This window comes from Variovorax sp. CCNWLW225 (assembly GCF_037204045.1).
Taxonomy (GTDB): domain Bacteria; phylum Pseudomonadota; class Gammaproteobacteria; order Burkholderiales; family Burkholderiaceae_C; genus Variovorax.
In genome coordinates this window covers 56,195-111,393 of sequence record NZ_JBBCBV010000011.1, presented here as the reverse complement: position 1 = coordinate 111,393, position 55,199 = coordinate 56,195, and the positions used below count along the sequence as shown (strand labels likewise).

Annotated in this window: 53 protein-coding genes, 1 tRNA gene and 1 riboswitch (2 of these 55 running past the window's edge); of the genes, 38 read left to right on the top strand and 16 right to left on the bottom strand. The window is 66.6% G+C overall.

The genetic code is table 11. The features are described 5' to 3' along the window. From V9L20_RS18390 to V9L20_RS18370, 5 genes are all read left to right on the top strand, one after another. Window positions 1-146: the 3' portion of a GntR family transcriptional regulator gene (locus V9L20_RS18390; protein WP_258506825.1), read on the top strand. 523 nt of this gene lie to the left of the window's left edge; 146 of the gene's 669 nt are visible here — the last part of the coding sequence; its start codon lies off the left edge, out of view; its stop codon occupies window positions 144-146. A gap of 49 nt (window positions 147-195) precedes the next feature. Continuing rightward, window positions 196-1,668: a malonyl-CoA decarboxylase gene (locus V9L20_RS18385; RefSeq protein WP_337297673.1), complete on the top strand. Its 1,473-nt coding sequence runs from the start codon at window positions 196-198 to the stop codon at window positions 1,666-1,668. 78 nt (window positions 1,669-1,746) lie between these two features. Further along, entirely contained in the window at window positions 1,747-2,736 is a 990-nt protein-coding gene (locus tag V9L20_RS18380; protein WP_337297672.1) for a Bug family tripartite tricarboxylate transporter substrate binding protein, read from the top strand. Further along, complete coding sequence (locus tag V9L20_RS18375; RefSeq protein ID WP_337297671.1) at window positions 2,736-3,515, top strand: enoyl-CoA hydratase/isomerase family protein; 780 nt, start codon at window positions 2,736-2,738, stop codon at window positions 3,513-3,515. Before V9L20_RS18380 ends, V9L20_RS18375 begins: the two co-directional genes overlap by 1 nt. A 12-nt stretch (window positions 3,516-3,527) precedes the next feature. After that, window positions 3,528-5,063 (top strand): malonate--CoA ligase, encoded by a 1,536-nt coding sequence (locus tag V9L20_RS18370; protein ID WP_337297670.1) that lies wholly within the window; start codon window positions 3,528-3,530, stop codon window positions 5,061-5,063. On the opposite strand, the gene V9L20_RS18365 is transcribed toward V9L20_RS18370, so the two are convergent. The 3 genes from V9L20_RS18365 to V9L20_RS18355 all read right to left on the bottom strand — a co-directional run bounded on the left by V9L20_RS18365 (window position 5,060) and on the right by V9L20_RS18355 (window position 8,969). Beyond that, window positions 5,060-6,772 carry a serine hydrolase gene (locus V9L20_RS18365; RefSeq protein ID WP_337297669.1) on the bottom strand — a complete coding sequence of 571 codons (1,713 nt, stop codon included), beginning with the start codon at window positions 6,770-6,772 and terminating at the stop codon, window positions 5,060-5,062. The genes V9L20_RS18370 and V9L20_RS18365 overlap by 4 nt on opposite strands. A 73-nt stretch (window positions 6,773-6,845) precedes the next feature. Further along, a complete protein-coding gene (locus V9L20_RS18360; protein ID WP_337297668.1) occupies window positions 6,846-7,904 on the bottom strand; it encodes a phenylacetaldoxime dehydratase family protein in 1,059 nt (352 codons plus the stop codon). 18 nt (window positions 7,905-7,922) lie between these two features. Continuing rightward, window positions 7,923-8,969, bottom strand: a complete 1,047-nt coding sequence (locus V9L20_RS18355) for a carbon-nitrogen hydrolase family protein (protein WP_337297667.1) — start codon at window positions 8,967-8,969, stop codon at window positions 7,923-7,925. A 179-nt stretch (window positions 8,970-9,148) separates the two neighbouring features. Here V9L20_RS18355 and V9L20_RS18350 point away from each other — a divergent pair, with 179 nt between their 5' ends. Further along, the gene (locus tag V9L20_RS18350; RefSeq protein WP_258506810.1) at window positions 9,149-10,111 is read left to right on the top strand and encodes a helix-turn-helix domain-containing protein; all 963 of its coding nucleotides are present in this window, start codon (window positions 9,149-9,151) and stop codon (window positions 10,109-10,111) included. Between the two features lie 30 nt (window positions 10,112-10,141). Here the strand turns inward: V9L20_RS18350 and V9L20_RS18345 are convergent, their stop codons facing one another. The 4 genes from V9L20_RS18345 to V9L20_RS18330 all read right to left on the bottom strand — a co-directional run bounded on the left by V9L20_RS18345 (window position 10,142) and on the right by V9L20_RS18330 (window position 12,355). Beyond that, entirely contained in the window at window positions 10,142-10,567 is a 426-nt protein-coding gene (locus V9L20_RS18345; RefSeq protein WP_126749671.1) for a universal stress protein, read from the bottom strand. 109 nt (window positions 10,568-10,676) lie between these two features. Then, on the bottom strand, window positions 10,677-11,498 hold the full coding sequence (locus tag V9L20_RS18340) for a sulfite exporter TauE/SafE family protein (protein WP_258506808.1): 822 nt from the start codon (window positions 11,496-11,498) through the stop codon (window positions 10,677-10,679). A gap of 282 nt (window positions 11,499-11,780) precedes the next feature. Next, window positions 11,781-12,134: a cell division protein ZapA gene (locus V9L20_RS18335; protein ID WP_337297666.1), complete on the bottom strand. Its 354-nt coding sequence runs from the start codon at window positions 12,132-12,134 to the stop codon at window positions 11,781-11,783. Then, window positions 12,131-12,355, bottom strand: a complete 225-nt coding sequence (locus tag V9L20_RS18330) for a DUF904 domain-containing protein (protein WP_093023459.1) — start codon at window positions 12,353-12,355, stop codon at window positions 12,131-12,133. The genes V9L20_RS18335 and V9L20_RS18330 overlap by 4 nt, the downstream gene beginning before the upstream one ends. A gap of 162 nt (window positions 12,356-12,517) precedes the next feature. Beyond that, window positions 12,518-12,763: riboswitch (cobalamin riboswitch) on the top strand. Window positions 12,764-12,856: 93 nt separating this feature from the next. Here V9L20_RS18330 and V9L20_RS18325 point away from each other — a divergent pair. From V9L20_RS18325 to V9L20_RS18275, 11 genes are all read left to right on the top strand, one after another. Next, on the top strand, window positions 12,857-14,800 hold the full coding sequence (locus V9L20_RS18325; protein WP_337297665.1) for a TonB-dependent receptor domain-containing protein: 1,944 nt from the start codon (window positions 12,857-12,859) through the stop codon (window positions 14,798-14,800). A 36-nt stretch (window positions 14,801-14,836) separates the two neighbouring features. Beyond that, complete coding sequence (locus V9L20_RS18320; RefSeq protein WP_337297664.1) at window positions 14,837-15,421, top strand: bifunctional adenosylcobinamide kinase/adenosylcobinamide-phosphate guanylyltransferase; 585 nt, start codon at window positions 14,837-14,839, stop codon at window positions 15,419-15,421. Then, a complete protein-coding gene (locus V9L20_RS18315; protein WP_443098599.1) occupies window positions 15,418-16,290 on the top strand; it encodes an ABC transporter substrate-binding protein in 873 nt (290 codons plus the stop codon). Before V9L20_RS18320 ends, V9L20_RS18315 begins: the two co-directional genes overlap by 4 nt. Before the next feature lie 23 nt (window positions 16,291-16,313). Next, window positions 16,314-17,324: a FecCD family ABC transporter permease gene (locus V9L20_RS18310; protein WP_258506799.1), complete on the top strand. Its 1,011-nt coding sequence runs from the start codon at window positions 16,314-16,316 to the stop codon at window positions 17,322-17,324. Then, the gene (locus V9L20_RS18305) at window positions 17,321-18,103 is read left to right on the top strand and encodes an ABC transporter ATP-binding protein (RefSeq protein ID WP_337297663.1); all 783 of its coding nucleotides are present in this window, start codon (window positions 17,321-17,323) and stop codon (window positions 18,101-18,103) included. The genes V9L20_RS18310 and V9L20_RS18305 overlap by 4 nt, the downstream gene beginning before the upstream one ends. A gap of 22 nt (window positions 18,104-18,125) precedes the next feature. Next, the gene (gene cobO / locus V9L20_RS18300) at window positions 18,126-18,695 is read left to right on the top strand and encodes a cob(I)yrinic acid a,c-diamide adenosyltransferase (RefSeq protein ID WP_337297662.1); all 570 of its coding nucleotides are present in this window, start codon (window positions 18,126-18,128) and stop codon (window positions 18,693-18,695) included. A 4-nt stretch (window positions 18,696-18,699) separates the two neighbouring features. Then, entirely contained in the window at window positions 18,700-19,647 is a 948-nt protein-coding gene (gene cbiB, locus V9L20_RS18295) for an adenosylcobinamide-phosphate synthase CbiB (protein ID WP_337297661.1), read from the top strand. Between the two features lie 904 nt (window positions 19,648-20,551). Beyond that, window positions 20,552-21,592, top strand: coding sequence for an aminotransferase class I/II-fold pyridoxal phosphate-dependent enzyme (locus tag V9L20_RS18290; RefSeq protein WP_337297660.1), 1,041 nt, complete (start codon window positions 20,552-20,554; stop codon window positions 21,590-21,592). A 29-nt stretch (window positions 21,593-21,621) separates the two neighbouring features. Next, complete coding sequence (locus V9L20_RS18285; protein WP_258508459.1) at window positions 21,622-21,975, top strand: CidA/LrgA family protein; 354 nt, start codon at window positions 21,622-21,624, stop codon at window positions 21,973-21,975. After that, window positions 21,972-22,703, top strand: coding sequence for an LrgB family protein (locus V9L20_RS18280; protein WP_258506782.1), 732 nt, complete (start codon window positions 21,972-21,974; stop codon window positions 22,701-22,703). The genes V9L20_RS18285 and V9L20_RS18280 overlap by 4 nt, the downstream gene beginning before the upstream one ends. A gap of 53 nt (window positions 22,704-22,756) precedes the next feature. Next, entirely contained in the window at window positions 22,757-23,224 is a 468-nt protein-coding gene (locus tag V9L20_RS18275) for an OsmC family protein (RefSeq protein WP_258506777.1), read from the top strand. A gap of 21 nt (window positions 23,225-23,245) precedes the next feature. Here V9L20_RS18275 and V9L20_RS18270 read toward each other — a convergent pair whose 3' ends face one another. Next, window positions 23,246-24,160: a LysR family transcriptional regulator gene (locus tag V9L20_RS18270; RefSeq protein WP_126749659.1), complete on the bottom strand. Its 915-nt coding sequence runs from the start codon at window positions 24,158-24,160 to the stop codon at window positions 23,246-23,248. Between the two features lie 182 nt (window positions 24,161-24,342). Here V9L20_RS18270 and V9L20_RS18265 point away from each other — a divergent pair, with 182 nt between their 5' ends. From V9L20_RS18265 to V9L20_RS18220, 10 genes are all read left to right on the top strand, one after another. After that, on the top strand, window positions 24,343-25,224 hold the full coding sequence (locus tag V9L20_RS18265) for an alpha/beta hydrolase (RefSeq protein ID WP_258506774.1): 882 nt from the start codon (window positions 24,343-24,345) through the stop codon (window positions 25,222-25,224). A gap of 150 nt (window positions 25,225-25,374) precedes the next feature. Next, on the top strand, window positions 25,375-26,625 hold the full coding sequence (locus tag V9L20_RS18260) for an efflux RND transporter periplasmic adaptor subunit (RefSeq protein ID WP_258506772.1): 1,251 nt from the start codon (window positions 25,375-25,377) through the stop codon (window positions 26,623-26,625). A 40-nt stretch (window positions 26,626-26,665) separates the two neighbouring features. Next, a complete protein-coding gene (locus V9L20_RS18255; RefSeq protein WP_258506770.1) occupies window positions 26,666-29,950 on the top strand; it encodes an efflux RND transporter permease subunit in 3,285 nt (1,094 codons plus the stop codon). An 18-nt stretch (window positions 29,951-29,968) separates the two neighbouring features. Next, window positions 29,969-31,468, top strand: a complete 1,500-nt coding sequence (locus tag V9L20_RS18250; protein ID WP_337297659.1) for an efflux transporter outer membrane subunit — start codon at window positions 29,969-29,971, stop codon at window positions 31,466-31,468. 85 nt (window positions 31,469-31,553) lie between these two features. Then, window positions 31,554-32,993: a cobyric acid synthase gene (locus V9L20_RS18245; protein WP_337297658.1), complete on the top strand. Its 1,440-nt coding sequence runs from the start codon at window positions 31,554-31,556 to the stop codon at window positions 32,991-32,993. Then, window positions 32,990-34,036 (top strand): nicotinate-nucleotide--dimethylbenzimidazole phosphoribosyltransferase, encoded by a 1,047-nt coding sequence (gene cobT / locus V9L20_RS18240; RefSeq protein ID WP_337297657.1) that lies wholly within the window; start codon window positions 32,990-32,992, stop codon window positions 34,034-34,036. The genes V9L20_RS18245 and cobT overlap by 4 nt, the downstream gene beginning before the upstream one ends. A 5-nt stretch (window positions 34,037-34,041) precedes the next feature. Continuing rightward, window positions 34,042-34,836, top strand: a complete 795-nt coding sequence (locus tag V9L20_RS18235; RefSeq protein ID WP_337297656.1) for an adenosylcobinamide-GDP ribazoletransferase — start codon at window positions 34,042-34,044, stop codon at window positions 34,834-34,836. Further along, the gene (locus tag V9L20_RS18230) at window positions 34,833-35,384 is read left to right on the top strand and encodes a histidine phosphatase family protein (protein WP_337297655.1); all 552 of its coding nucleotides are present in this window, start codon (window positions 34,833-34,835) and stop codon (window positions 35,382-35,384) included. Before V9L20_RS18235 ends, V9L20_RS18230 begins: the two co-directional genes overlap by 4 nt. Window positions 35,385-35,426: 42 nt before the next feature. Continuing rightward, entirely contained in the window at window positions 35,427-36,329 is a 903-nt protein-coding gene (locus tag V9L20_RS18225) for an AraC family transcriptional regulator (RefSeq protein WP_337297654.1), read from the top strand. A gap of 48 nt (window positions 36,330-36,377) precedes the next feature. Then, a complete protein-coding gene (locus tag V9L20_RS18220) occupies window positions 36,378-37,274 on the top strand; it encodes an SDR family NAD(P)-dependent oxidoreductase (protein ID WP_337297653.1) in 897 nt (298 codons plus the stop codon). A gap of 18 nt (window positions 37,275-37,292) precedes the next feature. Here the strand turns inward: V9L20_RS18220 and nth are convergent, their stop codons facing one another. Continuing rightward, window positions 37,293-37,940 carry an endonuclease III gene (gene nth, locus V9L20_RS18215; protein WP_157614227.1) on the bottom strand — a complete coding sequence of 216 codons (648 nt, stop codon included), beginning with the start codon at window positions 37,938-37,940 and terminating at the stop codon, window positions 37,293-37,295. Between the two features lie 152 nt (window positions 37,941-38,092). Here nth and V9L20_RS18210 point away from each other — a divergent pair, with 152 nt between their 5' ends. Beyond that, complete coding sequence (locus V9L20_RS18210) at window positions 38,093-39,280, top strand: aminotransferase-like domain-containing protein (RefSeq protein WP_258506755.1); 1,188 nt, start codon at window positions 38,093-38,095, stop codon at window positions 39,278-39,280. Between the two features lie 6 nt (window positions 39,281-39,286). Here the strand turns inward: V9L20_RS18210 and V9L20_RS18205 are convergent, their stop codons facing one another. Then, a complete protein-coding gene (locus V9L20_RS18205; protein ID WP_309954529.1) occupies window positions 39,287-39,514 on the bottom strand; it encodes a hypothetical protein in 228 nt (75 codons plus the stop codon). A gap of 61 nt (window positions 39,515-39,575) precedes the next feature. On the opposite strand from V9L20_RS18205, the gene V9L20_RS18200 reads away from it, so the two are divergent. Then, window positions 39,576-39,899, top strand: a complete 324-nt coding sequence (locus V9L20_RS18200) for a DUF6172 family protein (protein ID WP_337297652.1) — start codon at window positions 39,576-39,578, stop codon at window positions 39,897-39,899. A gap of 331 nt (window positions 39,900-40,230) precedes the next feature. Here the strand turns inward: V9L20_RS18200 and V9L20_RS18195 are convergent, their stop codons facing one another. From V9L20_RS18195 to mfd, 3 genes are read right to left on the bottom strand one after another with little or no spacing between them, the layout of a single operon-like run. Then, on the bottom strand, window positions 40,231-41,298 hold the full coding sequence (locus tag V9L20_RS18195) for an Ldh family oxidoreductase (RefSeq protein ID WP_258506750.1): 1,068 nt from the start codon (window positions 41,296-41,298) through the stop codon (window positions 40,231-40,233). Beyond that, a complete protein-coding gene (gene serB / locus V9L20_RS18190) occupies window positions 41,295-42,005 on the bottom strand; it encodes a phosphoserine phosphatase SerB (protein ID WP_258506749.1) in 711 nt (236 codons plus the stop codon). The genes V9L20_RS18195 and serB overlap by 4 nt, the downstream gene beginning before the upstream one ends. Then, window positions 42,002-45,484, bottom strand: a complete 3,483-nt coding sequence (mfd, locus tag V9L20_RS18185) for a transcription-repair coupling factor (protein WP_337297651.1) — start codon at window positions 45,482-45,484, stop codon at window positions 42,002-42,004. Before mfd ends, serB begins: the two co-directional genes overlap by 4 nt. A 115-nt stretch (window positions 45,485-45,599) precedes the next feature. Between mfd and ispD the strand changes: the two genes are divergently transcribed. Both ispD and ispF read left to right on the top strand, forming a co-directional pair. Beyond that, window positions 45,600-46,313 carry a 2-C-methyl-D-erythritol 4-phosphate cytidylyltransferase gene (ispD, locus tag V9L20_RS18180; protein ID WP_337297650.1) on the top strand — a complete coding sequence of 238 codons (714 nt, stop codon included), beginning with the start codon at window positions 45,600-45,602 and terminating at the stop codon, window positions 46,311-46,313. After that, complete coding sequence (ispF, locus tag V9L20_RS18175) at window positions 46,310-46,798, top strand: 2-C-methyl-D-erythritol 2,4-cyclodiphosphate synthase (RefSeq protein WP_337297649.1); 489 nt, start codon at window positions 46,310-46,312, stop codon at window positions 46,796-46,798. Before ispD ends, ispF begins: the two co-directional genes overlap by 4 nt. A 12-nt stretch (window positions 46,799-46,810) precedes the next feature. Here ispF and V9L20_RS18170 read toward each other — a convergent pair whose 3' ends face one another. Together V9L20_RS18170 and ompR are read right to left on the bottom strand one after the other, a co-directional pair. Continuing rightward, a complete protein-coding gene (locus V9L20_RS18170) occupies window positions 46,811-48,220 on the bottom strand; it encodes a sensor histidine kinase (RefSeq protein WP_258506717.1) in 1,410 nt (469 codons plus the stop codon). 76 nt (window positions 48,221-48,296) lie between these two features. Beyond that, the gene (gene ompR, locus V9L20_RS18165) at window positions 48,297-49,028 is read right to left on the bottom strand and encodes an osmolarity response regulator transcription factor OmpR (protein ID WP_126749638.1); all 732 of its coding nucleotides are present in this window, start codon (window positions 49,026-49,028) and stop codon (window positions 48,297-48,299) included. Window positions 49,029-49,200: 172 nt separating this feature from the next. On the opposite strand from ompR, the gene V9L20_RS18160 reads away from it, so the two are divergent. Beyond that, complete coding sequence (locus tag V9L20_RS18160; RefSeq protein WP_258506709.1) at window positions 49,201-49,557, top strand: hypothetical protein; 357 nt, start codon at window positions 49,201-49,203, stop codon at window positions 49,555-49,557. 53 nt (window positions 49,558-49,610) lie between these two features. After that, the gene (locus V9L20_RS18155) at window positions 49,611-50,321 is read left to right on the top strand and encodes an SIMPL domain-containing protein (protein ID WP_258506707.1); all 711 of its coding nucleotides are present in this window, start codon (window positions 49,611-49,613) and stop codon (window positions 50,319-50,321) included. A 39-nt stretch (window positions 50,322-50,360) separates the two neighbouring features. On the opposite strand, the gene V9L20_RS18150 is transcribed toward V9L20_RS18155, so the two are convergent. Further along, window positions 50,361-51,131: a 3-hydroxybutyrate dehydrogenase gene (locus V9L20_RS18150; RefSeq protein ID WP_337297648.1), complete on the bottom strand. Its 771-nt coding sequence runs from the start codon at window positions 51,129-51,131 to the stop codon at window positions 50,361-50,363. A gap of 26 nt (window positions 51,132-51,157) precedes the next feature. Between V9L20_RS18150 and V9L20_RS18145 the strand changes: the two genes are divergently transcribed. The 5 genes from V9L20_RS18145 to phaR all read left to right on the top strand — a co-directional run. After that, window positions 51,158-52,153, top strand: coding sequence for an alpha/beta fold hydrolase (locus tag V9L20_RS18145; protein WP_337297647.1), 996 nt, complete (start codon window positions 51,158-51,160; stop codon window positions 52,151-52,153). Between the two features lie 58 nt (window positions 52,154-52,211). Then, window positions 52,212-54,401, top strand: a complete 2,190-nt coding sequence (locus V9L20_RS18140) for a RelA/SpoT family protein (RefSeq protein WP_258508456.1) — start codon at window positions 52,212-52,214, stop codon at window positions 54,399-54,401. A gap of 48 nt (window positions 54,402-54,449) precedes the next feature. Then, window positions 54,450-54,526 (top strand) — tRNA-Val (locus tag V9L20_RS18135). Between the two features lie 168 nt (window positions 54,527-54,694). Next, window positions 54,695-55,063, top strand: a complete 369-nt coding sequence (locus V9L20_RS18130) for a hypothetical protein (RefSeq protein WP_337297646.1) — start codon at window positions 54,695-54,697, stop codon at window positions 55,061-55,063. 73 nt (window positions 55,064-55,136) lie between these two features. After that, window positions 55,137-55,199 carry the 5' portion of a polyhydroxyalkanoate synthesis repressor PhaR gene (gene phaR, locus V9L20_RS18125; protein WP_041946121.1) on the top strand. Its footprint extends 498 nt past the window's final position, so 63 of the gene's 561 nt are visible here — the first part of the coding sequence; it begins with the start codon at window positions 55,137-55,139; its stop codon lies beyond the right edge, outside the window.

Genomic DNA, 55,199 nt, shown 5'->3' with positions numbered 1-55,199 from the left:
GCCTGTCTGAGCACCTGGCGGTTTTTGCGGCCCTCAAGGCGCGCGACAGCGAAGGCGCGGACGCCGCCATGCGCACGCACCTGACCCGCCAGCGCGAGGCCCTGCGCGAAGTGGCGCGGCAGCAGAAATCAAGGGTGATGTCATGACCTGCACCAAGAAGGGCATCTCCCCGTCCCACAGAATTGGAGTGTGTCGATGAGTGCGACCGAATGGTTCCAGGCGCGGCTGCGTTCTGGCGACAAGACCGGCAGCAAGGTGCCCGTGGCACCCGAGGGCGTCGCCCGCAGCGCGCCCAAGGCTGCCGCAAAGCCCAGCGCGCGCTCGACGGCCGAGCGCATGCAGGCCACCTTGCGCAAGGCCGACGAGGCCCTGTCGCCGCGTGCCTTGCGGCGCGTGCTCACGGCCTTGCAGTCGGTCATCGATCCGCGCGTGAGCGAGGTCGAGGGCGGCCGGAGGGCGCACGCCATCGCACTCGAATACGCGGCCGCCACGCCGGAAGAGCGCCGCGACTACTGGGCGCTGATGAGCGAGCATTTCGCGGCCGATCCGCAAAAGCTCAAGTCGGCGCGCGACCAGCACCAGGCGGCGGTCGGAACGCCCGACGAAGGCCAGGCCGAACTGCGGCTGCGGCGGGCGCTGGTGTCGCCCCGCATGCGGCTGCTGCAGCGCTTTGCAGTCGAGCCCGAGGGCATGCGCTTCCTGGTCGACCTGCGCGCCGAGCTGCTGCCTTTTCTCAAGTCCGACAAGCGGTTGATTGCGCTCGACGCCGAACTGGAGCACCTGTTCTCCACCTGGTTCGACGTCGCGTTTCTTGAGCTGCGCCGCATCGACTGGGATTCGCCGGCTTCGCTGATCGAGAAGCTGATCCGCTACGAGGCCGTGCACGACATCAAGAGCTGGACCGACGTGAAGAACCGGCTCGACGACAGCGACCGCCGCTGCTACGGCTTCTTCCACCCGCGGCTGCCCAACGAACCGCTGATCTTCGTCGAGGTGGCGCTGGTCGACCGCATCAGCGCCGGCATCATGCCGCTGCTCGACGAAACCGCCGTGCCCATCCAGCCGGCCAAGGCCACCACCGCAATCTTCTATTCGATCAGCAACACCCAGAACGGGCTGCGCGGCGTGAGCTTCGGCGATTCGCTCATCAAGCGCGTGGTCGAGACGCTGCAGGACGAGCTGCCGCGCCTGAAGACCTTTGCCACGCTCTCGCCGATTCCCGGCTTTCGCGCCTGGCTGGCCAAGAACGCCGCGGAGCTGCTGCCGCGCCTGGACGAAAAGCGCGAGGCCGAGCTTGGCCGCCTCGTCGGTTCGCTGCCCCCCACCGCCGAGCGCCTGCTCGCGGCGGTGGACGGCGCGGCCACGCTCGACGCCAAGTCGCCGCTGCGCCAATGGCTTTTGCAGGCCGCCGCCGAATACCTGGGCCGCACGCTGATCGACGGCACGCCGGCCGATCCCGTGGCCCGCTTTCACCTGGGCAACGGTGCCCGGGTCGAGCGGCTCAACTGGGCCGGCGATCCGTCGCCCAAGGGCCAAAGGCAATCGTATGGCCTCATGGTCAATTACCTCTACGATCTCAAGCGGCTCGACAAGCATCGCGCATGGCTGGCCGAAGGCAAGGTGGCGGTTTCGGGAGATGTCGAAGGCCTGTTCTTCAAAAAAGGCTGAGAGTTCTGAAAGAAAGTCCGGCGCGCGAGGCGCCGGCGGCCGCATGCCGCGGCATTCCACAACGACAGGAGATGACAGATGACTCAGGGTTTTCAACGACGCGACGTGCTGCGCCTGGGCGCAGCCGGTGCAGCCGTTCTGTGCGGCGGTGCGCGTGCGCAGGGGGGCAATTGGCCGACGCGGCCGGTCAACATGATCGTTCCGTTCCCGGCCGGCGGCGGCACCGACGCCTTTGCGCGCCCGCTCTCGGCACAGTTTTCCAAGGTGACCGGGCAGACGCTGGTGATCGACAACCGCGGCGGCGCTGGCGGCACCGTGGGCGCGAGCATTGCGGCCAAGGCGCAGCCTGACGGCTACACGCTCTTCATGGGCGCGGTTCACCACGCCATTGCACCGTCGATCTACCCCAAGCTCGACTACGACATCGAAAAGGATTTCGTACCCCTGATGCTGCTGGCCAACGTGCCGCAGGTGGTGGTGGTCAACCCGAAGCGCGTGACCGCCACCACGCTGCAGGAGTTCGTTGCCGCCGCCAAGCGCAACCCCGGCAAGCTCAACTACGGTTCGGCGGGTTCGGGCACCTCGCACCACCTGGCGGGCGAGCTGTTCAAGCTGCAGACCGGCACTTTCATCACCCACATTCCGTACCGCGGCGCGGGCCCGGCGCTGTCCGACCTGATTGCGGGCAACGTCGACCTGATGTTCGACGGCCTCGGCTCTTCCGCGCAGCACATCAAGGGCGGCCGCATCAAGGCGCTGATGGTGGCCGGCGCCAAGCGCAACCCGGCGTTCCCGGACGTGCCCTGCGCCGCCGAGGTCGGCCTGCCCGACTACACCGTGACCACCTGGTACGGCTTGTGGGCCCCCAAGGGCACGCCCGCCGACATGCAGGCACGCATCGTCGACGAGATGAAGAAGGCGCTGGCAACCGATGAGCTCAAGGCCATCTGGGCGCAGAACGGCTCGGAGATTCCGAGCCTCACCACGGCCTCGTACGGCGGCTTCGTCAATTCCGAGGTCAAGCGCTGGGCGTCGGTGGTGAAGGCCTCGGGCGCCAAGCTCGAGTAATGGGCGAGAGCACGGTCTCATTGCGCCGCGAGGGCCCGGTCGCGTTCGTCACCTTGTCGAATGCGGCGCGCCTCAATGCCATGACGCGCGCCATGTGGCGCCAACTGCGTGCGGTGTTCGACGGCATCGGTCAAGCGAACGAGGCGGGGCTTCGGTGCGTGGTCATCAGCGGCGAGGGCGGTGCCTTCTGCGCGGGTGGCGACATCTCCGAATACCCGTCGTTCCGTTTCGACGAAAGCAGCTTGCGCGAATTTCACGAGAACGAAGTGTGGGCCGCGCTGCAGGCCATGCTCGATTGCCCGCTGCCCCTGGTCGCGCAGATCGAAGGCGCGTGCATGGGCGCCGGCATCGAGATAGCGAGCTGCTGCGACATCCGGCTCGCGGGCGCGTCGGCCAAGTTTGGCGCACCCATTGCCAAGCTGGGCTTTCCCATGGCCCCGCGCGAAGCCGCGCTGGTTCACGGCGCCATCGGCGACGTGCTCGCGCGCGACATGCTGCTGGCCGCCGGCGTGCACGGCGCACAGCGGCTGTACGACGCCGGCTTTTTGCTGCAAGTGCTGCCCGACCATGAAGTACCCGCCGCCGCGCAAGCGCACGCGGCGCGCATTGCCGCACTGGCGCCGCAGGCCGCCCGGCTTCACAAGCGCACCTTCGCCATGCTGAAAGCCGGCGCGCAAACGACCGAGAGCCTGCTCGCAACCGCCTACGACTACGCCGACTCCGCCGAGCACCGCGAAGGCATTGCCGCCTTTCTTGCCAAGCGCAAACCGAATTTCTGAAGTACCTGCTCGATGAAGACGAAAGCCAACCCCAACCTGTTTGCCGCCTTGCGCGCGGCGTTTCCTGCCGACCTCGACGGCATTGCCATTGAAACCGACAACGGCCTGTTCTATTCGTGGAGAGATCTCGACCGCGCGAGCGCGATGATCGCCAACCTGCTGGATGCGCTGGGCCTCGAAGAAGGCGCCCGCATCGCGGTGCAGGTCGAGAAGTCGGTCGAGGCGATGATCCTGTATCTCGCCACGCTGCGTGCCGGCTATGTGTTCCTGCCGCTCAACACCGCCTATCAAAGCGCCGAGATCGAATACTTCATCGGCAATGCGGAGCCCGCCGTGGTGGTGTGTACCAGCCGCAATGCCTCTTGGGTGGGCCCCATTGCCAATGCCGCGGGCACCCGGCACGTGTTCACGCTGGACGACGACCGCACCGGCACGCTGCTGGAGGTTGCCGCGCAGTGCAGCGACCGGCACGCGGTGGCCCACAAGAATGCGGACGACCTGGCCGCCATTCTCTACACCAGCGGCACCACCGGCCGCAGCAAGGGTGCCATGCTCACGCACGGCAACCTGCTGTCGAATGCCGAGGTGCTCAAGGACTACTGGGGCTGGACGAAGGGCGACGTGCTGATCCACGCGCTGCCCATCTTCCACGTGCACGGCCTCTTCGTTGCGCTGCACGGTGCGCTGCTCAACGGCAGCAAGATGATCTGGTTCTCGAAGTTCGACCCGAAGCGCGTGGTCGAAAAGCTGCCCGAAGCCACCGTGTTCATGGGCGTGCCCACGCTCTACGTGCGCCTGCTGGCCGAACCCGGCCTCACGCGCGAGGCGGTGCGCAACATGCGGCTGTTCGTCGCGGGGTCGGCGCCGCTGCTCATCGAGACCTTCGACGAATGGCGCGAGCGCACCGGCCACACCATTCTCGAGCGCTACGGCATGAGCGAAACGGTGATGCTCACCTCCAACCCCTACAGCCCGGCGCAGGGCGAGCGCCGCGGCGGCACCGTCGGCTTTGCGCTGCCGGGCGTTCAGCTGCGCGTTCGCGACGACAGCGGCCGCGACTGCACCACCGACGAGATCGGCAACATCCAGGTCAGCGGCCCGAACGTGTTCGTGGGCTACTGGCGCATGCCCGAGAAGACGAAAGAAGAATTCACCGCCGACGGCTTTTTCAAGACGGGCGACGTCGGCAAGATCGACGGCCGCGGCTACATCACCATCGTCGGGCGCAGCAAGGACCTGATCATCAGCGGCGGCTACAACGTCTATCCCGCCGAGATCGAGGGCTACATCAACGAACTGCCCGGCGTGGCCGAGAGCGCGGTGATCGGCGTGCCACACCCCGACTTCGGCGAGGTGGGCGTGGCCATCGTCATTCCCAAGCCGGGCGCCGCGCCGGACGCCGATGCCATCGTGGCGGCGCTCAAGTCGAAGCTCGCGAACTTCAAGATACCGAAGCGCTGCTTTGTCGTGAACGAGCTGCCGCGCAACACCATGGGCAAGGTACAGAAGGCGCTGCTGCGGGAGCAGCACAAGGGTCTGTTCGCCTAGGTTTTCGCAGCCTTCGGCGCTCTCGGTGCGAGGGCGGTGGTGCGCGGTTCGTGAAAGATCATCGCGTCCACCGCATCGGGCGAAGGCCGGCGGAATTCCACCCCGTAGCCTTCGAGCGTGTCGACGTTGAAGCTGCGCCCATCGGCCGGAAGCAGCCGGTAGGTCGGCTGGCCCGGAATGGTCATGTTGAGTTCGCCCTCGGCGTCGAGCCTGATTTCGATGGTGCGGCCGCTGTGCAGGTAGTCGCCGGCGCACAGCCGGCGAAACGCCGGGTCCAGCACGTCGCCGGCCGCAACGCGGCGGAACACGATGTCGTCCACCATCTCCTCGAGAGGAAGCTCCACGCGATCGATGCGGCCTTGGCGGTCGTAGCGGAAGGTGAGGGTCCGATTGCTGGGGTGCATCACGGTCGGCCGGTCGGGTGTGATGAACACGTCGTAGTGTCGATGCTCGAGCGGTTCCTCGAAGCCACGCCAGCGCCACGCGAGCCCGTCGGCAGCCTGCTCGATGTGGATTCGTCCGTACGCCGGATGCTCGTAGCCTCCCACATAGTCTTCCAGCGCGTGGCTCGGCCGGGTTCCGCTTCGGCGGACTTCCGCCTTGGCCTTCTTGTCGAGGGCCAGCTGTTCCAGGGCCTGTTTGCGCCGCGGCGCCAAGCGGCCGAACCAGTCGACCGGCACGCGGCCGCAAATGCGGTCGAGCACCGCGTAGGTGAGGATGGCGGTGGTGCTGCCCGGCGCCCGGTTGGTCAGCACCACCACGCCCGCGCGGCGTTGTGGCTGCATGGTCATGAGCGTGCTCCAGCCGGCCCACGAGCCCGAATGCGCAATGGTGCGCTCGCCCCGGTATTGCTCGCAGAAAAGGCCGAGGCCGTAGTGCGAATCGCCGATCTCGGGGAATTCGGAGCGGCCCATGTGCACGCGCGGCGTGGTCATCTCGCGCAGCGCCTGGGCCGAAAGCAACTGGCGGCCATCCACCTTGCCGTCGAGCAGGAAGCGCGCCCATTTCGCCAGGTCCGACACCGAGGCGTTGATGCCGCCCGCCGGCGTGGCGCGAATGGGCGAGAGCGGCGTGCGGTAACGCTCGTCGCCATCCATCGCATGGGGGCGGGCGGCGTCTTCGGCGACGCCAAGCGCCTCGATGGAAAAGCCGAAGTGCCTGAAGCCCAGTGGCTTCATCAAGCGTTCGGTGGTGAAGTCCTGGTAGCTCTGGCCGCTGATGCGCTCGGTGATCATTCCGGCGACCAGGTAGCCAAGGTTCGAGTACTGGAAGGTGTCGCGCAAGTCCTTGTTCGGTGCAAGGTGCCTGAGTGCGGCCAGCATCTGGGCGTTGCTCAAGTCGCCGGGCATGTGGATCCAGTCGTGCCGCGGCAAGCCGCTGTGGTGGCACAGCAGGTCGCGCACCGTCAGCCGCTCGGTCGCCACCGGGTCGTGCAGGCGAAATTCCGGAAGCACCTCGCGCACCGGCCGTGACCATTCGAGCTTGCGCTCATCGACCAGCAAACCCAGCCCGGCCGCGGTGAACGACTTGGTGATCGAGCACAGCAGGAACTGCGTGTCCACCGTGACGGGCAGGCCCGTCTCGGTATCGCGCACGCCAAAGCCCTTGAGCACGGAAATCTCGCCGTCCTGGATCACGGCCAGGGCAAGCCCGGGTACTTTCCACTCCTGCATCGAGGCTTCGACGAGGCTGTCGAGTTCGCTCCACATGATCGGGTCCTTGCCTTTGCTTGCGCTTGAATAGGGCCGCGCATCCTAAAGCAAATGCCCGAAGTGCGGTCTTCTAGGCGGCCAACCCATTCATAAGACCGCTGCGGGCGTGGCAGTTGATGTACTCGTAGCTCTGTTCGTCCGCCTTGAGCACCGACACTTCGTGGTACACGCGCAGCTGCAGCTGGAAGTTCAGCGCCTGCACATAGCGCATGAAGCTGCCGAAGATCGCGACGTGCGTGGGGTGCGACTCGGCCCAGCGCTCCATGTCGGCGAGCGATCGCCAGAAGCTCAGGCCGAACGATTTTTCGAGCGGCGTGCCCTTGGCGTCGAGATGGCGCATGTAGCGGTTGCTGTAGCAGCCGATGCCCAGCCCCTGGTCTCGCAAGAACTCCATGCCTTCGCGCAGCACCGGTTCCATCTCTTCCAGGTAGAGCGTGCGTTCCTGGCCGGTGGTGTCGGCCCACTCCTGACCGGAGCGGATCATCGCGATGTTCTCGTGGCCCGCAACGCGCACGCGCTGCCCGATAGCCGGCGTGCCGGCAATCACGGCGCGTGTGCCGGAGGGTGCCATGGCATCGGTCTGCGAGAGTGGAATGCGGTCGCGCATCGAACCCCAGTAGCCGTGCTCCTGCAGTTCGCCGCTCACGCCGCCCATCACCACGCCCACGCCTTCGAGACGGTCCGGCGTGTTGAACATGGTCTCGAAGTGCTCGACGCGCGGTGACACCATTTCGCGGAAGTAGCCGAGGCCGTCCGCCAACCGTTCTTCGGAGCGCCACCACGCATCCACCTTGGGCGCTGAGCACCAACGCGCATGGGCGGCAGGATCGTCCCAGTACGCGATGGCGATCATGTTGTCGTAGCCGTCGGCATCGACGTGGTGTGCGAAGTCGTAATGCCCCGGGCCGTCGGGCAGCGCGAAGCCGGCTGCGATCTTCATCAGCGCAGCGCAAGCTCGCCCTTGCATATCGGCGCCGCGCGACTGCACGCCGAAGTAACCCATCACCACCTGCCTCACCGCGGCCGGCGCGCGCGCCGACCAGACGGGGTAGGGCGGCGCGTAGTCCTCTTCCACGCGGCGGTGGCGCGTGCGTGGGCACTTCAGGTGCTCTGCAATGGCGGATTCCATGGCGTGGCTCCTGCTGGTTCAGGCGGCCAACTGCTGGCGCGCCGCGGCGCCTTGCTCGGGCGTGGCGACGATGGCTTCGAAGGCGCCGCCTTCGACCTCGGGCGCACGCTGCAGCACCACTGGTTCGCGCCGCGTCTTGTTCAGCAGCAGCTGCGTCACGTCGGGCCGCGAGTAGTGGCCGCTCGGGTCGGCCGCGGCCTTGGCGAGCGCAATCATTCCAAGGTCGATGTCCGCAATCACCAGCCCTTCCTGGTCTTCGGCCAGGGGCGTGCCGAGCGGGGATCCGTCGGGCGCGTAGATGCGTGCAAAGCCGCCGCCCACGCGCAGCAACTGCTGCTTGCCTGCATCGGTGCACATCAGCTCGCTCATCGCCTGTGAAACCGTGGCGCACGGCGCGACGACGAAGCATTGGCCCTCCGCTGCATACACCTGGCTGGCCGCATTGTTGAGCTCGGCGCCGAGCGCGAAAGCCGCGCCGCGGTAGAGCGAGAAGCTGGGCCAGGCGCCGCAGTGGATCTGCTCGTTCTGTGCGTACATCGCGTATTTGCTCAGCGGCTGCAGATGCTCCCAGCATGAGAGCGACCCGATGTTGCCGATGGCCGTGTCGGCCACGGCAAGGTCGGAGCCGTCGCCTTCGCCGAACACGGTGCGTTCCACGTGCGTGGGCTTGAGCTTGCGGCGCGTCTGCACGGTGTTGCCTTGGTCGTCGATCAGGGCCTGCGCAATGTAGAGGCTGCCCGCGGCCTTTTCGCTGTAGCCAAGGGACACCCAGATCCTTTGCTTGCGCGCGGCATCGCGAATGCGGTCGAACTCGCCCGAGCCGACGACCAGTGCGTTGTCGTGATAGCGCTGCACGAACTGCATGCCCCAGGCCGGCGAATCGAGCCAGATCCACCAGGGGTACCCCGGCACCCAGGTCTCGGGAAAGGCGATGAGCTTCACGCCCTGGCCGGCCGCCTGGGCCATGAGGTCGATGGTCTTGTCGATGGTGCCGTCGAGATCGAGGAACACGGGCGCGGCCTGCACGGCGGCAACGCGAAGCTTGGGATGACTGGTGGCGGGCATGGAGGGTCTCCAGGAGCAGGGGTGATGAAACAACTTCGCACACCTCGCACCGGGTTTGCGCGGTGGCATGCGAGTTGCTTCAAGCGTAGATTCGCCGCCGCGAAACCCCTTGACCCGAACTTGCGGCGTTCTTGTTCCAGCGTTGCATGCCGGCTTTTCAAGAAATCCGAGGAACCCCGATGAACCAGTTGTTCAGCACCGATGCCGTTCCGCGCGACCAGCGGCTCGCCTACTGGACCGACATGATCTGCAATGTGTACGTGCAGCTCGGGTGCGATGCGGTGCGCAAGGACGATTCCGGCAATTTCGAAGGCAGCATCCGCCAGCACACGCTGCCGAGCCTCGATGTGTCGGTGGTCAAGTCAGGCCCGCAGAAGGTCATGCGTACGCCGGGGCATATCTCGCGGTCGGGCGACGACTACTTCCTGGTCAGCATCCAGGCGCGAGGCCAAGGCGTGGTGCGGCAGGACGGGCGCGACGCGGTCCTGGCGGCGGGCGACTTTGCGCTGTACGACAGCACCCGGCCCTACGAATTGCTGTTCGACCACGCGTTCGAGCAGATCGTGCTCAAGCTGCCTGGCGAACGCCTTCGCAGCGAACTGCACGACACCGAAGCACTGACGGCCACCACCGTGTCGGGACGCGAAGGCGCGGGGCACCTGCTGCTCGGCATGATCCGCACGCTGCGCGAAGACATCGACACCTTGCAGCCGGCGTCGGCACTCGCGGTGGCCAACGGGGTGCAGAGCATTCTGGTGGCAGGGCTCCAAACGCTGCCTGCGGCGCGCGCGCCGGGCCTCAGCAATCTCACGGCCTACCACCTGGCCCGCGTGAAGCGGCGCATCGACGAGCAGCTGGCGGATCCGTCTCTCTCGGTGGGCAGCCTTGCCGCGGAGCTGGGCGTTTCAGCCAGCCACATTCACCGCATCTTCAAGAGCGAGCCGCTCACGCCTTCACAGTACATCTGGGAGCGCCGGCTCGAAGCGTGCAGCCGCGACCTGCTCGAGCCGCGGCTTGCCGGCCGGCCGGTCGCCGACATCGCCTATGGCCGCGGCTTCAATGACGCGGCGCACTTCAGCCGCGCATTCCGCGAACGCTTCGGCTGCTCGCCGCGCGAGTGGCGGCAGCAGCGCGTTCAATAACAACAAAAAGAGGGGTCGGCCTTCGCCGGGTTACTGCACCAGCAACACCGAGGTGTCGGTCTCGGAAATGACCTTGGTGGCCACCGAGCCCATCAGCGCGCGGCCAAAAATGCCGTGGCCGTGGGTGCCCAGCACAATCAGCTGGGCATGCGCCGCAGTGGCCGACTTGAGGATTTCCTCGGCCGCATGGCCGTGGCGCTGGTCGACGGTGAAGTTGCTCACGTTGTTCTGCGCAAGCAATGCCTTCACGGGGTCGAGCACCTTGGCGCTTTCTTCGGCGTAGTAGTCGTCGACCACCTGTTTGCTGAGGTGGCGCGCCACATGGCCGTGGACGCCGGTGCACACATGCACGATGACCAGCTCATGCCCGTCCACGAACATGGCGCGGTTGGCGAGCAAGTAGTTGAGCGCCTTTTGCGTGTAGGCGCTGCCGTCGACTGCGATGAGGATTTTCATGAGGCCGGTTATACGGCCCGCGCTTGCCTGCCGCAACGGGTCTCACCCAAGACCCAAGGGGCTTTCGCTCGAAGAACCGCGCAGTGTGCGAAGCTGCGCGATGGCTTGCTCAGCCCTGCAGCCCCTTCCAGAGCATGTAGGCGGCCAGCAGGTACAGGATGCTCGCGAACACGCGCTTGAGCTTTTTCACCGGCAGGTTGTGGGCGGCCTTGGCGCCGAGCGGAGCGGTGAGCACGCTGCACACCGCAATGACCGCGAGCGCAGGCAGCCAGATGTAGCCGAAGGCACCTTCAGGGAGGCCCTGCACCGACTGTCCGCTTACCGCATAGCCCAGCACGTTGGCCACCGCAATCGGAAAGCCGAGCGCGGCGCTGGTGGCTACCGCGTTGTGAATGGAGATGTTGCACCACGTCATGAACGGCACGCTGACGAAGCCGCCGCCCGCGCCCACCAGCCCCGATATGAAGCCGATGGCGCCGCCCGCCGACAACTGGCCCACCGTGCCCGGCATCTGCCGCGTGGGCTTGGGCTTGCGGTCAAGAAACATCTGCGTGGCCGAGAAGCCCACGAACAGCGCGAACACGATGGCCAGCACCGTGCCCTTGAGTAGCGCGAACACGCCCAGGCTGCCCAGCAGGCTGCCGATGACGATGCCGGGCGCCAGGCGCCGCACGATGTCCCAGCGCACCGCGCCGCGCTTGTGATGCGCCCGCACGCTCGACACCGAAGTGAAGATGATCGTCGCCATCGAGGTGGCAATGGCCATCTTCACGGCCAGGTCGGAGGCCACTCCGCGGTGCCCCATGATGATGGTGATGAACGGCACCATGAGCATTCCGCCCCCAATGCCGAGCAAGCCCGCCAGAAAACCGGTGCCCAGGCCGAGTGCGGCCAATTCGGCGATCAGGAGGGGGTCGAGCAGGGAGTTCACGCAGCGGAGCCTTGAAAAAAAGCAACGGCCCCGTGCAGCGCTTGCCGGGGCCGTTTGAACGGAAAAAGGTGTCTGCAAGTGGGCGCCGAACCCGCATCCTGAACCAGGGTTCAGGTGGGCGAGGGCAGCAAGGCTTCGGGTTCATCTGACGCGAGATGATCACGCCCGCCAAGCGATGTACCAAGCCCGGCTCCGGAGAGCATTGGAACAAGGAAATATTAAGCCCGACGCGCACCGCAGACAGTTCGGATTTTACGCCTCGGACGAGCCGGGCGCTTCTCCTCAGAGTAAATGGTCATCGCCCGCAAGGGCTTGATCGAGTTTCTGAATGAGCTGGGCGGCCTTGGCGTCGTCCTCGCCGGCCTCTGCCGCGGCCACCGCGGGCACCGCGATTGCCGGGGTGGCCGCAGATGCCGGAGCGGCTGCCGCGGCGGCCTGCTGGGCGGCCAGGTCGAAGGCCAGGTTGAGCGAAGCAAGCACGGCAATGCGGTCGCGCGCCTTCACCTTGCCTGCATCGCGGATCTTGCACATGGCCGCGTCCACCCGGTCGACGGCCTCGCGCAGTTGGGCTTCGCCGCCCTCGGGGCAGCCGAGCAGATAGCTCTGGCCCATGATCTGAACTTCAATCTGCTTCATGCGGGGGAATCTTCGGAAGGTGGTTCGGCCGGCAGCCGCTCGAGCAGGGCGTCGAGGCGGGTGCGGGCCGCGGCGAGCCGCGACTTCAGCGCATCGCGCTCGCGCGTGAGCGCTTCGACCTGCTCCTGCAGCAGCGCATTGGTGCGCTGCACCTCTTCATGACGCACGAGCAGGCGTTCCACACGCTCGGCGATCTGGTCGATGGGGCTGGAAGCGGGCATGGTTGGCGATTGTAGTTTCCCAGGGAGGCGGTCCCCGTGGCGCCGAACGCCGCGTGGGACCGGGACGGATTCTGCGGCCTGCACCTTGCTCTTTCCAAACTTTCCGATGCGATGCGGACAACAGTCTGCGCAACTTTTGGCTTACTGCGCCCGCGAGAGGCCCTAGAATCCCGCCCGTTGGTGCCTGCGTCGTGGTTCACACGCCGCGGTTCAACGGGAAGCAGGAGTGAACGCCCCCGAAACGGGACAAGGCCGAAGCCGCCTGCGCTGCCCCCGCAACGGTCAAGCAGTCGACGCCACGCGCGTCAACCTCATCCATCAAGCCACTGGGCGCCCTGAAACAGGCGCCTGGGAAGGCGGTGAGGTCGTACTGCCAGCCCGGATACCGGCCAACGAGGCGGCTGCCGCATGCGCGATCGATTCGCGCGCATGAAGCAGCCATTGCGCCCAAACGCTGGCGGGGAGGCCGGCGACGGGCATAGACGTTCGTTCGGTCCATTCATGATTTCCTGCGTTTCCTTTTCCCTCGGCCGTGTTCCCGCGCGCCGTCGCCGCCTTGCCTGCCTGCCGTTCGCACTGGCCTCCGCTTTCGGCGGCCTGGCGCTGATCCAGCTGCCCTCGGCAGCGCACGCCCAGCAAGAGGCGCGCGCGCTGGGCGAGACCGTGGTCACGGCCAACCGCACGCCACAAGCCCTGTCCGACCTGGTGGGCGACGTGTCCATCATCGACCGCCAGACCATCGAGCGCAGCGGCGCCGTGGGCGTGGCCGACGTGCTGGCGCGCCTGCCCGGCATCGAGATGACGCGCAACGGCGGCTTGGGCAGTACCACCAGCCTGTTCGTCCGCGGCGCAGACACGCGCTTCACCGCCGTGTACATCGACGGGGTGCGCATCGATTCGCAATCGACCGGCGGCGCCGGCTGGGAGGGCATTCCCCTTGCGCAGATCGACCGCATCGAAGTGCTGCGCGGCCCCGCTGCGGCGGTGTACGGCTCCGACGCCGTGGGCGGCGTGGTCCAACTCTTTACCCGCCGCGGCGAAGAGGGCGTGGCGCCCTACGCGGGCGTGGGCTTCGGCAGCCATGGCCTTCGCAAGGCCGAAGCGGGCGTGAGCGGGAAGTCGGGCGCGTTCGACTATTCGCTGGGTGTCGCGCATGAAGAGAGCAAGGGCTTCAACGCGCTGCCGATCGAAAAGCGCACGCCCTCGAGAGACGGCCTGACAGACCCCGACCGCGATGCATACCGTAATGACTCGGGCAACCTGCGGCTCGGCTACCAGATCAACCCGGCCCAGCGGCTCGAGGCCACGCTGCTCTACAGCGACACCGAAGCGGGCTACGACTCGCCGGTGAGCACCAGGACGCGGCCGCCGATCCGCTTTACCAACGACGTTTCCCAGAACACGCTGCGCACGGCGGGGCTTTCGTGGTCCGCCAAGTGGAACGACATCTACAGCACGCGCGTGCAGGTGACCGATTCGCAATCGGTCTACAAGACGCAGCCTTCGTTCTACCGCACCGAGACCAACCTTCGCGGCTACCTGTTCCAGAACGAATTGCGCTTCGGCCCGCACCTGGTGACGGCCACCCTCGAGCGCCGTGAAGACGCGCTCGAGAACGCACCCACCACCTTCACCGGCCTGCTGTCGCGCAAGCGCTCGCAGGATGCGGTTTCGCTGGGCTACGGTTTCGTGCAGGGGGCGCATTCGCTCCAGCTGCATGTGCGGCATGACGACGACAGCGAATTCGGCGGCAAGACCACCGGCAGCGCCGCGTACGGCTACGCCATCACGCCGAAGCTGCGCGCCACCGTGTCGGCCGGAACCGCATTCCGCGCGCCCACGCTGTACCAGCGCTTCAGCGAATACGGCACGCCGACCCTCAAGCCGGAGTCGAGCCGCAATGTCGAGCTTGGCTTGCAGTACGCCGACGGCGGCACGCATGCGGGCATCGTCGTGTACCAGAACCGCGTCAACGACCTGATCGTGTTCGACGGCGGGGCGACGAACTGCGATTCCGGCTTTGGCTGCTATGCCAGCACGGCGCGTGCGCGCTACCGGGGCATCACGCTTTCGGGCGGCCACCGCATCGGCGACGTGACGCTGCGCGCATCAGTGGACTTCCAGGATCCGCGCGACCTGGAAACCGACAACCTGCTCGCACGCCGCGCGCGCCGCCACGGCACGCTGGCTGCCGACTGGCGCGTTGCCGGCTGGACGCTGGGCGCCGAGGTGCAATCGTCGAGCAAGCGCTTCGACGATGCCGCCAACACCCGCACGCTGAGCGGCTACACCGTGCTGAACCTCGTGGCCAGCACGCAGATCACGCGCGACATCGGCCTGGTGGCGCGCGTCGACAATGTGGGCGACAAGGACTACACGCTGGCACGCGGCTACGCCACCGGCGGCCGCAATGCCTACATCGGCCTGAAGTGGACGCCGCATTAATCAGGCTTGCCGACGGCAACCCCGAAAGGAAGAAAGATGCCCACGACCATTGCGCATGAATTCATCCTCGGGGGCCAGAAAAGCGGCAAGTCGCGCCGCGCCGAGCAGCGCGCCATCGACTGGCTGGCCGAGGCGCCCGCTGCGCGGCGCGCCGTGCTCATCGCCACCGCGCAGGCGTTCGACGACGAGATGCGCGAGCGCATCGCGCGCCACCAGGCGGACCGCGCCCGGCGCGTGCCGGCCATGCGTACTGTGGAAGAACCGGTCGAACTGGCGCGCGCCATTGTTTCCGAGAGCGCGCCCGAAACGCTGGTGGTGGTCGATTGCCTCACGCTCTGGCTCACCAACCTGCTGATGCCGCTGCGCTCCGAGGCCGCCAAGCCCGCCACTCGCACGCCCCCGGCGCACGTCGCCATGCTGCTCATCGCGTTGCGCGAGGCGCGCGGGCCGGTGGTATTGGTCGGCAACGAAATCGGCCTGGGCGTGATTCCGCTTGGCCGGGAGACGCGTGCCTTCGTCGATACGCTCGGCCGCATGAACCAGGAGGTGGCGGCCGCATGCCATCGCGTGACGCTGATGGCGGCCGGGCTGCCGTTGACCTTGAAGGCGCCTGCCGCATGAAGATGAAGCACTGGATTCGATTTTTTTCCGCAGTACTCGGCCTTGGTGTTCTGTCGCTGGCCGCGCACGCCCTGGAAGTAACGGACGAGCGCGGCGTTACCGTGAGCCTGCCGCAGCCGCCGCAGCGCATCGTCACGCTGCTGCCGTCGTTGACCGAAGGGGTTTGCGCGCTCGGCGCCTGCTCGCGGCTGGTGGGTGTCGACAACTATTCCAACTCGCCGAGTGCGGTGCGCGCGCTGCCGCAACTGGGCGGAGGGCTGGACCCCAATGTCGAGGCCATCGTGGCGCTGCGGCCTGACGCGGTGCTGCTTGCCAAGTCGTCCCGCGTGACGCAGCGGCTCGAAGCGCTGGGCCTCAAGGTGGTGGTGCTCGAACCCAAGAGCCATGCCGACGTGCAGCGCGTGCTCGGCAAGCTCGACCAGGTGCTTGGCACCCGCGAGGCGCCGAACGTGTGGCGCGTGATCGACGCCAGCGTGTCGGCGGCGGCGCAATCGCTCCCCGACCGTGCGAAGGGCCTGCGCGTGTACTTCGAGGTCAACAGCGCGCCGTTTGCGGCCGGCGAGTCGTCGTTCATCGGCGAAACGCTTACGCGGCTGGGCGCGAAGAACATCGTGCCGGCGTCGCTCGGGCCGTTTCCCAAGCTCAACCCCGAATACGTGGTGCGCGCCAATCCTGACCTCATCATGGTCAGCGTGCGCAGCGCGCAGGGGCTGGAGCAGCGCCCGGGCTGGGGCGGCATCCGCGCGGTGCGCGAAGGCCGCATCTGCCGCTTCAGCGCCGACGAGTCCGACGTGCTCGTGCGCCCCGGCCCGCGCATGGACGAGGCGGCACGCTTGATGGCACGCTGCCTGACGGAAAAGTCCGGCTGAAAAAGCCGCAAGAATTCTCCGTCATGCACACGCACCATCAGCGCAGGGTCTGGCTCTTCGGCATTGCCTTGCTTGGCTTGGGCATTGCGTTCGCGCTGCTCGGGCTGGGCATCGGCAGCACCGGCTTCGAAAGCCTGCTGGCGGCATGGCGCGACCCGGTGGCACTGCAGATCGTGTGGGACATCCGGCTGCCGCGCACGCTCGGCGCCTGGCTCGCGGGCGCGTTGCTCGGGCTCGCGGGCGCGGTGGCGCAGGGCCTGTTTCGCAATCCGCTGGCCGATCCCTATCTGCTCGGCAGTGCATCGGGTGCTTCGCTCGGCGTGGCGGTGGCGCTCATGCTGTTCGGCGGCTCGGTCGCAAACATGCAATGGGCACTGCGCCTTGGCCTTACCGGTGCGGCCTTCGTGGGGGCGGTGCTCGCGGTGATGCTCACGCTGCTGCTCGCGCGCGGCGTGCAGCAGACACTTCGGCTGCTGCTGGCGGGCGTGATCGTCGGCGTGGTGCTCGGCGCCGCCAAAGACCTGATCACCATCGCTTCGGCCGATGTCCTGCAGGCCATACAGGGCTTCATTCTCGGCAGCACCGGCCTGGTCGGCTGGAGCGCATGCGCCGTGATGGCCGCTGCCGGTGTGGTGTGCCTGCTGCTGGGCTGGGCGCTTGCGCCGGTGCTCGACAGCCTTTCGCTGGGCGAGGCCACTGCAAGAAGCCTTGGCCTTCCGCTGGGCGCCATGCGCGCCGCGCTGGTGGTGGTGCTCGCGCTGGCCACCGGCGCGGCCGTGGCGCAAACGGGCCTGATCGCTTTCGTGGGCCTTGCCTCGCCGCACCTCGTGCGCTCGGTGGTCAAGACCACGCATGCCGGGTTGATCGTGCTGTCGACGGCCATGGGCGGACTGCTGCTGATGTCCGCCGACCTGGCGGCGCGCTGGCTCATTGCCCCGCAGGAGCTGCCCGTGGGCGTGCTCACGGCCGTGCTCGGAGGCAGCTACCTGCTGTGGCTGATGCACAGGCGCAGCGCGCGGGGAGGCGTGGCATGAGCGGCCGCATTCCCGCCATCGAAGTACGCGGCTTGAGTGCCACGCTCGGCAGCACCGAGGTGCTGCACGGCATCGAGCTGAAGCTGGGCGCCGCGCGGTGGACCAGCATCGTCGGGCCGAACGGCGCGGGAAAGTCGACCTTGCTCAAGGCGCTTGCAGGCCTGCTTCCGCACCGTGGCGAGGTTTTCCTTTTTGGCGAGCCGGCGGCCAAGGTGCCGGGCCGCATTCGCGCACAGCGCCTTTCATGGCTGGGCCAGAGCGGTGCGGCGGGCGAGGGCAGCGCCGACGACCTGATGGTCTACGACATTGCGATGCTCGGCCGCCTGCCGCACCAGCGCTGGCTTGCCGCGCCCAGCGCGGAAGACCGCGAGGCCGTGGAGCGCGCATTGCGCAGCACGCAGGCCTGGGAGTGGCGCGAGCGGCCGTTGGGCCAGCTCTCCGGCGGCGAACGGCAGCGCGTGCTGATGGCGCGCGCGCTCGCGGTCGAGGCCGAGCTGCTGCTGATGGACGAGCCGCTCGCCAACCTCGATCCGCCCCACCAGGCCGACTGGATGCAGACCGCGCGTGCCTTGGTGGCCGAAGGCCGCACCGTGGTCAGCGTGCTGCACGAACTGCCCATGGCACTTGCGGCCGACGAGTTGGTCGTGATGAATCATGGCCGCGTGGTGCACCACGGCGGCAGCAGCGACCCGGCCACGCACGCAGCGCTCGAGCAGGTGTTCGATCACCGCATTCGTGTGCATCGCGTGGCGGACCAGTGGATTGCCTTGCCGAATTGAACGACTTTCCGAACACCACACCATGCAGATCGAAACTCCCCCCAGCGACAAGCCCTACGAAAAACCCGAAGGCGAACGCCGCGGCATCGTCATCGTCAACACCGGTGACGGCAAGGGCAAGAGCACGGCCGCCTTCGGCTTGGCGTTGCGTGCGCACGGCCGCGGCAAGGCGGTGAAGATCTACCAGTTCATGAAAGTGCCCTCCGCCCGTTTCGGCGAGCACCGCATGTTCGAGCAGATCGGCATTCCCATCGAAGGCCTGGGCGACGGCTTCAGCTGGAAGAGCCAGGATCTCGAGCGCTCGGGCCAGCTTGCGCGCGACGGCTGGGAAAAGGCCAGGGCGGCCATTCTTTCGGGCGAGTTCTTTCTGGTGGTGCTCGACGAGATCACCTATCCGCTGATCTACGGCTGGCTGCCGCTCGACGGTGTGCTCGAAACGCTGCGCGAGCGGCCGAAGCATGTGCACGTGGTGCTCACCGGCCGTCGCTGTCCGCCTGAGATCGTCGAGCTGGCCGACACCGTGACCGACATGACCATGGTCAAGCACGCCTTCAAGGCCGGGATTCCCGCGCAGCGCGGCATCGAGGATTGAGCCTTTGGCTTCCGCAGCCGCCTTGTGGCTTGCGTTGGCCATCGACTGTTGGCTGGGCGAGCCGGCGGTGCGCTGGCATCCCGTGGTGTGGATGGGGCACTACCTTGGTTGGTTCGGCTCCCGCCTTGCGCCACTCGCGGCCGATGCAAGGCCGCGCGATCTGTCGCTGTTCCTGAAGGGCGCGCTGGCCTGGTGCGTTGGTGCAATGGTCGTTGGCGCCATGGCCCTGACGGTGCAGGCAACCGCACTGCAATGGCTGCCCGACTGGGCAACTGCCGTAGTGCTTGCTATTGCATTGAAGCCGCTCTTCGCATGGCGCATGCTGCGCAATGAAGTGCTGGCCGTGGAGGCGGCGCTCGCGGTGTCGCTGGAGGCGGGCCGCGCGCAACTCGCCCGGTTGGTGAGCCGGGACGTCTCCATGCTCAGTGAAAGCGAAGTGCGCGAAAGCGCCATCGAGTCGCTGGCCGAGAACCTCAACGATTCACTGGTGGCCCCGCTGTTCTGGTTTGTGCTGCTGGGCTTGCCGGGCGCCGCGGTCTATCGCTTCGCGAACACGGCCGATGCCATGTGGGGCTACCGCGGCGAGCGCGGTGGCCGCGACTGGACGTGGTTCGGCAAATGGGCCGCGCGCGCGGACGACGTGCTTTCGTGGCTGCCGGCACGGCTCACCGTGCTGCTGCTTGCGCTCGCGTCGCGGCAATGGCCACGCGGGCTGGCGCTGGAGGCGCGCCGCACGCCTTCGCCCAACAGCGGGTGGCCAATGGCGGCGATGGCATTGCTGCTTGGCGTGCGGCTGGCCAAGCCGGGCGTGTATGCCTTGAATCCTGAAGGGCGGCGAGCCCAAGGACTAGACCTTCGACGCGCAATTGTTCTATGCAAGAGAGCGGTTCTGCTAATTGAAGGTTCAGCGATCATCCTCGCAGGCACGCTGGCTATGGCGGTCTGTGCATAAACCATGCGCAGTAATCTTCGAATGAAGCGAATCGTGGAGCCTAACTACTGAAATAATCAGTGATCAAATTGCTGATCGAGCAGTTCACTACATGACCTCACATCTATCGCTTTCCCTCGATGTTCTCTCTTGGGATGCGACGCGTGAAAGTTCCTCAATTGCGGAAGATCCGGATTGGAAGAAGCCGTATCAATACTGGAAGCATGCGGACCATTTACTGACCCACGACGGTGGCGAGCACTATCGAATAGATTGCATTGCGAATCTGAAGAGGGCTGTCGATCATCGGCTGAAGCGCTTGAACTCGTTATACCGATTCAAAAAAATCGCGGATCCGAAAAAACCAAACGAACTCCTGGAGATGTTGGGTCATTTCGGGGTAGCGAGGCCTGCGATGCTTCTGGAGATTTCGGCACTTCGGAATTTGCTAGAGCATCAGCACAAGGCTCCACCTAGCACGAGTCGTTGCTAAGAGTTGGTTGAATTTATTTGGTACTTCCTCAGATCCACCGACGCGCTCAGTACCTCTGTAGTTAGCACCTTCACGCTGGTTTTGGACGGGAGTATTGGCAACGAAACTTTTTGGCTCTCTGTCACGTATGGCCCGAATGTCGATTGGAAGTGCTCTGTATGGGGCTGGGTACCAGAAGCGCTCGCTAGCAAATCCTCGGCGGGAGGCATTGAGCTGAGCTTGGAAAGCGCCGAAAACTACGAGCAATTTTCTGCGAAGAGGGCGAATCTGACAGGCATGGTGAAACCGGATCCTAACCGTTCGACATCTGACATCTTCTTGAAAGGCGAGGTAGTGGGACGTCCAGAGGCTTTCTCAAGGTTGACTGAAATCTACTTCTCAGTTCTTTGAGCCTGTCGCATATGCAATTCCGCTCGCGTTCATGCATTGAGCATGCTCGGGGGCAATGAAGGAGCCGGATTGATTTGCTCGTCAGATTTGACGGCTGTTGCGCACGGCGGCCCTGATGCATCGGGGGCTGCTCGGCATGACTTTTCAACCAACAGCAACGCGGCGGGCCCATGCCCAGCCGTTCTGGACGCGCTGCGCGCAGCCGATGCAGCGCACTACCCAGACCCAGGCTACACATCGCTGCGCCGCGCGCTGGCAGGTTTTCATGGCGTTGAGCCCGGCCGTATCGTGATTGCTGCGAGTGCAAGCGAATTCATCCACCGCATCAGCGCCGCTTGGGCGCAAGGTGGTGGACGGAAGGTCTGCCTGCCCGCGCATAGCTACGGCGACTACGAACGTGCAGCTTCGGCTTGGGGCTTGCAGGTGTCGCGCATTGCCGCACCGCGAGGAGATGCGGCACTGCGCTGGCTGTGCGAGCCCTCCAGTCCGCTGGGCCAGCCCGAAGAATCTCAATCGAGGGCCATCGACACCTGCGTGCTCGACATGGCCTACGAGCCGCAGCGCCTGGAAGGCCGGGCGTCGTTCGACGTGGTGCAGCGCAACCGTGTCTGGCAGCTGTGGACGCCAAACAAGGCGATGGGCCTGACCGGCGTTCGCGCAGCCTATGCCATCGCACCAGAAAGCGACGACGCTGCGGCGCTGAAGCAGCGCCTCGAACAACTGTCGCCTTCCTGGCCCATCGGCGCCCACGGCGTGGCGTTGCTCGAAACCTGGGTCGGCGACGAAGCACAAGCCTGGCTCGCACAAAGCCTGCACGCCCTGCGAGCATGGAAGGCGCAGCAGCGCGCCATCTGCGAATCGCTGGGATGGCAGTGCCTGCCGAGCGACGCCAACTTCTTCTGCGCGCGCACCAATGCGCCGTATCCGCAGTTGTCCGCCGCGCTGCGCGCCGAAGGCATCAAGCTGCGCGACTGCGCATCCTTCGGCCTTCCCGGCCACGTGCGGCTGGGTGTGTTGCCGCCGCAAAGCCAGCAGGCGCTAAAGGAGGCCTGGACACGAGCGGCAAAAGCAACCGAACATTGAACGGACACAAGCAGGAATCCGCCGCCACCATGCTCTACGCCATCACCACGCTCTTTCTTTGCCAACTGGCCGGCGAACTGCTCGTGCAGTGGCTTAGCCTGCCGATTCCCGGTCCTCTGATCGGCATGCTGCTGCTGTTCGTCGCGCTGCTCGTGCGTGGCGGCGTGCCCGAGGCATTGAGCGAGACCTCCGGCCATCTGCTGCGCAACCTCATGCTGCTGTTCATTCCGGCTGTGACCGGCGTCATGCTGCATTTCGAACGGGTGGGGCGCGAGTGGCTGCCGTTCCTTGCGGCCGGCATCGTGGGCGCGGCCTTCACCATGACGGTAACGGCGCTCACGCTGCGCTGGATGATCCGCATCACTGGCAAGGAGGCGGAATGAACGCTCCGGCAAAGCTGTCCGAGATCTGGGTCTTTCTCGCCCAGTCGCCGCTGCTCTGGCTGTCGCTCACGCTGCTGGCCTATCTGGGCGCGCTGTGGCTGCACAAGCGCAGCGGCAGCAGGCCGCTGGTCAATCCGGTGCTGGTGTCGGTCGTCGTCATCGTCACGGTGCTGCTCGTCACGCGCACGCCCTACGACACGTATTTCGAGGGCGCAAAGTTCGTGCACTTTCTCATCGGCCCGGCCACGGTGGCGCTGGCCGTGCCGCTCTACGGCCAGCTCGCGCGGCTGCGCAGGCTGTGGCTGCCGATCGGCGTGGCGCTGCTGGTGGGCTCCGTTGCGGCCATTGTCTCGGCCATCGGCATTGCCTGGGTGCTGGGCGGCTCGCATGAGCTGATGATGTCGCTCGCACCCAAGTCGGCCACCATGCCGATCGCGATGGGCGTGGCCGAAAAGATCGGCGGGCTGCCGTCGCTCGCCGCCGTGGCCGCCGCCGTCGCGGGCATCTCGGGCGCCATCATGGCGACTGGCCTGCTGAACCTGCTGCGCATCAAGGAACCCGCGGTGCGCGGCTTTGCCGTCGGCATGGCGGCGCACGGCATCGGCACCGCGCGCGCCATCCAGGTGAATGAAACGGCAGGCGCCTTCTCGGCCCTGGCGTTGGGTCTGAACGGCATCGCCACCGCGCTGCTGGTGCCGTTGCTGGTCAAGCTGCTGGGTGTTTTCTGATCCGGGTTTTCTGACGCAGAATTGGCGCTCCCATCGACCTTGGAGCGCACGGCATGGCCCAGTACACCGCAGAGATCCTCTGGCAGCGAGGCGAGCAGGACTTTCTCGGCAACAGCTACAGCAGAAGGCATTCGATGCGCTTCGACGGCGGTGCGGAAGTGCCGGGTTCCTCGTCGCCGCACGTGGTGCCGTTGCCATTTTCGGATGCGGCGGCGGTCGACCCCGAAGAAGCCTTCGTCGCTTCGCTCTCGAGCTGCCACATGCTGTGGTTCCTCACCATGGCGGTAAAGCGCAAGTTCACCGTCGACCGTTACTTCGACGCGGCAAGCGGCATCATGGAAAAGAACGCCGAAGGCAAGCTCGCGATGACGGTGGTCACGCTCCGGCCGGATGTCATGTTCTCCGGCGACAACCTGCCCACGCGCGAGCAGATCGAACACATGCACCACCGGGCGCATGAGGAATGCTTCATTGCCAACTCGGTCAAGACCGAGGTGCGCTGCGAACCGGTGTTCGGCTGACCCCTTCCAGCGGAGAACGACTCAGCGCCGCTGCAGCCGCGGGTTCTTCGCAAACAGCTCGGCCGCCCAATCCACGAACGCCCGCACCTTCGCGCTCAGGTGGCGGTTGGGCGGGTAGACCACATGAATCGGCAGCGGGTCGCGGTGCCAGTCCGACAGCACCTCGATCAGTTCGCCGCTCTCCAGCAGCGGCTCGGCCATGAAGGTGATGCATTGCGAAATGCCGAAGCCGCCGAGCACCGCCGCCATGTGGGCGTTGCTCTCGTTCACCGACACGCGGTAGGGCCCGTTGAGTTCGATGGTCTCGTCGTCCTTCTTGAACTCGTGCGGGTAGATGCGCCGCGTGCTGCCCGAAAAGTAGCTCACCACGTGGTGCCGCTTCTCGATGTCGTTGGGGTGCTGCGGAATGCCGTAGCGCTTGATGTAGGCGGGCGATGCCACCGTCACGAAGTGCAGGGTGCCGATGCGCCGGGCCACCAGCGACTGGTCGCTCAGCTCGCCGGCCCGGATCACGCAGTCGACGTTGTCGGTGATGAGGTCGACCGTGCGGTCGCTCACGCCCAGGTCGACCTGAATTTCGGGGTAGCGGTCGCAGAAGGTGGCCAGCGCGGGCAGGATGACCAGCCGCGCCACCGAGGTGCCCACGTCGATGCGCAGCCGCCCGGTGGGATTGGCCTGCGCATTGGTCATGCTGGCTTCGATGTCGTCGAAGTCGTTCAGGAGGCGCGCCGCGCGTTCGTAGTAGGCCGCGCCGTCGGGCGTTACCGTCACGCGCCGCGTGGTGCGGTTGAGCAGCTTCACCCGCAGGCGCGATTCGAGCGCCTGGATCTGCTTGGTGACCGTCCCCTTTGGCAGGGCGAGCGAATCCGCGGCCCGGGTGAAGGTGCCTGCTTCCACCACGCGGACAAAGATCCGCATTGCCTGGATTTGATCCATTGATGACTGTTCCTGGGAACCCGGCCCTTGCCGAGGGGAGCGGATTCTCACACAAGGTGACAATCCCTATCGTTTCCCGGATTGTTCGCCGTTTGGAAACAGAGTAGGGGCAGGTTGCCTGTTTAACACCACACTGGCCGCCTTATATTTCGACTATCGCCAATCCTCCTGAGGTTGCCTCCATGTCACCCCGTCCGTCGTCCCGCTCTGCCGAAGCCGCTGCCCTAGCCGCGGCGCAAGGCGTGGAAGCCGATCTTTCGATCGAGCTGCCCGGCCGCGCGCCGGTGGATGCCCGGGTCTACGGGCAACGCCCGCGCGGCGAAACGGTTCCGCTGGTGCTGCATTTCCACGGCGGCACCTTCGTTTGCGGCAACCTGGACAACGGGCGCAACGTGGCCCGGCTGCTGGCAGGGGCCGGTGCGGTGGTGGTGTCGGTGGCCTACCCGCTGGCACCCGAATCGCCGTTTCCCGAGCCCATTGAAGTGGGCTATGCAGCGCTCGAATGGCTCTACAAGCAGCGCGTCAAGCTCGGCGGCAAGGGCGCCCAGGTGTACCTGGCCGGCGAAGAAGCCGGCGGCAACCTGGCCGCCGGGGTGGCGCTGATCGCCCGCGACCGGGCGCATCCGCCGCTGGCGGGGCAAATTTTGCTGTCGCCCATGCTCGACCCGTGCGCGGGCACTGCGTCGCTGCGCAAGGCGACGAACGACGAGGCCGAATGCCGCTGGGCCAAGGGCTGGGAAAAGTACTTGAGTTGCCCCTCCAACGCAACCCATCCCTACGCCGTTCCGAGCGGATCGCTCCGGCTTGGTGCGTTGGCACCCGCGCTGGTGCTGGTGGGCGCCGACGACGCGATGCGCGACGAGGCGCTGACCTTTGCCGGGCGCCTGCGCGCGGCCGGCATCGACGTGACGAGTGCCGTGTTGCCTGGTGCCGCGAACTGGCCCAAGGCGCTGTACGACCCCGAACCCTCGGGCTGCAAGGCCTGCGAAGCCAGCGTGCAGCAACACTTCCGCGAATTTTTCAGTGCCACCACGCCGCCTCCGGTAGCACCCAAGCCCAGCTAGGTGGGCCGGTCGCGGCAGCCCAGCCAGACGTCGCGACGCCTTTCCCCGGCCCACCGGTAACCCCGGTCATTTCGAATTCCGCCTCCTGGTGCCAAAAGCGCCGGGGTGGCCTGTTGCATCCCAAAAAGTCATCGAGAAGGACGAACCATCATGTCGAACAATAAGCAAAAACTGTCTTCCGTCGCCCGCAAGGGCCTGTGGCCCACAGTGACCGGCCTCACCGCACTGCTGGCTGTGGCCGCCGCCGTGCTTGGCATGCAGAGCTTCAAGGCGGAGGCCACGGCACCCGCCGCGGCGCAACAGGGCACACCGGTATCCGTGGCCACCGTGGCCCAAAGCGAAGTCAACGCCTGGGACGAGTTCTCGGGCCGGCTCGAAGCCGTGCAGCGCGTCGATGTGCGCTCCCGCGTAGCGGGCGCCGTGCAGGCGGTGCACTTTCGCGAAGGCGCGTTGGTGAAGCAGGGCGACCTGTTGATCACCATCGATCCCGCACCGTACGCCGCCGAAGTGGAGCGTGCCGAAGCCCAAGTAGCCTCCGCCCAGGCCCGCCAGGCATTCAGCCGCAGCGAGCAGGAACGCGCCAAGCGCCTGTGGGACCAGCAGGCCATTGCCCAGCGCGAATATGACGAGCGCGTGAACGCCAGCCGCGAGGCCGATGCCAACCTGCGTGCCGCGCAAGCGACGCTGCAATCGGCGCGCCTCAACCTGGGCTACACGCAAGTGCGTGCGCCCGTGTCGGGCCGCATCGGCAAGCTCGAGGTGACCCAGGGCAACCTGGTGGCCGCGGGCCCCGGCGCGCCGGTGCTGACCACGCTGGTGTCGGTGAGCCCGATCTACGCGAGCTTCGATGCCGACGAGCAGGTGATCACCCGCGCCCTGAAAGACCTGCCGAGCGGCGCCAGCGCACGCGGCCAGATCGAGAGCATTCCCGTGCAGATGGGCACCTCGGGCTTCGACGGCACGCCCTTCGTCGGCAAGCTGCAGCTGATCGACAACCAGGTCGACGCCCGCAGCGGCACCGTGCGCGTGCGCGCCTCGTTTGACAACAAGGACGGCGCGCTCATTCCGGGCCAGTTTGCCCGCATCCGCATGGGCCAGGCGCGCAATGACTCCGCTCTGCTGGTGAGCGAACGCGCCATCGGCACCGACCAGAACAAGAAGTTCGTGATGGTCGTGGGCGAAGACAACAAGGCCATGTACCGCGAAGTGACGCTCGGTGCATCCGTCAATGGCCTGCGCGTGGTGAGCAAGGGCCTGAAGGCCGGCGAACGCGTGGTGGTGAACGGCCTGCAGCACATCCGCCCCGGCGCACTCGTGGTGCCGCAGAACGTGACGATGGACGCCAAGGCCGACACCAAGCAACAACAACCGGAACGCGTCGCGGAAGCCGCGAAGTCCTGAACTCGGAGGGGAGCGCGTTTGCGCTCGCCGGAGAAACAACATGAATCTCTCTAAATTCTTCATCGACCGGCCGATCTTTGCCGGCGTGCTGTCGCTATTGATATTGATAGCCGGCCTGATCGCGCTGCGCGGGTTGCCGATTTCGGAATACCCCGAAGTCGCGCCGCCTTCGGTGGTCGTGCGTGCCCAGTACCCGGGCGCCAACCCCAAGGTGATTGCCGAAACCGTGGCCACGCCGCTCGAAGAGCAGATCAACGGCGTGGAAGGCATGCTCTACATGGGCAGCCAGGCCACCACCGACGGCGTGATGACGCTGACGGTGACCTTCCGCCTCGGCACCGATCCCGACAAGGCCCAGCAGCTGGTGCAGAACCGCGTCTCGCAAGCCGAGCCGCGCCTGCCGGAAGAAGTGCGGCGCCTTGGCATCACGACCGTCAAGAGCGCGCCCGACCTGACGATGGTGGTTCACCTCGTTTCGCCGAACAACCGCTACGACATCAACTACCTGCGCAACTACGCGGTGCTGAACGTGAAAGACCCGCTCGCGCGCATCGAAGGCGTGGGCCAGGTGCAGATCTTCGGCGGCGGCGACTACTCGATGCGCGTCTGGCTCGACCCGCAGAAGGTTGCGCAGCGCGGCCTCTCGGCAAGCGACGTGGTGGCCGCCATCCGCGGCCAGAACGTGCAGGCCGCGGCCGGTGTGGTCGGCGCTTCGCCGGGCCTCTCGGGCGTGGACATGCAGCTCTCGATCAATGCGCAAGGGCGCCTGCAGAGCGAAGAAGAGTTCGGCGACATCATCGTGAAGAGCGGCACCGACGGCGCCGTGACCCGCCTGCGCGACATCGGCCGCCTGGAAATGGGTGCTGCCGACTACTCGCTGCGTTCGCTGCTGAACAACGACCCGGCCGTCGGCATGGGCGTGTTCCAGGCGCCTGGTTCCAACGCGCTCGACATCTCGTCCAACGTTCGCAAGACGATGGCCGAGCTCAACAAGAACATGCCTGAAGGCCTGGAATACCGCATTGCGTATGACCCGACGCAGTTCGTGCGCGCATCGATCGAATCGGTGATCCACACGCTGCTCGAAGCCATCCTGTTGGTGGTGCTGGTCGTGATCCTGTTCCTGCAGACCTGGCGCGCTTCCATCATTCCTCTGCTGGCCGTGCCGGTGTCGGTGATCGGTACCTTCGCGGTGCTGCACGTCCTCGGTTTTTCGATCAATGCGCTGAGCCTGTTCGGGCTGGTGCTGGCCATCGGTATCGTGGTGGACGACGCCATCGTGGTGGTGGAAAACGTCGAACGCAACATCGAGGCGGGGCTGACGCCGCGCGAAGCGACCTACCGCGCGATGCGCGAAGTGTCCGGGCCCATCATCGCGATCGCGCTGGTGCTGGTGGCCGTGTTCGTTCCACTGGCTTTCATCAGCGGCCTCACGGGCCAGTTCTACAAGCAGTTCGCGGTGACCATCGCGATCTCGACGGTGATCTCGGCCATCAACTCGCTCACGCTGTCGCCGGCTCTCGCGGCACTGCTGCTGCGCGGCCATGATCAGCCCAAGGATGCGCTGACCCGCGGCATGGACAAGGCCTTCGGCTGGCTGTTCCGCGGCTTCAACAAGCTCTTCAGCCGCGGCTCGGAAGCCTACAGCGGCGGGGTCAAGAGCGTGATCTCGCGCAAGACGTTGATGCTGGTGATCTACCTCGCGCTGGTCGGCGTGACCTTCGGCCTCTTCAAGGCGGTTCCCAGCGGCTTCGTGCCGGCGCAGGACAAGCAATACCTGATCGGTTTTGCCCAGCTGCCCGACGGCGCCACGCTCGACCGCACCGACGAAGTGATCCAGCGCATGGGCGAGATCATGAAGAAGAACCCGAACGTGGAAGACGCGATCGCCTTCCCGGGCCTGTCGATCAACGGCTTCACCAACAGCTCGAACTCGGGCATCGTGTTTGCCACGCTCAAGCCCTTCGACCAGCGCAAGCGCGCCGACCAGAGCGGTGGTGCCGTGGCCGGCCAACTCAACGGTGCCTTTGCCAGCATCCAGGACGCGTTCATCGTGATGTTCCCGCCGCCGCCGGTGGCGGGCCTGGGCACCACGGGCGGCTTCAAGCTGCAGCTGGAAGACCGCGCCTCAGTCGGCTACGACCAGATGGACGCGGCGGTGAAGGCCTTCATGGCCAAGGCCTATGCAGCGCCCGAACTCACGGGCATGTTCACGAGCTGGCAGGTCAACGTGCCGCAGCTGTATGCGGACATCGACCGCACCAAGGCCCGCCAGCTCGGCGTGCCGGTGACGGACATCTTCGACACCATGCAGATCTACCTCGGTAGCCTGTACGCGAACGACTTCAACAAGTTCGGCCGCACGTACAGCGTGCGTGTGCAGGCCGATGCGCCTTACCGCGCTCGTGCCGAAGACGTGGGCATGCTGAAGGTGCGCTCGACCACGGGCGAAATGGTGCCGCTGTCGGCGCTCATGAAGGTGAACTCGACCTTTGGCCCGGAACGCGCCATGCGCTACAACGGCTACCTGGCAGCCGACATCAACGGCGGCCCGGCTCCCGGCTATTCGTCGGGCCAGGCGCAGGACGCGATCACCAAGATTGCGGCCGAGACGCTGCCCAAGGGCGTGACCTTCGAGTGGACCGAGCTGACCTACCAGGAAATCCTGGCCGGCAACTCCGCCTTCCTGGTGTTTCCGCTGGCCATTCTGCTGGTGTTCCTGGTGCTGGCCGCGCAGTATGAAAGCCTGACGCTGCCGATCGCCATCATCTTGATCGTGCCCATGGGCATCCTGGCTGCGATGACGGGCGTATGGATATCGGGGGGTGACAACAACGTCTTCACGCAGATCGGGTTGATCGTGCTGGTGGGGCTGAGTGCGAAGAACGCGATCCTGATCGTGGAGTTTGCACGCGAGCTCGAGTTTGCCGGCCGCACGCCCATCCAGGCTGCGATCGAAGCCAGCCGCCTGCGCCTGCGCCCGATTCTCATGACCTCGCTGGCCTTCGTGATGGGCGTGCTGCCCCTCGTGCTGTCGACCGGCGCGGGCTCTGAAATGCGCAAGGCCATGGGCGTGGCGGTGTTCGCCGGAATGATCGGTGTGACGGCTTTCGGCCTGTTCCTGACGCCGGTGTTCTACGTGCTGATGCGCCGCCTGGCGGGCAACCGCGCACTCAAGCTGCATGGCGACGTGCCGCACGGGGAAGACTTCGTTTCGGCGGCCCATCCCGCTGCACCGGCACCGTCGTCCCACGGTGGTTCGGGCGGCGGCGGGCTGCACCCGCTGCCTGCTGCGCCGCGCCCTTCGCACGGCTCGCACGACTGATCGAGAAGAAAGCTCATCATGAAATTCTCAGTACAACCTTGGGTCAAGCCGCTTCGCACCGCCTTGCTGCCGCTGGTGGCAGCCCTGGCGCTGGCCGGCTGCGCGACCGTGCCCTCCGGCGTGCCGGAGATCCAGACCACCGCCCAGTTCAAGGAGCAGGGCGCGGCCCCGCCCGCGGGCTGGACGCGTGCCGTGCCTTCCGAAGCGCAGGCCCGCGGCGCATGGTGGCTGGCCTTCAACGACCCGGTGCTCAATGCGCTGGTCGAAAAGGCGGACGTCAACAACAACAACATCCAGGCCGCCGCGGCCCGGCTTGCGGAAGCTCGCGCCCTGGCGCGCAGTGCCCAGGCCGACCGCCTGCCGCAGATCGGCTTGGGCGCCGGCGCCAATCGCGGTGCGGGCCTCGACAAGGCCACGGCCAGCACCCGGCCGGCCACGATGACCAACATCGGCGCCACCTTCTCGTACGAGGTCGACCTGTTCGGCCGGCTCTCGGGCGCGAGCAATGCGGCCAAGCTCGATGCGGCCAGCCGTGAAGCACTGCTGCAAAGCACGCGCCTTGCCGTGCAGGCCGAGGTGGCGCAAACCTACCTGCAACTGCGTGCGCTCGACGCAGAGCGCGCCCTGGTGCGCGAGCAGGTCGAGGCCTACCGCGACACGCTGCGCCTGACGCAGCGCCGCCAACAGGCCGGCGACATTGCCGAGCTCGACGTGGCGCGTGTGCAGACCGAGGTGTCATCGACCGAGTCGGATGCGCTCGCGCTCGACCGCCAGCGTGCGCAGGTCGAGCATGCGCTTGCGGTGCTGGTGGGCGATTCGGCCTCGAGCTTCGGCCTGCGTACCGACGAGTGGGCCACCGCGCTGCCGTCGGTGCCGCCGGGCGTGCCGGCCACGGTGCTCACGCGTCGCCCGGACGTCTCGGCCGCGCAGAACGCCGTGCTCGCGGCGCAGGCTCGCGTGGGCGTGGCACAGGCTGCCTGGTTCCCGGACATCTCGCTGACCGGCGCCGCCGGCTATGCGTCGCCCGAAATCGGCGACCTGTTCAAGTGGTCGGCCCGCTCGTGGGGCGTGGGTGCGTTGCTTTCGCTGCCGATCTTCGACGGCGGCCGCCGCGAAGCCGGTGTGCAGGGCGCCAACGCGCAGCTCGACGGTGCGCTGGCCAATTACCGCAGCCAGGTGCTGGTGGCATTCCAGGAGGTGGAAGACCAGCTCTCCGCCATCCGCATCCTGCAGGAGCAGTCGACCGTGCAGGCGCAGGCCGTCACGTCGGCCCAGCGCGCGACCAGCCTGTCGGACACGCGTTATCGCAACGGCTACATCAGCCAGCTCGACCTGCTCGACGCCCGCCGCAGCGAGCTGCGCAACCGTCGCCAGGCGCTGCAGGTGAAGTCGGCGCAGTACCAGGCGGCCGTGGGGCTGATCCGCGCCATCGGCGGCGGGTGGGAAGTGCCTGCGGCCACTGCGCAGGCGCAGCCTCAGCCCGGCGCGCCGGGCGTGGTACGGACCGCGGCACGCTGACACCCCAAAGGGGCGCAAGCCCCTTTTTCTTTGGGCGGCCGGGTTTCGAGGGAAGCGGCATGCGGCGACAACGGACAATAGCCGCATGACAACCCGATGCGTGATGGTTCTGGGCACGACCAGTGGCGCCGGCAAGAGCTGGCTGGTCACTGCGCTGTGCCGCTGGTACGCGCGGCAGGGCCTCAAGGTGGCGCCTTTCAAGGCGCAGAACATGAGCAACAACGCCCGCGTGGTGGATGGCGGCGAGATCGGCAGCGCGCAATACTTTCAGGCGCTGGCGGCGCGCGCCGTGCCGCACGTGCGCATGAACCCGCTGCTGCTCAAGCCCGAGCGCGACACCCACAGCCAGGTGGTGCTGATGGGGCAGGTGAACCAAGAGCTCACGGCCATGCCCTGGCGCGGACGCAGCGAGCGCGTGTGGCCGCAGATTGCTTCGGCGTTCGACGAACTGCGCACCGACAACGACGTGGTAGTGATCGAAGGCGCCGGCTCGCCGGCCGAGATCAACCTGATGGCCAGCGACATCGTCAACCTGCGCGTGGCCCGCCATGCAAATGCCCGCTGCCTGCTGGTAACTGATATCGACCGCGGCGGGGCCTTCGCGCATCTCTATGGCACCTGGGCATTGATGCCCGAGAGCGACCGCGCATTGCTGCGCGGCTTTGTGCTCAACAAGTTTCGCGGCGATGCCTCGCTGCTGGCTCCGGCGCCGCAGCAGCTGCAGGCGCTGACCGGCGTACCCACGGTGGCCACGCTGCCCATGTGGTGGCAGCATGGCCTGCCCGAAGAAGACGGTGTGTTCGACGACCGGAGCCGCTCGAGCGGCGTTGTCACGCGTACCGTGGCGGTGGTGGCGTATCCGCGCATCAGCAATCTGGACGAGTTCCAGCCGCTCAAGAATGTGCCCGGCGTTCGCCTGGTGTGGGCGCGCACGCCGGCCGACGTGGCCGGCGCCGACTGGATCGTGCTGCCCGGCTCCAAGCACACCAGCGGCGACCTCGCGTGGCTGCGCACGCAGGGGCTGGACCGCGCCATTGCCGCGCACGCAGCCGGCGGCGGCGCCGTGCTCGGCGTTTGCGGCGGCTTGCAGATGCTGGGCGAGGCGCTGGTCGATCCGCACGGCATCGACGGCAATGCGCCCGGCCTGGGGCTGCTGCCGCTCGTCACCGTGTTCGAGCGCGAGAAAACCGTGCGCCATCGGGCTGCCGTCTTCGGTGAACTGGGCGGCGCATGGGCTTCACTTTCGAACGTGCCGGTGGCGGGCTACGAAATTCACCACGGCCATACCGCGATACACCCGCAAATGGCGCAGGACGGCCATGCCGTGATGCCCGAAGGCCTGGCCTGGCAGAACGCGCGCGGCAATGTGCTGGGCCTTTACCTGCACGGCCTGTTCGAAGACGCGGCCGCGTTGCACGCGCTCTTCGGCGCCGCGGCCCCCACACTCGATTCCACTTTCGACGGCCTGGCCGATTTCATCGACACCCACTTCGAGGCCGGCGTACTGCAGGGCCTGATCGCATGACCGACAAGAACACCATTCCTTCCATCACTGACATCCGCGATGACGCGCTTGCGGCACGGCTGCAGGGCGCGCTCGACAACAAGACCAAGCCGCTCGGCGCGCTCGGCCGCCTCGAAGGGCTGGCGCTGCGTATCGGGATGATCCTGGGTAGCGAAACGCCCGTGCTCGAAGCGCCCCAGATGCTGGTGTGCGCGGGCGACCATGGCCTGGCGGCGCGCGGTGTCTCCGCATTTCCCAGCGACGTGACCTGGCAGATGGTCGAGAACTTTCTTGCGGGCGGCGCGGCCGTGAGCGTGCTGGCGCGCCAACATGGGCTGGCGCTGACGGTGGTCGACTGCGGCGTGCGGCGCGACTTCCAGGCGCGTCCGGGGCTGGTGTCGCGCCGCATCGCCGCCGGCACCGCCGATGCGTCGGCTGGGCCTGCGATGACGGCAGGGCAATGCGCGCAAGCCATTGCCAACGGCCGCGAGGTGGTGCGCGCGCTCCCCGGCAATGCCTTGCTGCTCGGCGAGATGGGCATCGGCAACAGCTCGGCGGCGGCCATGCTGCTTGCGCGGCTGGCGGGCCTCGACATCGATGCTTGCACCGGCGCAGGCACGGGGCTCGACGCCGCCGGGCTGGCGCGCAAGCGCACGGTGCTGCGCGAGGTGCTGGCCTTGCATGCGTCAGCCGCCGCGCCGCTCGATGCATTGGCTGCGTTTGGCGGCTTCGAAATTGCCACCCTGGTCGGCGCGGTGCTGCAGGCGGCGGAAGAGCGGCGCGTGATCGTGGTCGATGGATTCATCGCGAGCGCGGCAGTGCTGGTGGCGCAGGCGTTGCAGCCGCACGTGGCCCAGCGTTGTGTCGCCGCGCACAGCTCGGCGGAACCGGGGCATGCGCTGTTGTTGAAGCACCTCGGGTTGGAGCCTTTGCTGAATCTCGATTTGCGCCTTGGCGAAGGCTCGGGCGGCGCGCTGGCGTGGCCGCTGCTCGAATCGGCTTGCCGCATCCTCCGCGAAATGGCGAGCTTCGAGGCGGCGGGCGTGTCTCGCAAGGACAGCTGAATTCTATGAACGGCGTTCGCCACTACCTGCTGGCCCTGCAGTTCTTCACGCGGTTGCCGGTGACTGGGCGGCTCGCCGAATGGGTCGGATTCAGCCCGCAGATGCTGCGCGCGAGCGCGGCGCATTTTCCGGGCGTCGGCTGGCTCGTGGGGTTTGTGGGAGCAACAGTTTTCGTCCTGGCGCTGCAGGGCCTGTCGGGCGCGGCTGGTGCGCTGGCAGCGGCGCTGCTGAGCATGGTGGCAACCGTGCTGCTCACCGGCGCCTTTCATGAAGACGGGCTCGCCGATGTGGCCGACGGGCTGGGCGGATCGGCCGACCGAAACCGCGCGCTCGAGATCATGAAGGACTCGCGCATCGGCGCCTTCGGGGCCATTGCGCTGGTGCTTGCGTTGGGCCTCAAGGCCGCGCTGCTTGCTTCGCTGGCGGGGCAGGGGGTGCAGGCGGTGGCCGGTGCCATCGTCGGCGCGCATGTGCTGTCGCGGCTGGCGCCGCTGTTTTTGATTCGCTGGCTGCCGTATGTGGGCGATGCCGGTGCGAGCAAGGCCAAGCCGCTGGCCGATGCAATCGGCGGCGGCGCCTTGCTGGTCGGCGTGCTCTGGTCGGTTCCTGCCCTTGCGCTGGTGCTGGTGACGCAAGGCTCCGCGAGAACAGCGGCCGTCGTGGCGGCCTGCGCCGTTGCGGCATTGGTGATGGCGCGCATGTTCCGGCGCCGGCTGCGAGGCTTCACCGGCGACGGGCTCGGCGCCACGCAGCAGGTGTGCGAGCTTGCGATCTATCTTGCATTGGCGTGGCAGTCATGAGGCTGTGGCTGGTGCGCCATGCGCAAACCGACGCCGCGCCGGGCCTTTGCTATGGCGTGACGGATGTCGGCGTGCCCATGGAGGCGACGCTGGCGGTTGCGCGCGCGGTGGAGTCCCGCATTCCTGCGGGCATCGCATTGGTCCACTCGCCCTTGCGGCGCTGCGCCGAGCTGGCACAGGCCATCGGCACGCTGCGCCCGGACCTTGCCATGCGGGCGGACGAGCGCCTGGCCGAAATGGACTTTGGCGCCTGGGAAGGCCGGCCATGGGCATCCATTACCAGTGCCGACTTCGATGCATGGACCGGCAATTTCGCCGATGGCCTTCCGGGCGAGTACGGCGAAAGCACGGCCAGCTTCATGCAGCGCACGGGTGCTGCTTTCGACGAGTGGCGCGCGTCGGGCCAGGACGCGGTGTGGGTCACGCATGCGGGCGTGATGCGCGCCGTGCAACTGCTGCATGGCGGCGTGCGGCGCGTGGAGGCCGCCGCGCAATGGCCGTCGGCGCCCATTGACTATGGGGCGTGCCTGCTGATCGAATGCAGGTGACGGGCGGCAGCGTCCGCGCCATTTCATTGCCCCATTCGCGCCATGCCCTCACAGCCTTCCCACGAGCGCCTGTACGTTCGCCTCGACGAGGACCCCTTGCACGGGCCCGAGGCTGCGATGCCGGCGGGCTCATTGCAGGCCTTCCCGGTTGCAGCGCCGTTGCGCTCGCACGTCGCGCACATCCTGCTCTATCGCGAAGCGCTGCCTGACGGGCGCGAAGTGCTCGAGCGCGTGCTGCCCGACGGCGCGGTGCGGCTGGTTTTCAACCTTGGCGATGCGCCCTCTGCGGGCGACGGCGCCGGGCAGCCCGTTGAAGCAATCGGCGCTTCGGCCGCGCCGGCGCTGGTGCGGCTGCGCGGCAGGGTCGAGGGGCTGTCGGTCACGCTGCGCCCCGGCGCGGCCGCGGCGCTGCTCGGCATGCCCGCCAGCGAGATTGCCGGCACCGCGGTGCACCTCGATCAACTCTGGTGCGGCCAAGGCGCCGAACTGCGCGAACGCATGGCAGAAGCGCGTGACGATGCCTCGCGGGTTGCGGTGCTGTGCGCCATGCTCCGGCAGCGGCTGGCGCAGGCCGATGCGGCTCTTCAACCGGCCACTTCTATGGCCGCGATAAAGGCGGCGCAGCTGATCGCGGAATCGGGTGGTCGGCATTCGCTGCGCGAGGTGGCGGCGGCGGTCGGCGTCGGCGAGCGCCGTTTGCAGCAATTGTTCCAACAGCAGGTGGGCCTCTCGCCGCGCACTTGGGGCAGGCTCGCGCGGCTGCATGCCTGCCTGCGCGCCTTGCGGCAGCCACGGCCGCGCATGCCCGGCTGGGCGGAGCTGGCGCTTGACGGCGGCTTCTACGACCAGTCGCATCTCGTCAACGAGTTCAAGGCGCTGAGCGGCCTCACGCCGACCGAGTTTCTCGGCCGCACGGTTTCGGTTTCTTCCAATACAGCGGCGTGACGCGGCAGTACCTTCGGGCTTCGAACTCGGAGAAAAGGAAAGAACTCGATGCAAGACGAAGAAGTGAAAAAGCCGCTGAAGGGCCGCGTGGCCGTGGTGACCGGCGCCAGCCGGGGCGCCGGCCGCGGCATTGCCCTGGAGCTGGGCGCGGCGGGGGCCACTGTGTACGTGACAGGCCGCAGTACGCGCGCGCAGCCGGCCGAAAGCTATGGACGCATCCTCGCGCTTTCGGAACTCAAAGCCCTGCCGGGCAGCATCGACGAGACGGCGGATGAACTCACGCGCATGGGCGGCCATGGCATTGCGGTGCGCTGCGACCACACGCAGGAAGACGACGTGGCAAGCCTCTTCGCGCGGGTGCAGCACGAGCAGGGCCGCCTCGACGTGCTGGTGAACAACGCCTGGGGCGGGCACGAAACCTTCGACGGCGTTTTCGAGGCACCGTTCTGGGAGCATCCGCTTTCCAACTGGGACTCGATGTTCGACCGCGGCGTGCGCAACCACCTGCTCGCGAGCCGGTTCGCGGCGCCGCTCATGGTGGCGCAGAAGAGCGGCCTGATCGCGATCACCAGCTTCTGGGACCGCGACAAGTACCTGCGCGGCAACCTGTTCTACGACCTCGCCAAGTCGGCGATGAACCGGTTGGCCTTTGGCATGGCCGAGGAACTGCGCCCGCACGGCGTGGCCTCGCTCGCGCTTTCACCGGGCTGGATGCGAACCGAGTTCGTGCTGGCTGGGCACAAGACCGACGAAGCGCATTGGCATGAACGCCCGGCGCTCGCAAGAACCGAGTCGCCGCGCTACCTGGGCCGCGCCATTGCCGCGCTGGCGGGCGATGCGGGGGTGATGCAGAAAAGCGGCGGTGTGCACCGCGTGGCCGATCTGGCGCGTGAATACGGCTTTACCGACGTCGACGGACGGCAGCCGGAAGCGTTCGAGCTCTAGCCTGGGAGCGAGCCGGGCTCAGGCCGACTTGGGCCGCGGCGTCTTCGGCTTGTAGTCGCAGTAGGGCGCCACCGCGCATTCCCAGCACTTCGGCGTGCGCGCCACGCAGATGTAGCGCCCGTGCAAGATGAGCCAGTGGTGCGCATGCAGCCGAAACTCGAAAGGCACGCGCTTCTCCAGCTTGAGCTCCACTTCGAGCGGCGTCTTGCCCGGCGCAAGCCCGGTGCGGTTGCTGACGCGAAAGATGTGCGTGTCCACGGCGATCGTCGCCTCGCCGAACGCCACGTTGAGCACCACGTTGGCGGTCTTGCGCCCGACACCCGGCAGCGCCTCGAGCTCGGCGCGCGTGCGCGGCACTTCGCCGCCGTGCTGCTCCACAAGAATGCGGCAGGTCTCGATCAGGTGCTTGGCCTTGCTGCGGTAGAGCCCGATGGTCTTGATGTATTCCTCCAGCCCCTCCACGCCCAGCCTCAGGATGGCTTGGGGCGTGTTCGCCACCGGAAAAAGCTTGCGCGTGGCCTTGTTCACGCCCACGTCGGTGGCCTGCGCCGAGAGCAGCACGGCGGCCAGCAGCTCGAAGGGCGTGGCGTATTCAAGCTCGGTTTCAGGGGTCGGGTTGGCCGCCTGGAGGGTGGCGAAGAAGAGGGGGATGTTGTCTTTTTTCATGGGGGCTGGAAGCGCGGCGCTCGTCTGCCGTATGGGGGCGGTGTGGGGGCGGGCAGCGATAGTTGCAATACATCGTTGAAAGCCGATGGCCTTACGCAGCTTTATTGCCCGCGGCTTTCGCCACAATAGCGCCTCAGAAAGTGAGACTTCCCATGCAATTCGCTTCCCGCCTCGACAACGTCGAAACCTCCGCCATCCGCGAACTCTTCAAGCTGCTGGGCAAGCCCGGCATCATCAGCTTTGCGGGCGGGTTTCCCGATAGCGCCATGTTCGACGTCGAGGGCCTGAAGGAGGCGAGCCAGAAAGCGCTGACCGAAGAACCCGGCGGCGCGCTGCAATATGGCGCCACCGAGGGCTACGAGCCGCTGCGCACGCAGCTCAGCGCCTTCATGAAGACCAAGGGCGTCGACGTGGACCCGAGCGGCCTCATCGTGACCACCGGCAGCCAGCAGGCGCTCGACCTGCTGGGCAAGACCATGATCTCGCCCGGCGACAAGGTGATCGTCGAAGGCCCGACCTTCCTGGCCACCATCCAGTGCTTTCGCCTGTACGGCGCGCAGCTCATCAGTGCGCCCATCGACGCCAACGGCGTGAAGACCGACGAGCTCGAGAAGCTCATTGCCGAGCACAAGCCCAAATTCGTCTACCTGATTCCCACCTTCGGCAACCCGAGCGGCGCCATGCTGAGCCTGGAGCGCCGCAAGAAGGTGCTCGAGCTGGCCGTCAAGTACCAAACGCTGATCGTCGAGGACGACCCGTACGGCGACCTGTACTTCGGTGAGGCACCGCCGCCGTCGATCATGGCGCTCAGCAAGGACGTGCCGGGCAGCCGCGAGCTGCTCGCCCATTGCGGCAGCCTGAGCAAGGTGCTGAGCCCGGGCCTTCGCATCGGCTGGATGATCGCCCCCGCCGAGCTGCTGGCCAAGGCCACCATGTGCAAGCAGTTCAGCGATGCGCACACCAGCACCTTCTCGCAAGCCACAGCCGCGCAATACCTCAAGAGCGGCCGCATGCCGGCCACGCTGGCGCATGTGCGCGAGGTGTACGGCCAGCGGGCGCAGGCCATGGGCGCGGCGCTGAAGCGCGAGTTGGGCGACGCGGTGAGCTTTACCCAGCCGCAGGGCGGCTTGTTCTTCTGGGCCCGCCTGACGGGTGCCAACGGCAAGCTGGCCGATGCAACCGAACTGGCCAAGCGCGCCATCGAGCAACTCGTGGCCTTCGTGCCCGGGGCGCCGTTCTATGCCGAGAAGCCCGACCTAGCAACGCTGCGGTTGAGCTTTGCGACGGCGGACGTGGCGAAGATCGAAGAGGGCGTGAAGCGCCTGGGCCAGGCCTTGTAGGCCTCTTCAGGGCGAGCGGTGCAGCCGCGGCGCCGCCAGCAGCGCGAGGTTGTCCTCGACGGCCGCATCCACATTGGGATAGCGGCCTTTCATTTTCGACAGCGTCATGATGGTCTGGAGCGCCTTCAGGTCCTTGACCGAAGGCGCGACCTTGATCTGCGCAATGGCCGCCGATGCGTTGCCGCCGTTGACCAATGCCATTACCTTGCTTGCCCAGTCGTTTGCGCGCGCCATGTCTTTACCTGCTTTCCATTGAACCGCCGACTGTACACAGCGCGGCGCGTTACGATCACCCATGAGAAAAACCTTTCAGCTTCAGGTCGAGGGCAAGCACCCCGACCGCCTCCTCGAAGCCATCAAGCACGAGATTCGCAAGTACATCAAGCGTGAGCGCCGGCGCGTTCTGCCCGAGGGTGCGGACTTCTGGGACTTCGACTGCAAGTTCGGCACCTCTGCGGAAACCGCCGAGGCCGTGCACCTTTCGGCTATCACAGGGCTGATAGACGGTGTCGTCAAAGAGGCCGGCAAGCAGTTCTATGTCGAAATCCTGGCCAAGCCCGGCAAGCGCGCGCCGCGGTCGGCTGGAGAGCGGGCGGAAGAGCCTCCCGAAGAGGACTGATTCCTGCGTGTCTTGAGTGATCGGGGCCACTCAGTTCAGGGTGTGTGCAAAGGCCACCGGGTACTCCCCTCCGCGAATGTCCCCCGCCTTCGGCTCCTCCTTTATTTCGCTGCGGGGAGCACCCGATGCCCTGTGCACTTGGGCACGCTGCTGGTGCTTCGCTGATCAACCACTGCTCTGTGCAACGCACCCGCTGGCGGGGTGCCTTGCGCAGCGAAATAAAGGAGGAGGGGCGCAGCCCCGGGGGACATTCGCGGAGAAAGGTACCCCGTCGGCGGGTGCGCCGCCCTGAACTGAACAGCGCAACGTCAAATAGATCGCAGACCGCTTCCTAGATCAGCGCCTGCGCGAGTTGCAGCCCATAGCGCTGCTCCGCATCCTGCAGCGCACGCGCAATCGACGGGTGCAGCCGCACCCCGTTCTTAGATTGGGTTTCACGGCGCTTCAAACCGCCTTCGCCCGGCAGGCGCACCGGTTTCGCCGGATCGACGGGCGCGTTGTTGCGGCATTGGGCCGCCACGTGGTCCATCTGGCGCAGGAAGGCTTCCTTGCCGCCGAACGCGTGCAGGTCGTGCAGCGTGATGTGCACCGTCGCGCCCCAGCCTTCGGGCGGATCGGCCCGGCCGTGGCCTGCGAGGCCGGCGGTCAGCGTTTCGACCAGCAGCGCCATTCCATAACCCTTGTGGCCGTGGCTGAGTCCGCCAACGGGCAGCAGCGTGCCGGGCGGCTGGTCGAACAGCACCTGCGGGTTGTTCGTAGGCTTGCCGGTGGCGTCGATCAGCCACTCTTCGGCAAAAGTCTCGCCGGCTGCGCGCTTGCGGTTGCTCATGCCGTTGGTGGTGATGGAGGCCGAAATGTCGACCATCACGCCGCCTTGCGACAGCGGAAAGCCCATGGCCAGCGGATTGGGCGTGAACACCGCCTGCGTGCCGCCGAAGGGCGCGACGCTGGCCGTGTTGGGGTCGGAGCAGGCGAGCAGCATCAGCATGTCTTCCTGCAGCGCGCGCAACATGTAGACGGCGAGGCAGGCGATGTGATGGCTGCGGCGGATCACGAGCGAGGCGGTGCCGAGCTCGCGGGCGCGCGGGAGCAGCATGTCCATGCCCTGGTCCATGAGCCAGGGGCCGGGCAGGCGCTTGCCGTCCCACAGCACGGCGGCGGGGCGATCAGACAGAACCTCCGGAGCGCCGTCCGGCGTCATGCCGCCGGATTCGATCTCTTTCACGTAGCCGGCCAACAGGGCGAGGCCGTGCGTGTCGTGGCCCAGCAGGTCGCCTTCGACCAGGGTGCGGGCAACGCTGTCGGCCATCGAGGCGGCAAGCCCGGCTTTTTGCAGCAATGCGCTGCCGTAGTCCCTGAGCGCATCTGCGCTGTAGAGCGGGGCGGTGTTGTCGGTCATTTCAGGATCTCCAGCACTCTGTCCAAGCCGCCCTCGTTGATGGCCACCATGGCTTGCTCGCGCACCTTCGGCTTGGCGTGGTAGGCCACTGAAAGGCCGGCTTCGCCCATCATCGGCAGGTCGTTGGCGCCGTCGCCCACGGCGATGGTCTCCTGCGGAGAAATGCCCATGAGCGACGCGACTTCGAGCAGCGTGCGGCGCTTCTCGGCGCCGTCGCAGATGTCGCCCCAACTTTGTTGCACCACCTGGCCGGTGAGTTGGCCATCGGCTTCGTCGAGCAGGTTGGAGCGCGCGAAGTCGATGCCCAGGCGGTCTTTCACCCGGTTGGCAAAGAAGGTGAAGCCGCCCGACACCAGCAGCACCTTGAGCCCGGCCGCCTTGCACGTCGCGACCAGTTCGGCAGCACCTGGGTTGAGCTTCAGACGCTCGTCGTACACCTGCTGCAGCGCCTCGACCGGCACGCCTTTCAAGAGCGCCACGCGGCGCCGCAGGCTTTCCTTGAAGTCCTTGATCTCGCCGCGCATCGTGGCTTCGGTAATGGCCGCCACCTCGGCTTTCTTGCCGACGGCATCGGCAATCTCGTCGATGCACTCGATGTTGATCAGCGTCGAGTCCATGTCGAACGCGATCAGCTTGAAGTCGGCAAGCTTCAGCGGCGGCTTCACGCGCTGGATGACCAGGCCGGGAGAAATTTCTGTAGCGCTCATGCGGGGGCGGTTTCCTTGACGATGGGTTGGCCGAGGCTGCGCAGCACGTCGCGCACCATCTGTGCGCGGTCCTTCGGCTCTTTCAGTTCGCGCTCGATGCGCAGCTTTTCGTTGCCGGCAAGCTTGATGTGCTTGTTCTTCTGGATCAGGTGGATGATGGCCATCGAATCGACCGGCGGGTCTTTCTTGAAGGTGATGTGGATCACGCCCGGCGCCGCATCGACCTTGACCACGCCATACGGCCTTGCGAGCACGCGCAGCCGGTGCGTGTCGATCAGCGTCTGCGCCTGCGGGGGCAGCTTGCCGAAGCGGTCGACGATTTCTTCCAGCAGCGTATCGATCTGCTCGGGCGTCTTGGCGGTGGCCAGCTTCTTGTAGAACGAGAGCCGCAGATGCACGTCGCCGCAGTAGTCGTCGGGCAGCAGGGCGGGCGCGTGCAGGTTGATCTCGGTCGTGACCGAGAGCGGCGCGAGCAGGTCGGGCTCCTGCCCGGCCTTGAGCGCGCGCACGGCCTCGCTCAGCATCTCGTTGTAGAGCTGGAAGCCGATCTCCATCATGTTGCCGCTCTGGTTCTCGCCCAGCACCTCGCCGGTGCCGCGGATCTCCAGGTCGTGCATGGCCAGGTAGAAGCCGGAGCCCAGTTCTTCCATCTGCTGGATGGCGTCGAGCCGCTGCGCCGCCTGCTTGGTGAGGCCCTCGGTGTCGGGCACCATCAGGTAGGCATAGGCTTGGTGGTGCGAGCGACCGACTCGGCCGCGCAGCTGGTGCAGCTGCGCGAGGCCGAACTTGTCGGCGCGGCTCATCACGATGGTGTTGGCGGTCGGCACGTCGATGCCGGTCTCGATGATGGTCGAGCACAAGAGCAGGTTGTAGCGCTGCGCCACGAAGTCGCGCATCACGCGCTCCAGTTCGCGCTCGGGCATCTGGCCGTGGGCCACGGCAATGCGCGCTTCCGGAAGAATCTCCTCGAGCTTCTGACGCCGGTTCTCGATGGTCTCGACCTCGTTGTGCAGAAAGTAGACCTGTCCGCCGCGCTTCAACTCGCGCAGCACGGCCTCGCGAATGACGCCGGTGCCCTCGTTGCGCACGAAGGTCTTGATGGCCAAGCGCCGCTGCGGTGCGGTGGCAATCACGCTCAGGTCGCGCAGGCCTTCGAGCGCCATGCCCAGCGTGCGCGGAATCGGCGTGGCGGTGAGGGTGAGCACGTCGACCTCGGCGCGCATCGCCTTCATCGCTTCTTTGTGGCGCACGCCGAAGCGGTGTTCCTCGTCGATGATGAGCAGGCCCAGGTTCTTGAACTTGACCGATTGCGAGAGCAGCTTGTGCGTGCCGACCACGATGTCGACCGTGCCTTCGGCCAGGCCCTTGGCCGCCGCAGTGATTTCCTTGGCCGAACGGAAGCGGCTCATTTCGGCCACCTTGACCGGCCACTTGGCGAAGCGGTCGACCAGCGTCTGGTAGTGCTGCTCGGCCAGCAGCGTGGTGGGCGCGAGAAACGCCACCTGCTTGCCGCCGGTGATCGCGATGAACGCGGCGCGCAGTGCCACCTCGGTCTTGCCGAAGCCCACGTCGCCGCAGACCAGCCGGTCCATCGGCTGCGGCGAGATCATGTCTTGCACCACGGCATGGATCGCGGCCTTCTGGTCCGCCGTTTCCTGGAAGCCGAAGTCGTTGGCGAATACCTCGTAGTCAGCGGCCGAATAGCGGAAGGCGTGGCCTTGCCGTGCGGCCCGGCGCGCGTAGATGTTGAGCAGCTCGGCGGCAGAGTCGCGCACCTGCTCGGCAGCCTTGCGCTTGGCCTTTTCCCATTGGCCGGAGCCCAGCTTGTGCAGCGGGGCCTCATCGGCACTCACGCCGGTGTAGCGGCTGATCTGGTGCAGCTGCGAAACGGGCACATAGAGCGTGGCCTTGTCGGCGTACTCCAGGTGCAGCATTTCCTGCAGCAGCGGCTTGCCTTCGGCATCCACGCCCTGGCCCAGGTCCATGTGGATGAGGCCGCGGTAGCGGCCAATGCCGTGGGCCGTGTGGACCACCGGGTCGCCGACATTGAGCTCGGACAGGTCCTTGATCAGCGCCTCGACGTCGCTGACCTGTTCCTGCTTCTTGTTGCGGCGGCGGGTGGTGGGCGCAGTCGCGAAGAGCTCGGTTTCGGTGACGAGATCGATGCCCTGTTCGCGCCATGCGAAGCCCGAGGCCAGCGCGGCGGTGGCAATGCCGATCTTCTCGTCGGGGGAGGCCTCGAACTCGGCCAGCGAGTCGAAGGCCGGCGGGCTCACGCCGCTGGCACGGAGAAAGTCGAGCAGGCTTTCGCGCCGGCCTTCGCTTTCGGCAATCAGCAGCACGCGGTGCGGCGTTGCCTTGATGTGGGCCTTGAGGCCGACCAGTGGGTCTTCGGCGCCGCGCACGACTGCGAACGGCGGGAGCCGGTCGAATTCCGCATACGGCGTTTCGGCGGCGATGTCACCTCGAATGGCCAGCTGCGCATGCGGCTTGGCCCGCTGGTAGAACTGCTCGGCATTGAGGAACAGCGCCTCGGGCGGCAGCGCCGGCCGCTCGGGGTCGCCGCGCACCAGGCGGTAGCGCTCGTTGGTGTCTTGCCAGAAATGCTGGAACGCGGGTTCGAGGTCGCCGTGCAGTACCACGGTGGCGTCGGGCCCGAAGTAGTCGAAAACCGTGGCCGTCTCGTCGAAGAACAGCGGCAGGTAGTACTCGATACCGGCGGTGGCCACGCCGTTGCCCATGTCCTTGTAGATGCGGCTCTTGGTCGGGTCGCCCTCGAGCAGCTCGCGCCAGCGGCCTCGAAAGCGCGCGCGGGCGTCGTCGTCCATCGGGAACTCGCGGCCCGGCAGCAGGCGCACCTCGGGCACGGGGTACAGGCTGCGCTGGGTGTCGGGGTCGAAGGTGCGGATCGAGTCGATCTCGTCGTCGAACAGGTCGACGCGATAAGGCACCAGCGAGCCCATGGGAAACAGGTCGATCAGGCCGCCGCGCACCGCGTATTCGCCGGGGCTCACCACCTGCGTCACATGGCTGTAGCCGGCGAGCGTGAGCTGGGCCTTGAGCTTCGATTCCTCGAGCTTCTGCTTGGCCTTGAAGTGAAAGGTGTAGCCGGCGAGGAAGGCGGGCGGTGCCAGCCGGTAGAGCGCGGTGGTGGCGGGCACCAGCACCACGTCGGCTTCTTTCTGACTGATGCGCCAGAGCGTGGCGAGCCGCTCGCTGATCAGGTCCTGGTGGGGAGAAAAGCTGTCGTAGGGCAGCGTTTCCCAGTCGGGGAAAAGGGCGCAGCGCAGGTCCGGCGCAAAGAACGCCATCTCATCGATCAGGCGCTGCGCATCGTTCGCGTCCGCCGTGAACACCGCGGTGGCCCGGCCGGCGGCTTTTTCGCGCACGCCCAGTTGCGCCAGCAGCAGGGCGTCGGCCGATAGGGGAGGACGCGGCAGCGTGAATCGCTTGCCCGCCGTGAGGTGGGGGAGGTCCATTGAACGCTTCTGAAAATGCACGACACCCCGCGCCGGCTGGGCGAGGGGTGTGAAGCTGTCGATTCTAGAATGGCGGCCCCTTATTCGCTTGCCGGCCTTGCCGGTGCCGGACCTCATGTCTTCCTCCCGACTTTTCGTGCTGATTCCTTGTGCCGGGTTCGGCCACCGTGCGGGTGGCGTGCAGCCCAAGCAATACCAGCGGATCGCGGGGGCGTCGATGGTTGCCCACACGGTGGAGGCTTTTCGCGCACTGGCGGGCCGCTTTGCCGGCCTGGCGGTGGTGGTGTCGCCCGAAGACCGCGACATTCAAGCGGCGCTGCCGCGCTTTCCGTCCACGGGTGAATTCCTGCTGCAGGTGGGCGGCGTCACGCGCGCGGCCACGGTGCGCAACGGCCTGGCAGCGCTTCGGCAGAAAGGGGCCGGGGCGCATGACTGGGTGCTGGTGCACGACGCGGCACGCTGCCTGGTCACGTCGAGCCAGATCGAGGCGCTGATTGCGGCTTGCGAGCACGACGCCGTCGGCGGGCTGCTTGCGCATCGGCTGGCGGACACGCTGAAGGTCTCTTCCGGCGACAGCCGGGTGTCGCAAACGCTGCCGCGTGCCGACAAATGGCTGGCGCAGACGCCGCAGATGTTCCGCGTCGGCATGCTGCTCGATGCGCTGGAGCGCACGGGCGATGCAGTCACGGACGAAGCCGGCGCCATCGAGGCGATCGGCCTGTCGCCGCTGCTGGTGCCGGGCAGCGCGCAGAACTTCAAGGTGACCTTCCCCGAAGACTTTGCGTTGGCCGAAGCGGTTTTGCTCGGTCGCAAGAAGGGCTCGGTATGACAGCGCCGTTCAACATTCGCGTCGGCGAAGGCTGGGACGTTCACCAGCTCGTGGCTGGGCGCAAGCTGATCCTGGGCGGGGTCGAGGTGCCGCACACCACCGGCCTGCTGGGGCATTCGGACGCCGACGTGCTGCTGCATGCCATTACCGACGCCCTGCTCGGCGCGGCGGGGCTGGGCGACATCGGCCGGCATTTTCCCGATACGGATGCGCAGTTTCGCGGCGCGGATTCGGCCGTGCTGCTCGGCGAGGCGGCGCGGCGCGTGCGTGCCGCGGGCTGGGAAATCGGCAATGTAGACAGCACGGTGATTGCGCAGGCGCCCAAGCTGGCACCGCACATTCCGGCGATGTGCCAGCGCATTGCCGAGACGCTGGGGCTTGCGCCCGAGCAGGTCAACGTGAAGGCCAAGACGGCCGAGAAGCTCGGCCCCGTTGGCGAGGGCCGGGCAATGGAAGCGCGCGCCGTGGCGCTGCTTTACCGCTGACCGGCGGCCGCCCTACGCCCGCCGGCTGGGGGCTTCGGCGGGTTTTGGCACCGGCATGGCGCGCGGCATGCGGATGTGCGCCGCAAGGCCGCGTCCCGGCGTGCTGGTGAGCGCAAAGGTGCCGCCCATGCGCTCGATGTTCTTGGCAACGATCGACAGGCCGAGGCCGGCGCCGGCCGCCGAGGTGCGCGCCACGTCGCCGCGGAAGAAGGGCTTGGTCAGCTGCGAGAGCAGGGCGGGCTCGACGCCTGCGCCGTGGTCGCGCACCTTGATGAGCACCGCGTCGTTGTTGGCTTGCGCCTGGATCACCACGTCGGCCACGCCGGTGGAAGGCGTCTTGCCGTAGCGGCGGGCGTTTTCCACCAGGTTGGAGATCACGCGGGTGAGCTCGACCTCGTCGCCCATCACGCGCAGGTCGGGCGGCACGTCGACGCGGATGTTCATTTCTTCGTAGTCCTGCACGGCGTAGGTGCAGGCATCGACCACGTCCCGCAGCAGCACGGGCTTGGGGTCGACATGGTCGGGGCGTGCGTAGTCGAGAAACTTGTCGATGATGGCGTCGAGCTGGGCAATGTCGGCCGCCATGTGGTCGCGCGCGTCTTCGTCGGACACGCTCATCTCGGTTTCGAGCCGCAAGCGCGCCAGCGGGGTGCGCAGGTCGTGCGAGATGCCGGCCAGCATGATGGCGCGGTCCTGCTCGATCTTGGCGAGCTGGTCGGCCATGCGGTTGAAGCCGATGTTCACCGCGCGAATCTCGTTGGTGCGGGCGCGCTCGTCGAGCCGGTGCGCCTCGTATTCGCCTTCGCGCACCTGCATGGTGGCGCGCGAAAGCTGCTTGAGGGGCAGGTTGATCAGCCGGGTGATCAGCGCCGCGCCGGCCAGCGAGAGCGCCATGGCCGTGCTGAGCCACACCAGCCAAGTGCGGCCGCCCACGCGGCTGAAGCGGGTCGGGTCGAGCAGCAGCCAGTAGGCGTCGCTCTCGATGGTGAAGCCGATCCACAGGCCCGGCTCGTCGTTGACGCGGCTGGCCACCGTGGTGCCCTCGCCGAGCTGGTCGATCAGCTCTTCGGTCACCCGCTGGTCGAGCGCGCCGCTGGTGTAAGGCTGAAACCGGTCGTTGGGCTCGCGCGGGAGGATGCGCACGCCTTCCTGGTCGGCCAGCGTCTTGATGAGCGACACGCGGGTGATCGCGTCCGAATACACCAGCGCCGCGCGCGTCAGGTTCACAAGCGAGGCGATCTGGTGCGCGGTCTGGATGGCGCGTGGCTCGTATTCGAGCGAGCGGAAAGTCTGCAGCCAGGCGACCGTGCAGCCGATCAGCAGCAGGGCGAGCAGGAAGAATGTGCGCCAGAAAAGGCTGAAGCCGAGCTTCAGGCCCGGTCGCCGGTCACGCTGGCCGGTGCCCTCGAGAGGGCTTGGCATGGTGACCTGGGCGCCGTCCTCCTGGGCTGGGCTGGGTCTGGCGGATTGCAGGCCGATGGCCACCTCTGAACGTCGTTCAGGCCGCGCCGTCCGGCACGAACACGTAGCCCACGCCCCACACCGTCTGGATGTAGCGGGGCGCTGCGGCGTCGGCCTCGACCAGCTTGCGCAGGCGCGAGATCTGAACATCGAGGCTTCGGTCGAAGGGCTCGAACTCGCGGCCGCGGGCCAGCTGCGCCAGCTTTTCGCGCGACAGCGGCTGGCGCGGATGGCGCACCAGCGCCTTCAGCATCGCGAATTCGCCGGTGGTGAGCGAAAGCTCCTCGCCATCCTTCTTGAGCGTGCGCGAACCGAGATCGAACGCAAAAGGCCCAAAGGTCACGGTTTCGTTCTCGGTGGAAGGGGCGCCCGGTGCCTCGAGCGGCGGACGGCGGCGCAGCACCGCGTGCACGCGGGCCAGCAGTTCGCGGGGGTTGAAGGGCTTGCCAAGGTAGTCGTCGGCGCCGACCTCGAGGCCGACGATGCGGTCGACGTCCTCGCCCTTGGCGGTGAGCATGATGATCGGCGTGCGGTCGTTGGCGGCGCGCAGGCGTCGGCAGACCGAAAGGCCGTCTTCGCCGGGCATCATCAGGTCGAGCACGATCAGGTCGACCGTGTCGCGCAGCAGGATGCGGTTGAGCGCCTTGCCGTCCTCGGCCACGATCACTTCGAAACCTTCCTGGGTCAGGTAGCGGCGAAGCAGGTCGCGGATGCGGGCGTCGTCGTCGACGATCACGATCTTGTCAGTGCGAGCGGGAACTTGAGTCATTTCTACAACGTTGAATTTGTAACAGCGCCGATTCTGAAGGCGTTAGGCCCTCGTTGAGCCGGTTTTACTTATGGTTTGACACTAAGTTACAAAACTTGCGGTCGCTCGCTGTCTAGTCATCCGACGTTAGCCCGGCAGTGGCAAAGTCCACCTCATTGATGACTTTCGTTCAATGAGAACTCTTCTTTCCGCGTTTCCGATCATCGTTGCCTGCGGCTGTGGCCCTGCCTTGGCTGTGGCCGGCGACTTTCTCAAGGTTGGCGACGTGCGCCGGAGCGAAGTGCGCGAGGCCGTAGCCGCCCACCGTGCGGCCCAGCGCGACGAGATTCGGCGGGAAGAGGCGGCCGCTGGCCGGCGCCTCACGGCGGCCGAGCTCTTCGAATTGCGGCAGCAGGTGCGAAGGCAGTGGACGCCCCCCGGCACCCCCCCGCGGCCGAATTCGGCAGAATCGCAGCCGGCCGAGCGAATCGCGCCGGCGCCGATTTCGGCCAGCCGCGCGCTGACCTTGCCGCGCAGCCAGCGCCGCTGAGGCGGCGCGGCGCGTTTTGGCGTCTTGAGTACCAATCCAGGGAGTATCTCGTCTTGAAAAAAATCAAACTGATCGCGGCTTGCGTCGCATTGGCCGCGGCTGGGGCCGCAAGCACCGCCATGGCCCAGAACATGGCCGCGCCGCCGCAGAACGTGCTGCAGCTCACGGCTTCGGGCACGGTCGAAGTGCAGCAGGACCTGCTGAGCATGACGCTCACCACCACGCGCGACGCCACCGACGCCGCCACTGTTCAGTCGCAGCTCAAGGCCGCGGTGGACGCAGCGCTGGCCGAAGCCAAGAAAAACGCCCAACCTGGGCAGCTCGACGTGCGCACGGGCAACTTCAGCCTGTCGCCGCGCTACACCCGCGAAGGCAAGATCAACGGTTGGCAGGGCTCCGCTGAAATGGTGCTCGAGGGCCGCGACTTTCCGCGCATCACGCAGACTGCCGGGCGCATCACCACGCTCAGCGTCGGCAATGTGGGCTTTGCACTGAGCCGCGAGCAGCGCGCCAAGAGCGAGACCGAGGCGCAGACGATCGCCATCGAGAACTTCAAGCAGAAGGCCACGGAACTGGCGAAGGGCTTCGGCTTCGGCGGCTACACGCTGCGCGAAGTCTCGGTGAACGCGAACGACAACGGCCCGATCCGGCCGCGCGTCATGGCGGCATCCGCCAAGTCTTTTTCCGCCGATGCGCCGGTTCCGGTGGAAGCCGGGAAGACCAGCGTGGTCGTGAACGTGTCGGGGTCGGTGCAGCTCAAATAAGAAGCAGGCGCGGCTGGCGCGCCGGCCGCGCCGCGCTGATTACTGGGCCGTCCAGCCGCCGTCCATTTGCCAGGCCACGCCGCGCACCTGGTCGGCGGCGGGCGAGCACAGGAACACCGCCAGGCCGCCGAGCTGCTCGACTGTGGTGAACTGCAGCGAAGGCTGCTTTTCGCCCAGCAGTTCGTTTTGCGCCTGCTCGGCCGAAATGCCTTCGCGTGCGGCGCGGTCGTCGATCTGCTTTTGCACCAGTTGGGTCAGCACCCAGCCCGGGCAGATTGCATTGCTGGTGATGCCGGTGGTCGCGGTTTCGAGCGCAACCGACTTGGTGAAGCCGACGATGCCGTGCTTGGCCGCCACGTAGGCCGACTTCTGCGCCGAGGCGACCAGCCCGTGGGCCGACGCCACGTTGACGATGCGCCCCCAGTTGGCTTCGCGCATGGCCGGAATGGCAAGCCGTGTCGTGTGAAACGCGCTGGTCAGGTTGATCGCGATGATCGCGTCCCAACGTTCTGGCGGAAAGTCTTCGACCTTGGCCACGTGCTGGATGCCGGCGTTGTTCACGAGGATGTCGACACGGCCGAACCTGTCCGCGGCGAACTTCATCATGTCTTCGATCTGGGCGGGCTTGCTCATGTCGGCGCCGTGATATTCGGCGCGCACGCCGAGCGCCTCGATCTGCGACTTGGGAGCCTCGGCATCGCCAAAGCCATTGAGCACGATGTGTGCGCCTTGCTGTGCAAGGGCCTTGGCAATGGCAAAGCCAATACCGCTGGTGGACCCCGTGACAAGCGCGGTTTTGCCTTTGAGCATAAAGATCAATCTCCGGATGAATTAGGATGCGACGAGACCATTATCCGCACCAGGACGACTTCGTTTTCATGACCGACCCGACGCTTCATCATGTGGCGTGCGATGACGCCCAGGGCGGTCATCGCATGGCTTATTGGCAATGGGGCGATGCGCGCAGTGCGCATGTCGTGATGTGCGTGCACGGGCTCACCCGGCAAGGGCGCGATTTCGACGTGCTGGCCCAAGCCATCGTGGCGCGCGCCGGCGGCAATGTGCGCGTGGTCTGTCCCGATGTTGCGGGGCGCGGCCAAAGCGACTGGCTGCGCGACCCGGCGCTTTACCAGGTGCCCGTCTATGCGGCCGACATGCTGGCGCTGGTGGGCGAGCTGCACCGCCAACAGCCGATCGATACCTTCGACTATCTCGGTACCAGCATGGGCGGGCTGATCGGCTTTGTGCTGGCGGGTCACAAGCAATTGCCGCTGGCCAAGCCGATACGCCGCTTCGTCGTGAACGACGTTGGCCCGACGATCGAAGCCAGGGCCCTTCAGCGCATCGGCGCCTACGTGGGGCAGGGCGGCCGCTACGACAGCGTGCAGCAGGCAGCCGACGCCATGTGGTCGATCTCGACCACTTTCGGCCCGCACACGCCGGCGCAGTGGCTTGCCTTGTCGCAGCACATGGTGGTACCGGCGTCGCAGCGCACGGCCGATGGGTCAGGCAAGCTCGAAGCCGGCAACGATGAGGGTGCGGGCCCGTGGGTGCTTCACTACGACCCGGCCATTGCCGTGGCGCTGCGCGCCATCACGCCCGAGGCCGCGGCCCAGGGCGGCGCCGTGATGTGGAGCCTTTACGACGCCATCGACGCGCAAACGCTCGTGACGCGCGGCGCCCAGTCGGATCTGCTCTCGCGCGATACGGCCCTGGCCATGACCGAGCGCGGTCCGCGCGCAAAGCTGATCGAGTTCGAAGGCGTGGGCCATGCGCCGACCTTCATCGACCCTGCGCAGGTCTCCGCCGTCACATCCTTCCTGTTCGATTGAGGCCAACGTGAAGCGCGAGTCTTCCAGCCTTCAAACGGCAAACACGTCCGACGCGGTCATGGTGGACTATCCCTTGTCCGCCGCAACGGCCGACCGCACCCCGGTCATGGAGAACATGCTCGCGCGCGCGCGGGCTTTTGCCGAACCGTTGATTGCCGACGAAAAGCTCGACACCGGCGAAAACACGCTGGCGCACGCCGATGCGGTGGCGGCCATCGTCGCGAAGATGGGCGGCTCCGAGGCCATGCAGGCCGCGAGCTACCTGGTGTACGCCTGCCAGCACCTCAACCGCCCGCAGGAGGTGATCGCCAAGGTGTTCGGCGACAACTTTGCGGCGCTGGCGGTGGAAACCACCAAGCTGGTCCGCGTGCAGGAACAGGCGCGGTCGGCTTCGCAAGGCCATCATTTGTCCGAAGGCGCGGGGGCGCAGACCGAGAACGTGCGCAAGATGCTGCTCGCGTTTTCACGCGACCTGCGCGTGGTGATGCTGCGCCTGGCTTCGCGGCTGCAGACCTTGCGGCATGCAGCGGCCAGCAAGCAGCCCGCGCCCGAGAGCGTGGCGCGCGAATCGCTGCAGGTGTTTGCGCCGCTGGCCAACCGGCTGGGCATCTGGCAGGTGAAGTGGGAGATCGAAGATCTCTCGTTCCGCTTTCTGGAACCCGAAACCTACAAGCTGATTGCGCGCCTGCTCGACGAGAAACGCGTCGAGCGGGAAGGCCACATCGAGCAACTGCGCTCGCAGCTCGAACGCGAACTGCAGGCCGAGGGCGTGCGTGCCACGGTGCAGGGACGCCCGAAGAACATCTACAGCATCGTCAAGAAAATGCGCGGCAAGTCGCTCGACTTTGCGCAGGTGTTCGACATCCTCGCGCTGCGCGTGGTGGTGCCCGACGTGAAGGACTGCTACGCGGCGCTGGCCTGGGTGCACTCGCACTTCCTGCCGATCGACGAAGAGTTCGACGACTACATCGCTCGGCCCAAGCCCAACGGATACCAGTCGCTGCACACCGTGGTGCGCGAGGTGGTCGACGGCAAGCCTGGCAAGCCGATCGAGATTCAGATCCGCACGGAAGAAATGCATGACCATGCCGAGCACGGCGTGGCCGCGCACTGGGCCTACAAGGAGGCGGGGCACAAGGGCTATGCGGGCGTGTGGGCGAGCGGGGAATACGACGCCAAGATCGCCGTGCTGCGGCAGCTGCTGGCATGGGAGCGCGATCTTTCGGGCGGCTCGCAGGGCCAGGGCCTTTTCGACGACCGCATCTATGTATTGACGCCGGACGCCGCCATTGTGGAGTTGCCGCAGGGAGCGACGCCGGTCGACTTTGCCTACACCGTGCACACCACGCTCGGCCACCGGTGCCGCGGTGCGCGCGTCGATGGGGCGATGGTGCCGCTGAATACACCGCTGTCCAACGGGCAGACGGTGGAGATCATCGCGGCCAAGGAGGGCGGTCCTTCGCGGGATTGGCTCAACGCCGAGCTCGGCTACCTTGCAAGCCACCGCGCCCGCGCGAAGGTGCGCGCGTGGTTCAACGCGCAGATCACGCACGAAACCGTGGCGCGCGGGCGCGAGGCCGTCGAGAAGCTGCTGCAGCGCGAAGGCAAGACCTCCACGCGGCTGGAAGACCTGGCTTCGCAACTGGGGTTCAAGTCGGCGGACCATCTGTTCGAAGTCGTAGGCAAGGACGAGTTTTCGCTGCGCAACATCGAGATGCTGTTGCGTCCGCCGGAGCCCGCGCCCAACCCCGACGACGGCGTGCAGCTCAAGAAGCCGCGCGCGAGCGAAAAGTCCGGCAAGGGCGGCGTGCTGGTGGTGGGCGTGTCTTCATTGATGACGCAGCTGGCCAAGTGCTGCAAGCCCGCGCCGCCCGATGCCATCAGCGGCTTTGTGACGCGCGGCCACGGCGTGAGCGTCCATCGCACCGACTGCAGCAACTTCCGAATGATGGCTTCGCGCGACGGCGAGCGCGTGATCGATGTCGAGTGGGGCGCTGCCAAGGGCGGCGAAGCACCGATGTATGCGGTCGACGTGGCCGTGGAAGCGGCCGACCGCCAGGGCTTGCTGCGCGATATCTCCGATGTGTTCGCACGAGAGAAGATGAACGTGATCGGCGTGCAGACCCAATCGGTCAAGGGCACGGCGTGGATGACTTTCACTGTGGAAATCTCCGATGCCGCGCGGCTTGCGCAGGTGCTTGGCGTGGTGACGGCGGTTGCCGGTGTGCGATCTGCACGTCGCCGCTAAAAAGCGCGTTTTCTCCTGCTACAATAGCTGCTTCTCGGACACATCCTTAGGCGCGTAGCTCAGCTGGTTAGAGCACCACCTTGACATGGTGGGGGTCGTTGGTTCGAGTCCAATCGCGCCTACCAATTTCTGTTTCAACTTCCGGCCAACCACCGGGTCTGTTGAACAGAGCTTTCACCGGGTTCCCCGGTGTCTCAATCGTCCTTGCGGTAAGCAGACAAAGACCATGGCCATGTTGTTGTGCTACCTTGGCCGCTCTGCAAACCTTTTCCAATTTCTTGATAAGCGATCTGATGAATACGCGATCAACGCTGGTTGATCGGGCTCATGCCGAGATGCGCCTGGCCGTATTGCTCCGGCAAGCCCCCATTGAATTTGCACGCGCGGTCTACGGCATCAACGACCACGCGAGCGGCCGTACCGAAACCATGGCAGCGCGCGAAATTGCGCGCGCCCTTCAGCAGGGCATTGCAGTGACGCAGGAGCGTGCCGAACAGCGCTCCCGTGCCTACCTGCCCACGGCCGGCCATGAACACTGCCCGCGTTGCTGGGTCGTGTACGGCCACAAGAGCCCATTGCGTTTTCGAGAGGCGACCGCGGAGCGCCCCGAGAGCGCCGGCTGCAATGCCTGCGGCGCCGAATACGCGACAACGCCCGACTGAGGCAGCGGATGCGCGGTCAGGGTAAACCTTGTCGCGATGCAGCAAAACCGCTACCTAGAATTGATCGGATGACATGGGCATCCATGTGAAGGAGTCCGCAGTGCAGAGCAAGAAGTCCGGGGTCAAGCCGGTGCAA

Bases quoted from the DNA above. Each gene is read 5' to 3' on its own strand.
- V9L20_RS18385 (WP_337297673.1), top strand. From the start codon at position 196: ATGAGTGCGACCGAATGGTTCCAGGCGCGGCTGCGTTCTGGCGACAAG.
- V9L20_RS18380 (WP_337297672.1), top strand. From the start codon at position 1,747: ATGACTCAGGGTTTTCAACGACGCGACGTGCTGCGCCTGGGCGCAGCC.
- V9L20_RS18375 (WP_337297671.1), top strand. From the start codon at position 2,736: ATGGGCGAGAGCACGGTCTCATTGCGCCGCGAGGGCCCGGTCGCGTTC.
- V9L20_RS18370 (WP_337297670.1), top strand. From the start codon at position 3,528: ATGAAGACGAAAGCCAACCCCAACCTGTTTGCCGCCTTGCGCGCGGCG.
- V9L20_RS18365 (WP_337297669.1), bottom strand. From the start codon at position 6,772: ATGTGGAGCGAACTCGACAGCCTCGTCGAAGCCTCGATGCAGGAGTGG.
- V9L20_RS18360 (WP_337297668.1), bottom strand. From the start codon at position 7,904: ATGGAATCCGCCATTGCAGAGCACCTGAAGTGCCCACGCACGCGCCAC.
- V9L20_RS18355 (WP_337297667.1), bottom strand. From the start codon at position 8,969: ATGCCCGCCACCAGTCATCCCAAGCTTCGCGTTGCCGCCGTGCAGGCC.
- V9L20_RS18350 (WP_258506810.1), top strand. From the start codon at position 9,149: ATGAACCAGTTGTTCAGCACCGATGCCGTTCCGCGCGACCAGCGGCTC.
- V9L20_RS18345 (WP_126749671.1), bottom strand. From the start codon at position 10,567: ATGAAAATCCTCATCGCAGTCGACGGCAGCGCCTACACGCAAAAGGCG.
- V9L20_RS18335 (WP_337297666.1), bottom strand. From the start codon at position 12,134: ATGAAGCAGATTGAAGTTCAGATCATGGGCCAGAGCTATCTGCTCGGC.
- V9L20_RS18330 (WP_093023459.1), bottom strand. From the start codon at position 12,355: ATGCCCGCTTCCAGCCCCATCGACCAGATCGCCGAGCGTGTGGAACGC.
- V9L20_RS18325 (WP_337297665.1), top strand. From the start codon at position 12,857: ATGATTTCCTGCGTTTCCTTTTCCCTCGGCCGTGTTCCCGCGCGCCGT.
- V9L20_RS18320 (WP_337297664.1), top strand. From the start codon at position 14,837: ATGCCCACGACCATTGCGCATGAATTCATCCTCGGGGGCCAGAAAAGC.
- V9L20_RS18315 (WP_443098599.1), top strand. From the start codon at position 15,418: ATGAAGATGAAGCACTGGATTCGATTTTTTTCCGCAGTACTCGGCCTT.
- V9L20_RS18310 (WP_258506799.1), top strand. From the start codon at position 16,314: ATGCACACGCACCATCAGCGCAGGGTCTGGCTCTTCGGCATTGCCTTG.
- V9L20_RS18305 (WP_337297663.1), top strand. From the start codon at position 17,321: ATGAGCGGCCGCATTCCCGCCATCGAAGTACGCGGCTTGAGTGCCACG.
- cobO (WP_337297662.1), top strand. From the start codon at position 18,126: ATGCAGATCGAAACTCCCCCCAGCGACAAGCCCTACGAAAAACCCGAA.
- V9L20_RS18290 (WP_337297660.1), top strand. From the start codon at position 20,552: ATGCTCGGGGGCAATGAAGGAGCCGGATTGATTTGCTCGTCAGATTTG.
- V9L20_RS18285 (WP_258508459.1), top strand. From the start codon at position 21,622: ATGCTCTACGCCATCACCACGCTCTTTCTTTGCCAACTGGCCGGCGAA.
- V9L20_RS18280 (WP_258506782.1), top strand. From the start codon at position 21,972: ATGAACGCTCCGGCAAAGCTGTCCGAGATCTGGGTCTTTCTCGCCCAG.
- V9L20_RS18275 (WP_258506777.1), top strand. From the start codon at position 22,757: ATGGCCCAGTACACCGCAGAGATCCTCTGGCAGCGAGGCGAGCAGGAC.
- V9L20_RS18270 (WP_126749659.1), bottom strand. From the start codon at position 24,160: ATGGATCAAATCCAGGCAATGCGGATCTTTGTCCGCGTGGTGGAAGCA.
- V9L20_RS18265 (WP_258506774.1), top strand. From the start codon at position 24,343: ATGTCACCCCGTCCGTCGTCCCGCTCTGCCGAAGCCGCTGCCCTAGCC.
- V9L20_RS18260 (WP_258506772.1), top strand. From the start codon at position 25,375: ATGTCGAACAATAAGCAAAAACTGTCTTCCGTCGCCCGCAAGGGCCTG.
- V9L20_RS18255 (WP_258506770.1), top strand. From the start codon at position 26,666: ATGAATCTCTCTAAATTCTTCATCGACCGGCCGATCTTTGCCGGCGTG.
- V9L20_RS18250 (WP_337297659.1), top strand. From the start codon at position 29,969: ATGAAATTCTCAGTACAACCTTGGGTCAAGCCGCTTCGCACCGCCTTG.
- V9L20_RS18245 (WP_337297658.1), top strand. From the start codon at position 31,554: ATGACAACCCGATGCGTGATGGTTCTGGGCACGACCAGTGGCGCCGGC.
- cobT (WP_337297657.1), top strand. From the start codon at position 32,990: ATGACCGACAAGAACACCATTCCTTCCATCACTGACATCCGCGATGAC.
- V9L20_RS18235 (WP_337297656.1), top strand. From the start codon at position 34,042: ATGAACGGCGTTCGCCACTACCTGCTGGCCCTGCAGTTCTTCACGCGG.
- V9L20_RS18230 (WP_337297655.1), top strand. From the start codon at position 34,833: ATGAGGCTGTGGCTGGTGCGCCATGCGCAAACCGACGCCGCGCCGGGC.
- V9L20_RS18225 (WP_337297654.1), top strand. From the start codon at position 35,427: ATGCCCTCACAGCCTTCCCACGAGCGCCTGTACGTTCGCCTCGACGAG.
- V9L20_RS18220 (WP_337297653.1), top strand. From the start codon at position 36,378: ATGCAAGACGAAGAAGTGAAAAAGCCGCTGAAGGGCCGCGTGGCCGTG.
- nth (WP_157614227.1), bottom strand. From the start codon at position 37,940: ATGAAAAAAGACAACATCCCCCTCTTCTTCGCCACCCTCCAGGCGGCC.
- V9L20_RS18210 (WP_258506755.1), top strand. From the start codon at position 38,093: ATGCAATTCGCTTCCCGCCTCGACAACGTCGAAACCTCCGCCATCCGC.
- V9L20_RS18205 (WP_309954529.1), bottom strand. From the start codon at position 39,514: ATGGCGCGCGCAAACGACTGGGCAAGCAAGGTAATGGCATTGGTCAAC.
- V9L20_RS18200 (WP_337297652.1), top strand. From the start codon at position 39,576: ATGAGAAAAACCTTTCAGCTTCAGGTCGAGGGCAAGCACCCCGACCGC.
- V9L20_RS18195 (WP_258506750.1), bottom strand. From the start codon at position 41,298: ATGACCGACAACACCGCCCCGCTCTACAGCGCAGATGCGCTCAGGGAC.
- serB (WP_258506749.1), bottom strand. From the start codon at position 42,005: ATGAGCGCTACAGAAATTTCTCCCGGCCTGGTCATCCAGCGCGTGAAG.
- mfd (WP_337297651.1), bottom strand. From the start codon at position 45,484: ATGGACCTCCCCCACCTCACGGCGGGCAAGCGATTCACGCTGCCGCGT.
- ispD (WP_337297650.1), top strand. From the start codon at position 45,600: ATGTCTTCCTCCCGACTTTTCGTGCTGATTCCTTGTGCCGGGTTCGGC.
- ispF (WP_337297649.1), top strand. From the start codon at position 46,310: ATGACAGCGCCGTTCAACATTCGCGTCGGCGAAGGCTGGGACGTTCAC.
- V9L20_RS18170 (WP_258506717.1), bottom strand. From the start codon at position 48,220: ATGCCAAGCCCTCTCGAGGGCACCGGCCAGCGTGACCGGCGACCGGGC.
- ompR (WP_126749638.1), bottom strand. From the start codon at position 49,028: ATGACTCAAGTTCCCGCTCGCACTGACAAGATCGTGATCGTCGACGAC.
- V9L20_RS18160 (WP_258506709.1), top strand. From the start codon at position 49,201: ATGAGAACTCTTCTTTCCGCGTTTCCGATCATCGTTGCCTGCGGCTGT.
- V9L20_RS18150 (WP_337297648.1), bottom strand. From the start codon at position 51,131: ATGCTCAAAGGCAAAACCGCGCTTGTCACGGGGTCCACCAGCGGTATT.
- V9L20_RS18145 (WP_337297647.1), top strand. From the start codon at position 51,158: ATGCGACGAGACCATTATCCGCACCAGGACGACTTCGTTTTCATGACC.
- V9L20_RS18140 (WP_258508456.1), top strand. From the start codon at position 52,212: ATGGTGGACTATCCCTTGTCCGCCGCAACGGCCGACCGCACCCCGGTC.
- V9L20_RS18130 (WP_337297646.1), top strand. From the start codon at position 54,695: ATGAATACGCGATCAACGCTGGTTGATCGGGCTCATGCCGAGATGCGC.